Consider the following 54565-nt stretch of genomic DNA (forward strand, 5'->3'; position numbering starts at 1 on the left):
CCAAGCGCGCAACAATATCGTTCCGTGGACAGCGCATCGCAACTCCCCGGTCTCCGGCGCAGCTATGAGGGCCGGCCGCTGATCGAGGCCGACCTCGCGGACGACCCCCTGGTGCAGTTCACCCTGTGGTTCGCCGACGCCGTCGCCGCGGGTCTCCCCGAGCCGAACGCGATGATCCTCGCCACCTCCTCGGCGGGGGGCCGTCCCTCCGCGCGGACGGTCCTCCTCAAGGGCTTCGACGAGCGGGGCTTCACCTTCTTCACCAACTACGAATCCCGCAAGGGCCGGGACCTGGCCGAGAACCCCCGCGCCTGCCTCCTGTTCCCCTGGCACCCGATCCGGCGCCAGGTCCGCGTCGAAGGCCGGGCCGTACGGCTGTCGCGCGAGGAGACCGCCGCCTATTTCAACAGCCGTCCGTACGGCTCCCGCATCGGCGCGTGGGCGTCGCGGCAGTCGGCCGTCGTCCCGTCGCGTGAGGAACTCGACGCCCGCTATCGGGAACTCGCGGAACGCTGGCCCACCGATCCGCCGGTGCCGGAGTTCTGGGGCGGCTACCGTGTGCTGCCCGCGGAGATCGAGTTCTGGCAGGGGCAGACCGACCGCATGCACGATCGCATCCGCTACCGGCTCAACGGAGGGACCGGTCCGAGCGCCGTCTGGCTTCGCGAACGACTGGCCCCCTGAGGGAGTGTCCGCCACAGAGCATGATTTTCCCGACATGCTCGATCTCCGCCGTCGTCGGTTTCTGCTGGATTCTTCGCTTACCGCGTGGTTCGAACGTGAAATGCTTGTCCCCATTCGTGACATAGACGAAATCGCGGTCGATCCCCGCTTCCTCCGGGCCCCTGTCGAGCATCCGGCCCGCCGGTCCGACGAATGGCGCTCCGCGGCGATCCTCCTGATCACCGGGCCGCTCGCCCGCGAACATGTACGTGGCGCCCTGCCGTCCCGCCCCGAAGGCCGTCTGCGTGGCGTTCCGGAACAAATCGCAGCCCTTGTAGGACCGAGCCGCCTCTGCCGACTCCGGCAGGCTGAGCCGGGCCGGAAGGAATCGGTCTGCTCCGATGTTTGTCACCCTAGGATCGCTTCCCAGACACAGTCGGCTGCGAACGCTTCGGGAGGTCGTAGCATCGATACAGAACTGGAGGAACCGTGACGGCACATGGCCTGATCGACACGACGGAGATGTATCTCCGTACGATCTTCGAGCTGGAAGAAGAGGGAATCGTTCCGTTGCGCGCGCGCATCGCGGAACGGTTGACCCAGAGCGGGCCCACGGTGAGCCAGACGGTCGCGAGGATGGAACGTGACGGCCTGGTCAAGGTCGAGGGCGACCGCCACCTGAGCTTGACCGACCTCGGCCGCAAGCTCGCCATCAGGGTCATGCGCAAACACCGCCTGGCCGAGTGCCTGCTGATCCAGGTGATCGGGCTCCCCTGGGAAGAGGTCCACGTCGAGGCCTGCCGCTGGGAACACGTGATGTCGGAGTCCGTCGAGACCCGGCTTCTCCAGTTGCTCGACCACCCGACCGTCTGCCCGCACGGCAATCCCATTCCCGGTCTCAGCGAACTGGGCGAATCACAGTCCGGTTTGACCAAGGATGAGGTCGTGTCTCCCATGGCCGATCTCGCAGGTCCGGCGATGGTTCCGGTTGTCGTTCGCCGAATTAGCGAACAAGTGCAAAGCGACCCCGCCCTGATGCTTAAACTCAAGCAAGTTGGGATACAACCCGGACGCGAGGTGACGCTCGCGGCTAGCGACGACGGTGTGCGGGTGACAGGGGACTGCGATGCGGACAGCACTTCCGCGGAACTTCCGCGTGATGTCGCGTCGCATGTTTTTGTCACCAGACGATGACGGAAAGAGTCGAGACTGGTTGAATCCCCATCGGGAGCCCCTCCTCTCCCGCGACACCCCACCCCCCCAGGAGCGCCCGTGGCCGGCATGACGAACGTCCCACTCCCAAGGGTGGTGCTGGGATGAAACGTTGGGGGGATCTGACGCAGGACACCGCGGACCATCTGACCGCGGCCTCCGTCCTGGACCAGGCGGAGATGGCGGTGGTCGTCACCGACCGTTTCAGCAACGTCCTCTACTGGAATCCCTTCGCCGAGCAGTTGTTCGGCACCCCCGGCTCCACCTCCGGCCGGGAGTCCCTCCTGTCCCTCGGCATCATGAAGAAGGACCACCCGCTCGCCGTCGAGCTCGCCAAGCACGTGTTGCGGGGCGGTGTCTGGGAGGGGACCTTCGACGTCGTCCGCGGCGACGGCACCATGATCTACGTCCGCGCGCAGGCCGTGCCGCTGCGGCACCAGTCGGGGTCCGTCACCGGGATCGTGATCACCGCGCGCGAGGCGATGCGGAGCAACGAGCGGGAAAAGGATCGTTTCGGCCTGCTGGAGCGCATCGGCGAACGGCTCGCGGGCTCGCTCTACGTCGAGGAGACGCTGAACCGGGTCGCCGAGATGCTGGTTCCCCAGTTCGCCGATCACTGCTTCATCGAGCTGGTCGAGAACGACCGGCTCATCCGAAAGGTCTCCACCCACGTCAACGGCTGGACGCCCCCCGCCGGCACGTGGAAGCCGGTCGGCGAGGAGATCAAGTATCCGCCCGGCCACTACGCGGAGACCGCGCAGAGCCGCCAGGAGACCATCCTGGTCGAGGACTTCTCCCAGGTCAGCTTCCCGTCTCCCAGCGAGGGGGCGGCCCGGATCTGCGGCGAGGTCGGGATGACCTCCGCCATCGTGGCGCCCCTGTGCGCACGCGGCGAGATGCTCGGCCTCATGTACCTCGGCCTGTCCAACCTGACCGACCGGCGCTCGCCCCACTACGACGCCTTCGACCGCGACTTCGTGGGCGCGATCGCGACCCGGGTCGCGGTGGCCGTCGACAACGCCCTGCTGTTCGAGGAGGAGCGGCACACGGCCGAGTCGTTCCAGAAGCATCTGCTGCCCCGCGAGCTCCCGCGGCTGGACGGGCTGGAGATCGCCGTCCGGTACTTCCCCGCGGCGCCGCTGGCCTCGCACGGCCAGGGCATCCAGACGCAGGTCGGCGGCGACTGGTATGACGTGATCCCGCTGTCGGCGGGCCGCGTCGGCATCGTGATAGGCGACGTCGAGGGCAGGGGAGCCAAGGCCGCGGCGGTCATGGGTCAGCTCAGGGCCGCGTTGCGCGCGTTCGCGCAGGATGACAAGCCGCCGGCGGACATCCTCGCCCGCCTCGACGAGTGGACCAGGGTCGTCGCCCATCCCGAGCGTGACGACTTCGGCGCCGACATCACCAACCCTCCGCTCGTCACCTGTCAGTACCTCGTGTACGACGCGTGGTCGCGTCAGCTGTCATTCGCCAACGCCGGCCACGCGCCGCCACTGCTGATCGTCGACGGCAACGTCGCCGAGCTGGACATCACCGAGGTCGGCCAGCCGCTCGGCGTCCGCGCCAAGGGCGTGCACGCCGACCTGGTCTACAAGGAGGAGACGCGGACGCTCCCGCCGGGCGCGACCCTGTTGCTCTACACCGACGGACTTGTCGACCGGCGGCCGGCCCGCGGCTCCGAGGCCCCCTCGCTCAGCGACGACGAGGCGCTGCGGATCCTCTCCGAGAAGGTCGCCAAGCTCTCCGGGGAGCCCGTCGAGCGGATCGCCGACGCGGCGACCGTGGCCGTCCCGGGCGAGATCGACGACGACATGGCGATCCTGGTCGTCCGGTCGGTCGCGATGGAGCTCGAGGTCGAGGAGCGCACGTTCCCCGCGCAGCCGATCATGGTGAGCGAGGCGCGCCGGATGGCGTCCGAGGCATTCTCCGACTGGCAGGTGCCGGACGAGCGGGCCGACCTCGCCTGCCTGCTCGTGTCCGAGGTCGTCACCAACGTGGTGCTCCATGCCGCCAGCGCGAGCATTCCCCGCAGGGAACTCGTGCTCGACGGGCCGCCGCTGCCGTTCGACGAGTCCTGGGAGGTTCCGGGCTTCGAGGAGGAGATCGCCGGCGACAAGGAGTTCACTCTCCGCCTGCGCCGCGGCAAGGATTCGATCTGGGTCGAGGTCTTCGACCAGGATCTCCGCCTGCCCCGGATTCGCAGCGCGGGGGAGAACGACGAGGGCGGGCGCGGTCTCTACCTGGTCGACCAACTGGCCAAGCGCTGGGGCTCCCGTCCCACCCGGGAGGGCAAGGCCGTCTGGTTCGAGATCCCCATCGGGGGTCGCTGAACCGGTCCGCGTCGCCGGCCCGATGCGGGTTCGGGGACGGTCCGCGTCGCCCTTCGGGGTCGGCTCGCGGCGACGGTCCGCGGATCCCGTCAGTGCGGCCGGGCGGGTGCCGGACCACGGATGTATCCGTCGCCGCAGGTCATCGTGGCTGATCAGCGCGCCCTTCAATGTGCCCGCCTACTGGTTCCGGGCGGCTTCGGGTGCTTGACTCGCAGGTATGGAGCTTGCCTACGACCGGCGCGGCAGCGGATCTCCGCTGGTGTTGTTGCACGGCATCGGGCATCACCGGCAGGGGTGGCGGCCCGTTCTCGAGTTGCTGGCCGAGCGGCACGACGTCATCGCCGTCGACTTCCCCGGGTTCGGGGAGTCGCCGCCGCTGCCCGCCGGACTGCCGTACACCACGGAGACGCTGGGCACGGCGGTCGAGGAGTTCTGGACGTGGCTCGGTGTGAAGGATCCGCATGTCGCAGGCAACTCGCTCGGCGGATACATCGCGTTGGACATGGCCTCGCGCGGAGTGGTCTGCACGGCCGCCGCACTCTCGCCCGCCGGGTTCTGGTCGCGGACGGAGCACCTGTACGCGCGGACGGTCCTGCGGTTGTTGCGAGCCACGGCGGAGGCCACCCGCGGAGAGGGCGCCGCCGCGCTCGCCTCCTCGAAGGCGGGCAAGGCGGTCGCGCTGGGGCTTCTGATGGCCAAACCGTCCCGGGTTCCCGCCGACGCGATGCTCGCGGCGGTCGAGGCCCTGCGCGGGTGCGTGGGTTTCGACGCCACCCTCGACGCGTGCGCCTGGATGGGGCCGCCTCCTCCGCCCAAGGTGCCGATCACCATCGCCTGGGGCGAGCACGACCGCCTGCTGCCGCGCCGCCAGGCGGTGCGGGCGGCGCGGTGGTCGCAGGAACGCGTCATGTTGCTCTCGGGGTGCGGTCACCTGCCGATGAGCGACGATCCCGCCCTCGTCGCGCGGGTCATCCTCGATAGCAGTCGCGACTAGGGTCCGCGATCGAGCAGGAACCAACGCATACTGATCAGCATGGACTCCGGACTCATCCTTCTGATCTTCCTGGCGTTCCTGTTCGCGTGGTTACTGAACAAGGTCCGCAAGTTCTTCCGGCTGAGCCCGGTGGCCTACGCGGGCGTGATGATCGTCTTCGTGCTCGTCATGCTGGCCGTCTGGGGTCAGCAGTTCCGCTGAGCGGGAGCCGTACCGGCCGGTCTAGAAGCCGAACGACCTGCCGATGATCTCCTTCATGATCTCTGTGGTCCCTCCGTAGATCGTCTGGACGCGGCTGTCCAGCCATGCCTTGGCTACCGGGTACTCCAGCATGTAGCCGTAGCCGCCGTGCAGTTGGAGGCAGCGGTCGATCAGCTTCGTCTGCAGCTCGGTGGTCCACCACTTCGCCTTGGCGGCGTCGACGGCGGTGAGCTCTCCGGCGTTCAGCGCGACGATGCACTTGTCCACGTAGTGGCGGGCGATCTCCACCTCCGTGGCCAGTTCGGCCAGCAGGAACCTCGTGTTCTGGAATTGGCCGATGCTCTTGCCGAAGGCCTTGCGGCTCTTGCAGTACTCGATGGTCGTCTCGAGTACGGACTCGGCGGCGGCCACCGCGCCGACCGCGATCGACAGGCGCTCCTGCGGGAGGTTGTGCATCAGCTGGACGAAGCCCTGGCCGTCCTCGTCGCCGAGCCGGTTGGCGACGGGCACGTGGACGTTCTCGAAGAACAACTCGGCGGTGTCCTGGGCGTGCATGCCGATCTTCTCGAGGTTCCGGCCTCGGCTGAAACCCGCCATCCCGCGCTCGACGACGAGCAGCGTCGTGCCCCGCGCGCCGGCCGACGGGTCGGTCTTGGCCACGACCACCACCAGGTCGGAGTTGATGCCGTTCGTGATGAACGTCTTCTGGCCGTTCACCACGTAGTGGTCGCCCTCGCGCAGGGCCGTGGTCCTGATGCCCTGCAGGTCGCTTCCGGCCCCCGGCTCGGTCATGGCGATGGCCGTGATCAGTTCTCCGGAGGCGAACCCGGGCAGCCAGCGCTGCTTCTGCTCCTCGTTCGTCAGATCCACGAAATAGGGGGCCATGACGTCGTTGTGCAGGGAGAAGCCCAGGCCGGTCGCGCCGATGCGAGTGATCTCCTCCAGGACGACCGCGTTGTAGCGGAAGTCGGTGATGCCGGCCCCGCCGAACTCCTCGGGCACGGAGAATCCGAACATCCCCAGCTCGCCGGCCTTCTTCCAGACCTCGCGGGGGACGATGCCGTCCTTCTCCCACTGGGCGTGGTGCGGGACCACTTCGCGCGTCAGGAACTCACGAACGGTCTCGCGGAAGAGCAGGTGCTCCTCGTCGAAGAGGTCTCGCCGCATCGGTACGCCTTCCGGCTCGGGGTGTCATTCCGTCACCAGAATACGATTCTGTTACCGGCGGGTCGATTGCTGTCGTCACTCCCTGCCGATGGTGATCACGTCCTCGGTGCGGCTCGGCGAGCCCGCTCCGTCCTGGTGGTCAGACGTGCGTGCGCCGTCCGGGACGCCGTCGTCAGGAGCCGTGCCGTCCCCGGGGCCGGAGTCCGCCGTGCGGCCCGGCCGTACCCGTGCCCGGGCCAGGCGCTGGACGAGGAGCGTCGCGCCGATGGCCAGCACGGCTGTGAGGACCAGCAGGTACGGCGAGGACTCGCCGGCGGCGGCCTCCGCCTTGGGGGACGCGGGTGCCGCCGGAGCGGCTGCGGGCTGCGGGAGTTCGCCGGCCACTGGTGCGACGGTGGCGGGAGGAGCGGGCGGTCGGGACGAGGTGACCGTGCCGTCCCACGGGAAGCCCGGAGGCTTGATCGATCCCCAGTAGTCGACGACCTCGGTGCCGACGCCTATCACGAACTGCGGCGGGGCCAGGGCCAGCCCGCCTGGGATGTCCATGGTTCCGATGTCGTACGGCATGAAGATCCCCTGGATGCCCTGGAGCCGCCATTGGCCGTCCGGGATCTTGATGGTCACCACGTAGTGGGCCGGCTCGGGGAGGGGCGTGCCGGTGAAGTTCAGCGTGGTTCCGCCCGACGTGCTGATCAGGCGCAGACCGGTCGGGCCGAGCTCATTTCCGGCGACGTCGAACGGATGGGTCCCGTGCTGGAGGACCCAGTATCCGATCGTGTACGCCTTGCCGGCCACGAGCTTGTCGGGCAGTGGATCGAGTTCGGTCGTCGCCCAGCCGCCCGCACGGGTCTGCGCGTGGGCGGGAAGGGTCAAGGCGAAGATCATCGCCATCGTGCCGAGTGCCACCAGTAGTCGTCTCATCTGAGCACCTCCGGTCCTGATACACCGGGGCCGTCGCGAAGGTTCCCCGCGAACGCGGGTGGACGGAGTTGACCGGATCGTGAGGAAATGGGAGCCGGATTTGCCGTGTGGGGCGGCGATCCGGGGTCGCAGTACATAGGATCTCTACCGGGTCATGACCGTACGGTGGAATCCCGGTGCGGCTGTCGATACGGGGCACTGGATGGGAGACGGGTCGGTGCGGAGATCGCAGGCACGACGTCGAACGGTCATCGGAGCGTCCGCGGCCGGAGTGGCCGGTGCGGTGGTCCTCATCGGAGGTCTGTCCGCGATCGGCGCCAGTGCCGACACCAGGACCGTGGCCTATGTCTGCCTTCCGTCGGCTCCGGCGACCGCGACGGCCTCGCCCGATCTCACCGCCGCGCTGAGCGGGCCGTCCGGCGTCACGCCCTCACAGGCGGTCACGCTGACCTGGACGAACCAGCAGCCGTCCGGCACCGAGGAGATCATCACGGCGCCCACGGAGATCGCCACCACGGACCGCATCGTCATCGTCGGCGACCTGGTGGTCTCCGGGCCGGGTTCGAGCGCGAAGAAGACGATCCAGGCGACCGCGACGGGAACTCCGGGCACGGCCGTCCCCAGTGGGTCCGCCGTCCCCCTGCCGACGCTGACGGCGGTGATCACGCCGACCGCGACCGGCACGGTCGGGGTCAAGGCCGACGCGTTCACGCTGAAGGTGGGCCCGGCCGACGGCACCCCGGCGACCTGGTACGACTGCTCGATATCGACGACGGCGGCGGCGAACACCAGCCCCGCGGCCCTGTCGATCAAGGTGACCCCGGTGGCGACGCGGACCGTCTATGAGACGGTGACCGCCCAGGTGAGCGAGACGCCGGAAGGCGGGGCCGCCACGGGCGGCGGCGCCGACGCGGGGCCTGACGGGCGTGTCCTCGTCCTATCTGGATCAGTGCTCGTCCTGGCCGCCGCGGGTGGCGGGCTCCTGCTCCGCACCCGCCGCCGTGCCGTACGGCACTAGCGGCAGACGGCGTCAGGGACGGAGCCGTGAGCGGGCGAAAAGGACGACGGGAGGGCCCGGCCGGGCAGGCGGGGCCGCCGGTCGATCCGCGGATGACGGCGGATCATCCATACCCTGTGTACGGCCCGCCGCCGCAGTTCTTCCAGCCCGTCATCCTGCCCCAGCAGGAGCCCTGGCCCGAGGCGGAAGGGCCGTCGGGCGGCGGTCCGGCGGTGCTGCGCGGGACGCTTCTCGTCGCCGCCGTGGCAGGTGTGGTGACCATCGTCTTCGGGCTCGTCCTCATCCTGAGGTCGCCTGAGGAGTACGAGTCCCCGGCGCGCTCCGCGCTGAAGGTGCAGGCGCTGGCTCCGACGGTCGGGCCCGGTGGCGCGGCCCCGCTGAGCCAGGCGGACCCCACTGCGCCGCCGCCACGCCCGGCCGATCCCGCGGCCGCGCCGATGCTGCCGTCGACGCCGAAGCGGCTGATCATTCCCCGATTGGGCGTCAACGCTCCGGTCGAATCGGTCGGCACGGACAAGAGCGGCGCCATCGAGACGCCGTCGATCAACGATTCCAACCTGGTCGGGTGGTACCGGGGCGGTCCCACCGCGGGAGAGGCCGGCCCCGCCGTGATGCTCGGGCACAAGGACACCGTCACGCGGTCGGCCGTGTTCACCCGTCTCCACGAGATCCGCAACGGCGACAAGATCGAGGTGGTCCGTCTCGACGGGACGACGGCGATCTTCACGGTGGGCGGCGTCGAGCAGGCGAACAAGCAGACCTTTCCCACCGACCGCGTGTACGGGCCGAGGGACGACGCGGAGCTGCGACTCATCACGTGCGGCGGCACATATAACCAGACGACTGGTCACTATGTGGATAACATCATCGTTTATGCGTTGATGACCGGCACGCGCCCTGCTGTGGGGAAGTCCTGAGCGCTGGCCGGTTCCGGTAAGGGCCCGTGGGACGTGATTCCCGGGGGCTATCGTCTCTTCGAATCTTCACGAGGAGGACCCTGTGGGCTGGTTGACGAATCTTCTGCTGCCGGGCCGGTTGCGTACGGGACCTACGGCGCTGCTGCCCGAAAAGCCGGATCCCAAGACCCTGCTGGCGATCGCCCAGCTGGCGGATCCGGACGCACGTCTCGACGGCGACGACATCCTGGCGGGCGGGTCGCGAATCCTTGCCGCGATCGAGCTGGACGGTGAGACCTCAAGCAAGCTCGGGGTGACGGGCGAGGAGCAGGTGTGGGCCTGCAGGCTGTCCGCCGAGACCCAGTTGCCGATGGACTACTTCGACAAGAGCCTGGCCGAGGGCGTCGCCTATCGCCTCGGCGGATGGTCCATGTGCCGCGGGGAGCCGACCGACCTCGCCGACAGCGACCTGCGCACCGTGCGCGTCTACCTGCCTGCGGCGCCGTCTCCCGAAGAGGTCGTCTCGCTCCTTGGCGAGGTGCTTCGCCCGGCGGCGGACGCCGGCGGCCGGCCGGACGGTGAGCCCGCCGACGGCGTCGTCCACATCACGGTGGACGGCGGGGTGGTGACCGATGTCTACGCGGGCGCCGACATGATGATCACCCTCGAGGAGGGCAACAGGATCCCGCCGGCCGCCAAGGCGCACTGGCCGTACCTGACGGAGATCGTGATCATGCGGGTGTCCGCGATCGACGAGGCGGCTCTGGCCGCATTCGGCGGCCGGACCGCGGCAGCCGAGGAGGCCACGGGAGCCGCAGAGGCCGAGGAAGCCGAGGAGGCCGCCACGGCCGGGACCGGAGCGGAGAACGCGGCCGAGCCCGAGGCGGAGACCTCGTCGGAGAATGCGACGACCACGGGTGGGCCCGAGGCCGACGCCGAGATCGCCGACGCTGAGAGCGCCGACGCTGAGAGCGCCGACGCTGAGAGCGTGGACGGCGAGACGGGAGACGCCGAGACCGTGGCCGGTGACGACACGGACGGTGCCGGCGTGGTGGGCGCGGACGCCGATGACACAGCGGCTGATGACACGGTCGGCGAAGTCGCGGACGAAGGCGCCGATGAGGACGCCGATGACGGTGTCGATGAGGGCGCCGACGACACGGCACTGGTGGAGCGGGCCGCGGTGGCCCTCGTGCTCGCGAACCGCCTTCAGGGAATCGCCACCGACCAGGGCGGCTTCCAGCTCGTCGAGGCGGAGGACGTCCTTCCTGGGCGCTATGCCGGGCAGCGGTGACTCCTGCGAGCACGGCGCCCAAACCATCCTTATCCGACCGAAACGTGGTGTAGCCGGACACCCGTCGATGGAGGTTCTGAGGTAATCTCTCACTAACCGAACAATGCTCGGTTTCTTCTGGAGGGCACTGTGGCAGAGGCGTACATCGTCGGGGCGGTTCGTACCCCGGTCGGCAAGAAGAAGGGCGGGCTGTCCACCGTCCACCCCACGGATCTGGCCGCGCACACTCTCTCGGCACTCGTCGAGCGCACCGGCGTCGACCCCTCCGCGGTGGAAGACGTGATCATGGGCTGCGTCATGCAGGTGGGCCCGCAGTCGATGGACATCGCCCGCAACGCCTGGCTGAGCGCGGGGCTCCCGGAGACCGTCGCGGGCGTCACCATCGACAGGCAGTGCGGCTCGTCGCAGCAGGCGATCCACTTCGCGGCGCAGGGCGTGCTGTCCGGCACGCAGGATCTCGTCGTGGCCGCCGGCGTCGAGTCGATGTCGATCGTCCCGATGGGGGCGAGCATCACGATGGCGCTGGAGAAGGGCATGCCGTTCCCCTTCGGCGACAAGTGGGTCGAGCGGTACGGCAAGCAGGAGATCAGCCAGTTCCGCGGCGCTGAGTTGATGGCCGACAAGTGGGAGCTGAGCCGGGAGCAGCTGGATCAGTACGCCTACGAAAGCCACCAGCGGGCCGCCAAGGCCGTCGCGAACGGCTACTTCAAGGACCAGATCGCCCCTCTCAACGGGGTCGAGGACGACGAGGGGCCCCGGCCGGACACGACGCTGGAGAAGATGGCCGAACTCAAGACCCTCCGCCCCGACGGGAAGATCACCGCGGCGACGTCGTCGCAGATCTCGGATGGTTCAGGCGCCCTGCTGATCGCCTCCGAGCAGGCGGTGCGCGACCACGGCCTGACCCCGCGCGCCCGGATCGTCACGTTGGCGCTCACGGGCGACGACCCCGTGTACATGCTCACGGCTCCCATTCCGGCGACCCACAAGGCGCTGAAGAAGGCCGGGCTGAGCATCGGCGACATCGACGTCATCGAGATCAACGAGGCGTTCGCCCCGGTGCCTCTCGCCTGGCTCAAGGAGATCGGTGCCGACCCGGAGCGGACGAACCCGAACGGCGGCGCGATCGCCCTCGGACACCCGCTCGGCGGAACCGGCGCGATCCTGATGACCAAGCTCCTGCACGAACTCGAGCGCACCGGCGGCCGTTACGGCCTGCAGACGATGTGCGAGGGTGGCGGGCAGGCAAACGTCACCATCATCGAACGTCTCTGATCTTCGTACGGCTGTAGCGTGGCCGTATCCCAGTACGTGAAGGGCACCCAGGTCGGCGGGTGCCCTTCACTCTTTCCCGGGCGGTCCATGTCGCGGGCACCCGTGGTGATCCACGAGTGCCCGCGTCTTCACGCGTGGCGCGTCACTTGGACCGCGGCAGCCGGCGTGGCTGCCGCATCGGGCGGACGGGCTGCCGGGGCGGCAGTGCACGGCCGGGCATCGCCGGGCGGCCGCGCCGCGGCTGAGAGATGTCGGGCAGGTTCTTGTCCTGCTTGCCGGATGGTCGGGTTCGCATGTGGGATCTCCTCGGACGACGAGAACGCGGCACCGAGGTGCCGTTCACTCAGCTGCCGCGTCAGGAAGGACAGGCCAGAGAGCTGAGTCGCGCGTGATCAGCCGACTCGGGCTGATCAGCGGTCGCGGTACAGAATCCACATGGGTCCGACCGTAACAAGGCGGCCGGTTCCCACCAACAGGTTTTCCATCCGGGGTGACGTACGGGAAGGCCGCCCCGCGACCACGAGGCGGCCACCCCGGTCATCCGGTGCCGGACGTCAGCGGACGTGCCGGTGGACGTCCTCGGCCTCGGTGGGCCCCGGTGTGGCCGGGGCGATCCAGGGGCCGTCAAGCGAGGGGTCGAGGATTCCGTCCTCCACGAACGTGTAGCGCCCGTCCAGGACGAGCCTGGCCAGCCGTACGTCGCGGGAGTCGGAGTTGTCCCACAGCCGGGCGAACAGGCCCTCGGCCCGCAGCCGCGCCTGGTCGCAGAAGGTGTCCGCGATCTCGTACGGCCGGCGGCCGAGGTGGGCGGCGTCCTCCTGGGCGCGGACGCAGACCGCCGTCATGGCGAACAGTTCGGCGCCGATGTCGACGATCCGGGACAGGAAGCCCTGCTTGTGCTCGAGCTTCCCCTGCCAGCGGGACATGCCGTAGAAGGTGGCCCGCGCCAGCTTGCGGCTGGTCCGCTCGACGTACCGCAGGTGGTGGGCGAGCGCGCCGAACTCGGAGTAGGCCGTCGGCAGCTGTCCCGGTCCGGCGAGCAGGCTCGGCAGCCATTTGGCGTAGAAGCCGCCCGCCTTGGTGGCCGCCCGCCCCTTGGCCCGGAGATCGGCCTTCGGATCGATCAGGCCGCCCGCGACCGACAGGTGCGCGTCCACGGCCTCCCGGGCGATCAGCAGGTGCATGATCTCGGTGGAGCCCTCGAAGATGCGGTTGATCCGCAGGTCACGCAGCATCTGTTCGGCGGGGACACCTCGCTCGCCGCGGGCGTGGAGCGACTCGGCGGTCTCGTACCCCCGCCCACCCCGGATCTGCACCAGCTCGTCGGCGACCTGCCAGGCCATCTCCGAGCCGTACAGCTTGGCCAGGGCGGCCTCGATGCGGATGTCGTTGCGCTCGTCGTCGGCCAGCCGCCCGGCCAGCTCGACGACCGCTTCGAGGGCGTAGGCCGTACAGGTGATGAAGGAGATCTTGTGTGCGACCGCCTCGTGCTCGCCGATGGGCCGACCCCACTGCACGCGTTCCGACGCCCACTCCCTGGCGATCTTCGTGGCCCACTTCGCGGTGCCGGCGCATGTGGCCGGGAGTGAGAGGCGGCCGGTGTTCAGCGTGGTCAGGGCGATCTTCAGGCCCTGGCCCTCCCGGCCGATGAGATTGTCGGCCGGCACGCGGACCTGGTGGAACCTCGTGACGCCGTTCTCGATGCCGCGCAGGCCCATGAAGGAGTTGCGGCGCTCCACGGTGATGCCCGGAGAGTCGGCCTCGACCACGAACGCGGAGATCTTCGAACCGGTCCTGGCCATCACGACGAGCAGGTCGGCCACGACGCCGTTGGTCGTCCACAACTTGACGCCGTCGATGACGTAGGTGTCGCCCTCGCGCACCGCGGTCGTGGCCAGCCGCGCCGGGTCGGAGCCCACGTCGGGTTCCGTCAGCAGGAACGCGGAGATCTCGCCGCGGGCGCATCGAGGCAGGAACCGCTGCTTCTGCTCGGGCGTCCCGAACAGGCGCACCGGCTGGGGCACGCCGATGGACTGGTGCGCCGACAGCAGCGCGCTGAGCGCGGGGGAGTACGACGCGGTGAGCTGCAGCGCCCGCGTGTAGTAGGTGTGGCTCAGCCCGAGCCCGCCGTACTCCTCGTCGATCGTCATCCCGAATGTGCCGAGCGCGACCAGGCCCTTGATCACCTCGTCCGGCACGACGGCGGTCCGCTCGATGAGCGCCGGATCGACCTTGTCCTGAAGGAAGCTCCGCAGCGCGCGGAGGAAGTCCTCGCCCTTCTCGGTCTCCTGCTCGCTCAGCCGGGGTGCCGGATGGACGAGATCGAGTCTGAAGTCGCCGAGGAAAAGCTGCTTCCCGAAGCTCGGCCTGGCCCATTCCTTCTCACGGGCCTGCTCGGCGACTTCCCGTGCCTTGGCGTAATCGGTCATCGCGGCCTCCAAAGGCGGTCGATGACTATGACGTTACGCCTGGTTACTACTAGTGAGTAGCCAGCTCTGGTATAGGCCGGATTACCGCGGGACGCGGGCGACGCAGAAGACGGTCTGGCCGAACGGAGGCCGGATCAGGCGCTCGATGAAACGCGTGGCGGGCACGACGGTCCGGTCGTAGATCTTGACGAGCCGCGGGTCCGGGTAACCCACGCCGCCACGGCGCACGGCGGCCCACCAGGCGATGCCGCCCAGGAAGTTGATCGGCTTGAGCACCTCGGCTTCGAGGCCCGCTCCGGCGACCGTGGCTCCCAGGGTCTTGGGCGTGTAGCGCTGGACGTGGCCGACCTTGCGGTCGAAGTCCCCGTACAGCTGCATGTATCCGGGCACCCAGATGATGATCCGGCCGCCGGGCGCGGTGACCTTGGCGAGCGACCTGAGCGCCTCGACGTCCTCTTCGATGTGCTCGAGGACGTTCATCATGACGACGGTGTCCACGGGGTCGGTCAGCGGGATCTCGGTCGGCAGGCCGAACTGCAGCACGGAGATGTCGTCACGGCCCTCGAACCGCTTTCCGAGCTGGTCGACGCAGTAGGGATCGAAGTCGCTCACGACGAGCCGGTCGAGCCTCGGGAGGAACTGCTCGGCGAAGTGGCCGAGACCCGAGCCGATCTCCAGCATCGACCGTCCGACATGGGGGGCGACCATGTCGAACTCGTACTGCCGGTAATTCTTGGCCTCATCCCCACCCAGGTGGTTCTCCAGGGCCTCGTCTCCGGCGGCGGGTTGGACTACGCGGTCGTACCCAGACATTCGATCCTCGTTTACGCGGTCTGACGGGGTTCTGGAAAGTGTAGTGCCCTCCCATTAGCCACAGTTCGATTCGTCGTACTAGGCTGCAGCGTCATTTCGCGAACGTTTGATCCGATGGATGACGACGAGGCCATAACCCGAGCGCTGGCCGGCGACCTGGATGCCTATGAGGTGCTGGTCGCCCGCTACAGCGCGGCCGCGCACCGTACGGCGAGCCTGCTCGGCGCGGGTGACGAGGCCGAGGACGTCGTCCAGGAGGCGTTCGTCAAGGCGTTCCGCCACCTGCGGGGTTTCCGGCGTGAGGCGGCCTTCCGGCCGTGGCTGCTGCGCATCGTCGCGAACGAGACCCACAATCTCACCCGGTCCCGCGGCCGCCGTGCCGACCTGGCGGCCCGCCTCGGCCAGGAGCGGGAACAGGAGGGGCCGCAGACCCCGGAGGGGATCGTGGTCACCGCCGACGGCGGCGGCCGCCTCCTCCAGGCGGTGCGGAACCTGCCTGATCGGGAACGTGAGGCAGTGGTCTGCCGGTATTTCTTACAGCTGTCCGAGGTGGAGACCGCCGAGGTCCTCGGAGTACGGCTCGGCACGGTGAAGTCGCGGACGTTCCGCGGACTTCGGCGCCTGCGAGAGGAGGTGGGCCGTGAGCTCCTCCCCTGACCGTCCGGGCGACCGCTCCGACGATCGTTTCGACGAGCTGGAGGCCGACCTTCGCGCGCTCGGCGAGACGCTGCACGCCCCCGCGCCGCCGCCCGACGCCGTCGCCCGCGCCGTACGCGCCCGACTGGAGGCCCCGTCCGAGCAGGGCGCCCGCTCACGCCGGCAGGGTCTCTTCCCCCGGGTACGGCTCTCGCCGCGAAAGGCCGTCGCGGCCGTGGTGGTGTTCCTCGCCGTGCTGATCGGGGCCACGCCCCAGGGCCGGGCAGCTGTCGTGTCCGTCCTCAGGTTCGCGGGCGTCGAGATCAGGGTCGGCGAACCCGGACCGCTGCCGACCGGCGTCGCGAGCCCCCTGCCGTCCGAGAGGCGGGTCACGCTCGACGAGGCCCGGCAGGCGGTCGCGTTCCCCGTCGCGGTGCCCGCCGCCCTGGGCGATCCGGCGGACGTCCGGGTGTCCGACGGCGGGAGGGTCGTGACGCTGCTGTGGCCCGGCCTGCGGCTCGACGAGTACGACGGGACGCTGGACGTGGTGTTCCGCAAGGATCTCGGCGAGCCCTGGCCCGAGGATGTGCCGACCGTCCGCGGCTGGTGGATCCAGCAGCCGCACGGCGTCTCCTACATGCCCAAGAACGGCGGCCCGCCGACGCAGGACAGGGTCGCGGGTCCCACGCTCATCTGGCAGCGCGACGGCGTCGGGCTCCGCCTGGAGGGCGCCGACAAGGAAGAGGCCCTCAGGATCGCGAACTCGACCCGGTGACCTCCCCGGCGATCGGCCCGGTCGGGCGGGTCACTCCGCCGGTGCGGCGAGCCAGGCGTCGATCTCGCCGGAGAGCTCCTTCTTCGTCGGCTCGGGCGCGGCCGACGAACGGATCGACTGCCGGGCCAGCTCCGCCAGCTCAGCGTCGCTGAAGCCGTAGGTCTCGCGGGCGAGCTCGTACTGCGGCACCAGCCGCGCCCCGAACAGCAGCGGGTCGTCGGCGCCCAGGGCGATCGGGACTCCCGCGTCGAACAGCCGCCGCACGGGCACGTCCTCCGGCCGCTCGGCGACGCCGAGGCCGACGTTCGACAACGGGCAGACCTCGCAGGCGACCTGCCGGTCGGCCAGCCGTTCCATCAGGCGCGGCGACTCCGCCGCCCGCACGCCGTGGCCGACGCGGTCCGCCTCGAGATCGTCGACGCATTCGGCGACGCTGGCCGCTCCCAGGAGCTCGCCACCGTGCGGTACGGCCAGCAGTCCCGCCCGCTTGGCGATGCGGAACGCACCGTCGAAGTCCCTGGCGCGGCCGCGGCGCTCGTCGTTGGACAGCCCGAAGCCCACCACGCCCTTCCCCGTGTACTGCGAGGCCAGGCGTGCGAGGGTGCGGGCGTCGAGGGGATGGCGCGTGCGATTGGCCGCCACGATCACCGCGATGCCGAGGTCCGAGGTCGCGGCCGCCCTGTCGGCGGCGTCGAGGAAGAGCTCCAGGGTCGAGGTCAGCCCGCCGAACCGATGGGCGTATCCGGACGGGTCGACCTGGATCTCGAGCCAGCGTGAGCCCTCTCTGGCCTCGTCCTGCGCCGCCTCCCGCAACAGTCGGTAGACGTCCTCGGGTCTTCTGAGGACCGATCTGGCGATGTCGTAGAGCCGCTGGAAGCGGAACCAGCCCCGCTCGTCGGTCGCCCGCAGTTGGGGAGGCCAGTCCTGCTCGAGGGCGTCGGGCAGATGGACGCCGTGCTCGCGCGCGAGCTCGATGAGCGTGGAATGCCGCATCGAGCCGGTGAAGTGCAGGTGCAGGTGAGCCTTGGGGAGCTTGTCGAGTGGGCGCGGCATCTCCACATCCTGCCGTATCCGCTTGTCCACCTCGTGCCTGCCTCACGCGTTGTAGACGAGCGTGAGGGGAGCTCATGACCGATGAAGACGAAGCGGCCTTCGACGAGTTCCCGGCCGGGGCGAAGCACCACCCCGCCCCGCACCGCGATTCCGGTCTGCGGGGCCTGCGTGCCCGGCAGCGGGCATGGGGCCGAGGTCTTGCGGACGGTCGCGTAGACAGCGGTCGCGTAGACAGCGGAAAGGCCCGGGCGCCACGCCCGGGCCTTTCTCGTAGTGATCAGACGGTGTGATCAGACGGTGCGGATCAGTGGGCCTCGCCGAGGAGCTTGGCGACCCGGCTGACACCCTCGGCCAGGTCGTCGTCGCCCAGCGCGTAGGACAGGCGGAAGTAGCCGGGCGTGCCGAACGCCTCGCCGGGGACGAGGGCGACCTCGGCCTCCTCGAGGATGAGCTCGGCGAGCTCGGCCGACGTCTGCGGGCGCCTGCCGCGCAGCTCCTTGCCCAGCAGCGCCTTGACCGAGGGGTAGGCGTAGAACGCGCCCAGCGGCTCGGGGCACAGGACGCCGGGGATCTCGTTGAGCATCCGGACCATCGTCTGGCGGCGGCGGTCGAACGCCTCACGCATCTGTGCGACGGCCGACAGGTCGCCGGTGACGGCGGCGAGGGCGGCGGCCTGCGAGACGTTCGCGACGTTGGACGTCGCGTGCGACTGCAGGTTGGTCGCGGCCTTGACGACATCGGCCGGGCCGATCATCCAGCCCACCCGCCAGCCGGTCATCGCGTAGGTCTTGGCCACGCCGTTCAGCACGACGACCCGCTCACGAAGCTCCGGCACGGCCGTGGCGATGCTGGAGAAGACGGCGTCGCCGTACACGAGGTGCTCGTAGATCTCGTCGGTGACGACCCACAGGCCCTGGTCCAGCGCCCAGCGGCCGATCTCCTCCACCTGCGCCGGGGTGTAGACCGCACCGGTCGGGTTGGAGGGCGAGACGAACAGAAGGACCTTGGTGCGGTCCGTCAACTTCTCCTCGAGCTGCTCGACGGAGGCGAGGTAACCCGTGGTCTCGTCGGTCACCACGTCGACCTGGACGCCGCCGGCCAGCTTGATCGCCTCGGGGTACGTCGTCCAGTAGGGGGCGATGACGATGACCTCGTCGCCCGGGTCGAGCAGCGTGGCGAACGCCTCGTAGACGGCCTGCTTGCCGCCGTTGGTGACCAGGACCTGCGAGGCGGCGACCTCGAACCCGCTGTCGCGCAGCGTCTTGTCCGCGATGGCCTGCTTGAGCTCGGGCAGCCCGCCGGCCGGCGTGTACTTGTGGAACCGGGGGTTCCTGGACGCCTCGACGGCCGCCTCGACGATGTAGTCGGGGGTCGGGAAGTCGGGCTCGCCTGCGCCGAAGCCGATGACCGGGCGGCCGGCGGCCTTCATGGCCTTGGCCCGGGCGTCCACGGCGAGCGTCGCGGACTCGGAGATCGCGGAGATACGCGCGGAGATGCGAGGTCGGGTCATGGCCACCATCGTTCCAGACCCGCCCGGCGGTTTCCCCTCCGTATCCGGGATCCGGACACTTCCACGCGATACCTTTGAGCCGCGTGGACCATAGTGGTTCGACGAAGGGGGCTTTCCCCCGTAGACTGCACCGTCTAGTGGACCATGACCGAGGAACGTACGGCTGAACTCAAGCGTTTCTCGGGTATTGTGGTGCACGGCTTAGGGCACTAGCGCAATTGGTAGCGCACCGGTCTCCAAAACCGGCGGTTGGGGGTTCGAGTCCCTCGTGCCCTGCGGAGTGCGGTCCGCGCACCAATGGCGTTAAAGCGCGCCGCAAGATGCGATGGACACGACGGATCAGGTGAGGACTGTGGCGATCGACACCCGCGGCGAGACCGCTGGAAAGCCAGGCAAGCCGAGCGGTGAGAAGAAGGCCAAGCGCACCTCTCCCGCTGTTTTCTATCGTCAGGTCGTCGCCGAGCTCCGCAAGGTCATCTGGCCCCGGCGCAACGATCTGATCAGCTACACGACCGTGGTTCTCGTCTTTGTCGTGATCATGGTCGGGATCGTGTTCGGGATCGACTCCTTGCTGGGGAAGGTGGTGCTGGCCGTCTTCGGCGGATCCTGATCCAGTCCGAGGCGTGGCAGCACGTCATTTCACCGATCGAAGAAGGAAGAGTCCCGTGTCCGAGTCTCCGCTGCCGGTCGATGGCTCCCGTGATGAATGGGAGTCCGAGCCGGACGAGGCCGTAGAAGCCGTGGAAGAGGTCGACGACGCCGTCGCCGACCCGGACGGTGTTGACGGTGAAGCCGACTCGACCGAGGCCGTGGCAGAGGTCGACGAAGACGGCGACATCCTGCCCGACGTCGACCCGATCGAGGAGTTCAAGCGCCAGCTCCGCGGCCAGTACGGCGAGTGGTACGTCATTCACTCCTACGCCGGTTACGAGAACCGCGTGAAGCAGAACATCGAGAGCCGCACCGGGTCCCTCAACATGGAGGACTTCATCTTCCAGGTCGAGGTGCCGACCCACACGATCACCGAGTTCAAGGGCGGCAAGAAGACTCCGATCAAGGAGCGCGTCCTTCCCGGTTACGTGCTGGTCCGCATGGACCTGACCGACGAGTCGTGGGCCGCGGTCCGCAACACGCCCGGTGTCACCGGCTTCGTGGGCCTGTCGAACAAGCCGAGCCCGCTGAACCTGGACGAGGTCGCCAAGCTGCTCGCGCCCGAGCCGAGCGAGGAAGTCAAGAAGGCGACCTCCAAGGCCGCGGCCGCGACGGTCGACTTCGAGGTCGGCGAGTCCGTCACGGTCATGGACGGTCCGTTCGCGACGCTGCCGGCGACGGTGAGCGAGATCAGCGCCGAGTCGCAGAAGCTGAAGGTGCTCGTTTCGATCTTCGGTCGCGAGACCCCGGTCGAGCTGTCGTTCAACCAGGTCTCGAAGATCTGAGCACGTCGCATAGACTCGTTAGTCGTCCTCACGCGGGCAAAGGGAAAGCCGGTCGCAGAACCGGCTTTCGTCGCGGCGTGAGGGTTTTGTAGGACAAAGGACCCGGAGAAGGACAGATGCCTCCAAAGAAGAAAGTCGCGGCCCTGGTGAAGGTCCAGCTTCCCGCTGGCCAGGCCACCCCCGCGCCGCCGGTCGGTACCGCGCTCGGTCCGCACGGCGTCAACATCATGGACTTCGTCAAGCAGTACAACGCTGCGACGGAGGCCCAGCGGGGCAACATCATCCCCGTCGAGATCACCATCTTCGAAGACCGCAGCTTCACCTTCGTCACGAAGACGCCCCCGGCGCCTGAGCTGATCAAGAAGGCCGCCGGTCTGCAGAAGGGCAGTGCGGTCCCGCACAAGGACAAGGTGGGCAAGCTCACCAAGGACCAGCTGCGTCAGATCGCCGAGACGAAGATGCAGGACCTCAACGCGAACGACATCGAGGCGGCCGAGAAGATCATCGCCGGCACCGCCCGGTCGATGGGCATCACCATCGCCGACTAGTTCGGAGCCCGCCCTGCCGAAGGCGGGGCGATCGAAAACTGTGGAAGGGCCCGTGCGCGGCCCGCACCACGAACTCCAACGAGGAGCGGAAAGTGAAGCGCAGCAAGAGCTACAAGAACGCGGCCGAGCAGATCGACCGCGACGCTCTGTACAACCCGCTGGACGGCGTCCGGCTGGCCAAGCAGACCGCCACCACCAAGTTCGACGCCACCGTCGAGGTCGCCCTGCGCCTGGGTGTCGACCCGCGCAAGGCGGACCAGATGGTCCGTGGCACCGTCAACCTCCCGCACGGCACCGGCAAGACCGCCCGGGTCCTGGTCTTCGCGACCGGTGACCGTGCCGAGGAGGCCCGCGCCGCGGGCGCCGACATCGTGGGCTCCGACGAGCTGATCGACGAGGTGGCCAAGGGCCGGCTCGACTTCGACGCCGTCGTCGCGACCCCCGACCTGATGGGCAAGGTCGGCCGTCTGGGCCGCGTGCTCGGTCCGCGTGGTCTCATGCCGAACCCGAAGACCGGCACCGTGACGCCCGACGTCACCAAGGCCGTCACCGACATCAAGGGCGGCAAGATCGAGTTCCGGGTCGACCGGCACTCGAACCTGCACTTCATCATCGGCAAGTCGTCGTTCGACGAGCGTCAGCTCGTGGAGAACTACGCGGCCGCCCTCGACGAGGTGCTGCGTCTCAAGCCGTCGGCCGCCAAGGGCCGCTACCTCAAGAAGGTCACCTTCACCACGTCGATGGGCCCCGGCATCCCGGTCGACCCGAACGTCACGCGTGGGATGACCGAGGTCGAGGCCTGAGGCACGACATGATCCGAGCCTGATCTCAGGTCCGGAGTCGGATTTCGTGAGAAACCCCTGCCCATCCGGGCAGGGGTTTCTTCCTTTCGGGCAGCACTCGCCGGGAGCGTCGACATGGTCGTCTTTCCCGATGCGCAGCTCTGTACGGCCCGGCCGTCCATCGCCGTCAGGGGCCATGTGACCTGCTCTCTCCTGGTACGGCATCGCGTGTCGTTCCCGGCTGCGCGGGCTCTTCCCGACATTCCCGAGCGGTATGAGAACGGTTTTTATGTTTTTTCGTATTTCACGGGCTAGATCCATCATTCGGAATGTGTAGGGATCGCGTATATCTCGTGGCGTTTTTCCCCTTACCCACGCGTCTCGGGTCCCCGCCGCATAGGGTCGGGTAGCACCTGTTGGGGGAAAACGAAGGGAATGTAGGTATGCGCCGGTTTCTGGTGGTCGCCGGAGTGGCGGTCGCGATCACGGCAGCGGGATGTGGCACGACCACGGCCACCCCGTCACTCGAAAAGCACCAGCTCACGGCGGCCGAGGTCCTGCAGCAGACGGCGCAGAAGACCGACAAGGTCACCTCTTACGCCGCGGACGTCGTCATGAACATCTCCGGCCCCAATGGCGAGTCCGGAAGCATCGAGGGCACCGTGCGCACTCAGAGCGCTCCGAAGTTCGCGATCGACGCCTCGTTCGACAAGATCAATTTCGGTGGCCAGAACGCCCCGGGCGGCATGAGGATGATCCTCGACGGTGACGTCGCGTACATGAAGATGGAGATGCTCCAGACGCTCATGGGCGGGAGCAAGCCCTGGATCAAGATCGACCTCAAGAAGGCCGGCGCCCAGGCGGGCCTCAACCTGGACGAGCTTCTCGGTCAGGCCAGCCAGATGGACCTGAAGACCAACACCAAGATGTTGACCGCCTCCAAGGACATCAAGGTGGTCGGCGACGAGAAGGTCGGCGGCGTCGACACCACGCATTACGCCGGCACCTACCCGATGGCCGAGGCGCTGAAGCAGCTGCCCGCCGAGGCGCAGAAGCAGCTCAAGACCCAGATGTCGGGGATGAAGGACACGAAGTTCGACGTCTGGATCGACGGCGACGGCCTGCCCCGCAAGATGGCGATGAAGATCGGTCAGGCCCAGGCGGGCGCGATGGACATGACCATGCTTTTCAAGTCGTTCAACGAGAAGCTCGCGATCAAGGCGCCGCCGGCCGGTCAGGTCGGGGAGCTGCCGACGAACGTGCCTCTGGGTGCCTGATTTGGCGTCCTAGGGATTGACACGTATTCTGTCTCCTGCCAAAGACCGCCGGTCGTCGCCGGGCTGTTTCGTAGCAAGGCGACCGAAGGATCCACATGAGTGGACGGCCCGCGTAGGTGTGGAGAGAGCTTGGGACGTCATCGTCCTTCCAAGCCCCGTGCGCCTGCGCCGGGGCTTGTTCGTTTGATGGGGGCCCTTCGCCGGCGGCACATCCTGGAAGGAGGCCCATGGCGAAGACGGACAAGACCGGTGCGGTTGCCGAACTCACGAACGAGTTCGAAGGCTCCAGCGCCGCCGTTCTCACCGAATACCGCGGTCTCACCGTCGCCCAGCTCAAGGAGCTGCGCGTTTCTCTCGGTGGGCATGCGAAGTTCGCCGTGGCGAAGAACACGCTGACCAAGATCGCGGCCAATGGCGCCGGGATCACCGTCCTGGACGACCTGCTCCGGGGCCCGACCGCCATCGCGTTCGTCAAGGGCGACGTGGTGGAGGCGGCCAAGGGTCTGCGTGATTTCGCCAAGGCCAACCCCCTCCTGGTGATCAAGGGTGGTGTCGTCGACGGCAAGTCGATGAGCCCCGCCGAGATCACCAAGCTTGCCGACCTCGAGTCCCGTGAGGTGCTTCTCGCGAAGCTGGCCGGTGCGCTGAAGGCCAAGCAGTCTCAGGCTGCCGCCACCTTCGCCGCGCTGCCCACCAACATGGCTCGACTCGCCGAGGCTCTGCGCGTCAAGCGCGAAGAGGCCGGCGAGTAGGTCCCGCACAGGCGGGCGGAGGAAGCGCGCTACCGCGGTCCCTTTTCAACGTTTTGCTAGATCCACTGGAGGAACACCATCATGGCGAAGCTCAGCACTGACGAGCTGCTCGACACCTTCAAGGAGATGACCCTCCTTGAGCTCTCCGACTTCGTGAAGCTCTTCGAGGAGACCTTCGACGTCAAGGCCGCCGCCCCGGTCGCGGTCGCCGCCGCCGTGGGTGGCCCCGCCGCCCCCGCCGAAGAGGCTGAGGAACAGGACGAGTTCGAGGTCGTCCTCGAGGCCGCCGGCGACAAGAAGATCCAGGTCATCAAGGAGATCCGCGCTCTGACGAGCCTGGGCCTCAAGGAGGCCAAGGACCTCGTCGACGGCGCTCCCAAGTCCGTCTTCGACGGCAAGGTCAACAAGGAGCAGGCCGAGAAGGCGAAGGCGGCCCTCGAGGGCGCCGGCGCCACCGTCACGGTCAAGTAGCACTTCGTCGGAAGGGCGGGTCCACCCCGGTGCCGGGTGGTGCCCGCCCTTTCGCATGTCCGGCGCCGGGCCGTACCGGAGATCGAGACTCCTATGGGCAGGCACGGTTCCCTGATCTATGTTGCGGAAGGGGATCCGGCGTCCGGCGACATGATCGGGGGTGGGCCAGGTGCGGCGCGCACTGGTCGTCTGCCTCCTGCTGCTCGTCACCGCGGCTCTGGGGGGAGCCGCCGTATGGGCCGGACAGGCCCGTGACGCCGCCCAGGCCGCGGAGGACGACCGTCGGTCGGCGGCGCGCGCGGCGGCCGTCCACGCGGTCAATCTGCTGTCCGTCGACCACAGGACCGTCGACGACGACATGAAGCGGGTCGTCGCGACGTCGACCGGCGAGGAGCGCGAGGAGTACGCCAGGAACGAGGCGGCCCTCAAGAAGGCCACCGTCGATAACAAGGTGGTCCAGACCGGCGTGCTCCGGGCGACCGGGCTGGCGTCCATGACCCGGGACCGCCGCGCGGCCGAGGTGCTGATCGTCGCCGACGCGGTGATCCACTGGGAGGACGGCAGGAAGGCCGCGCCCGAGGAGCGCTTCTACCGCTGGCGCATGGAGGTCACCAAGACCGGCGGGGTCTGGCTGGTCTCGAAGGCGGAACTCGTCCAATGAGGCGTCTGCTGATCGCTCTGGTGACTCTCTCGGCGTCGATCCTCGCCGTCGTGGTGGTTCGGACCGGTCTCGACCTACGGCGCATCCAGAACGGCGAGAGGTCCGCCGCGGCGGGCTTGGCCGCCGCCCGGACGCTGGCCCCAGACATGTTGTCGTACGACTACCGTACGATCGATCAAGATCTTCGAAGGGCGCAGAGCCGGGCTACGGGGACGCTGGTGGGGCGCTACCGCGAACTGGCCGCCACACTCCCCGCGGAGGCGCGGCGCCGGCGGCTTGTGCAGCAGGCCGTCGTGGCGGCGGCGGGCGTCGAGACGGCCACGCCGGAGGAGGTGCGGGTGCTGGTGTTCGTCAACATGACCCGGAGCAGTTCCGAGCCGGGTGGTGACGGGCCGGAGCAGCAGGTCAGCCAGGGGAGGGCCCGGCTCCTCCTGGTGACGGACGGCGACGGCTGGAGGGTCGCCGACCTGTCCACGCTGCTCGGTGACACGCCCGCTCGCTGACCCGCTTTATTCAATTGTTAGCAAAGGTTGCGTTTAGGGCACTTCGATCACGGGCAGATGTTCGGCACGGCGGCGTAGACCGATGGTCAGCGTTGGCCCGTCCGTGTGACGGAACGTTACCTGGACCGGCTCCCGGGTAGGGACTGGTTCCGATGATGTTCGTCCGTCGTCCGGATGGGAAACACCCAGCGTGGTGCCCGTCAGTTAGGCGAAATGTGGGCTCTCGGGCTTGACGTTTCGGCTCAGACGGGTGATGCTGCCACCAACGTGGAGCGCAGAGCGAGAGCGGAGTGGACAGGTGTATGCCTATCGGCTACACTGCCCCTTTGCGCTGCCCTTTGACGACCGTCTCTCTGAGTAATGCTTAGTCTCTGGTCGTCTGGCGTGCGTGTAGTCAGTCCGCGAGCCCTCGGAAGGACATCTGTTGGCAGCCTCGCGCAACGCCTCCGCCGTACCCGCCGGTCCCCGTAACGTGTCATTCGCACGTATCCAGGAGCCGCTCGAAGTCCCCGACCTTCTCGCCTTGCAGACCGAGTCTTTCGACTGGCTGCTCGGCAACGAGAAATGGAAGGGGCGGGTCGAGGCGGCTCGCCAGGCCGGGCGCAAGGACGTTCCGGCCCAGTCAGGTCTCGAAGAGATCTTTGAAGAGATCAGTCCCATCGAGGACTTCTCCGGCACCATGTCCCTGTCGTTCCGGGACCATCGGTTCGAGCCGCCCAAGTACTCAGTCGATGAGTGCAAAGACAAGGACATGACCTTCTCCGCCCCGATGTTCGTGACGGCGGAGTTCATCAATAACACCACCGGTGAGATCAAGAGCCAGACGGTGTTCATGGGCGACTTCCCGCTCATGACCTCGAAGGGCACTTTCATCATCAACGGCACTGAGCGTGTCGTGGTGTCTCAGCTCGTCCGGTCCCCGGGTGTCTACTTCGACCGTTCGGTCGACAAGACCTCCGACAAGGACCTTTTCGGCGCCAAGGTGATCCCGTCTCGTGGCGCCTGGCTCGAGTTCGAGATCGACAAGCGTGACAGCGTCGGTGTCCGTATCGACCGCAAGCGCAAGCAGCCCGTCACGGTGCTGCTCAAGGCGCTCGGTTGGACGACCGACCAGATCTTGGAGCGTTTCGGGCAGTACGAGTCGATGCGCGCGACCCTGGAGAAGGACCACACGTCCGGCCAGGACGACGCGTTGCTCGACATCTACCGCAAGCTGCGTCCGGGTGAGCCGCCGACGAAGGAGTCCGCCCAGACGCTGTTGGAGAACCTCTACTTCAACCCGAAGCGTTACGACCTCGCGAAGGTCGGCCGCTACAAGATCAACAAGAAGCTGGGCGCCCAGTCGGACATCACCCAGGGCACGCTGACCGACGAGGACATCGTCGCCACCATCGAGTACATCGTCCGGCTGCACGCCGGCGAGGAGTCGATGGGCCCCGAGGGCTCCGTCATCGTCGAGACCGACGACATCGACCACTTCGGCAACCGCCGTCTCCGCACGGTCGGCGAGCTCATCCAGAACCAGGTCCGCCTGGGCCTGGCCCGTATGGAGCGCGTCGTCCGCGAGCGCATGACCACGCAGGACGTCGAGGCCATCACGCCGCAGACCCTGATCAACATTCGCCCGGTCGTGGCGTCGATCAAGGAGTTCTTCGGCACCTCCCAGCTGTCGCAGTTCATGGACCAGACCAACCCGCTCGCGGGCCTGACGCACAAGCGGCGTCTGTCGGCCCTCGGCCCCGGTGGTCTGTCCCGTGAGCGCGCCGGCTTCGAAGTCCGTGACGTGCACCCGTCGCACTACGGCCGGATGTGCCCGATCGAGACGCCGGAAGGCCCGAACATCGGCCTCATCGGCTCGCTGTCGTCCTTCGGCCGGGTCAACTCCTTCGGTTTCGTCGAGACGCCGTACCGCAAGGTCGTGGACGGGCTGGTCACCGAGCACATCGACTACCTGACCGCGGACGAGGAGGACAGGTACGTGGTGGCCCAGGCCAACACGGGCCTGAACGCCGACGGCAGCTTCGAGGAGTCCCGCGTGCTGGCCCGCCGCAAGGGCGGGGAGTTCGAGGCCGTCCAGCCCTCCGACGTGGACTACATGGACGTGTCTCCGCGCCAGATGGTGTCGGTCGCGACCGCCATGATCCCGTTCCTCGAGCACGACGACGCCAACCGCGCGCTCATGGGATCGAACATGCAGCGCCAGTCGGTGCCGCTGCTCAAGAGCGAGGCGCCGCTGGTCGGCACCGGCATGGAGTACCGTGCCGCGACCGATGCCGGCGACGTCATCAGCGCCGAGAAGGCCGGCGTGGTCGAGGAGGTCTCCGCCGACTACGTCACCGTCATGAACGACGACGGCACGCGCACCACCTACCGTGTCGCCAAGTTCAAGAGGTCCAACCAGGGCACCTCGTTCAACCAGAAGCCCATCGTCGCCGAGGGCGACCGGGTCGAGGTCAACCAGGTCATCGCCGACGGCCCGTGCACCGACAACGGTGAGATGGCGCTCGGCAAGAACCTGCTCGTGGCGTTCATGCCGTGGGAGGGCCACAACTACGAAGACGCGATCATCCTTTCCCAGCGTCTGGTGCAGGACGACGTCCTGTCCTCGATCCACATCGAGGAGCACGAGGTCGACGCCCGCGACACCAAGCTGGGTCCTGAGGAGATCACCCGCGACATCCCGAACGTCTCGGAGGAGGTCCTCGCCGACCTCGACGAGCGCGGGATCATCCGCATCGGCGCCGAGGTCACCACTGGTGACATCCTGGTCGGCAAGGTCACGCCCAAGGGTGAGACCGAGCTGACCCCCGAGGAGCGCCTGCTTCGCGCGATCTTCGGTGAGAAGGCGCGCGAGGTCCGCGACACCTCGCTGAAGGTGCCGCACGGTGAGTCCGGCAAGGTCATCGGTGTCCGCGTGTTCAGCCGCGAGGAGGGCGACGAGCTTCCCCCGGGTGTGAACGAACTGGTCCGCGTCTACGTGGCCCAGAAGCGCAAGATCACCGATGGTGACAAGCTCGCCGGCCGTCACGGCAACAAGGGCGTCATCTCCAAGATCCTCCCCGTGGAGGACATGCCGTTCCTCGAGGACGGCACCCCGGTCGACATCGTCCTGAACCCTCTGGGTGTTCCCGGTCGAATGAACGTCGGTCAGGTCCTGGAGACCCACCTGGGCTGGATCGCGGCCCGCGGGTGGGACGTCAGCGGTGTCGAGGAGGCCTGGGCGGAGCGCCTGCGCGACAAGGGCCTGACCAGCATCGAGCCGCGCACCAAGGTGGCGACCCCGGTGTTCGACGGCGCCCACGAGGAGGAGATCGTCGGCCTGCTGAGCAACACCCTGGCCAACAGGGACGGCTCGCGCATGGTCGGCGAGAACGGTAAGGCGCGGCTGTTCGACGGCCGCTCCGGCGAGCCGTTCCCGCACCCGATCTCGGTCGGCTACATCTACATCCTCAAGCTGCTCCACCTGGTCGACGACAAGATCCACGCTCGTTCGACCGGTCCGTACTCCATGATCACCCAGCAGCCGCTCGGTGGTAAGGCCCAGTTCGGTGGCCAGCGCTTCGGCGAGATGGAGGTGTGGGCCCTCGAGGCGTACGGCGCGGCCTACGCGCTGCAGGAGCTGCTGACGATCAAGTCCGACGACGTGCTCGGCCGTGTGAAGGTCTACGAGGCCATCGTCAAGGGCGAGAACATCCCCGAGCCGGGCATTCCTGAGTCCTTCAAGGTCCTCATCAAGGAAATGCAGTCGCTCTGCCTCAATGTCGAGGTGCTGTCGAGCGACGGCATGTCCATCGAGATGAGGGACACGGACGAGGATGTCTTCCGCGCTGCGGAGGAGCTCGGCATCGACCTGTCCCGGCGTGAGCCGAGCAGCGTCGAAGAGGTCTGATCTAGAAGCTGAGGGGATCAAAAGTGCTCGACGTCAACTTCTTCGACGAACTGCGAATCGGCCTGGCGACCGCTGACGACATCCGGCAGTGGTCGCACGGCGAGGTCAAGAAGCCGGAGACGATCAACTACCGGACTCTCAAGCCGGAAAAGGACGGGCTCTTCTGCGAGAAGATCTTCGGCCCGACCCGGGACTGGGAGTGCTACTGCGGCAAGTACAAGCGCGTCCGCTTCAAGGGCATCATCTGTGAGCGTTGTGGCGTCGAGGTCACGCGCGCCAAGGTGCGCCGTGAGCGGATGGGCCACATCGAGCTGGCCGCGCCCGTCACGCACATCTGGTACTTCAAGGGCGTTCCTTCGCGCCTGGGGTACCTGCTCGACCTGGCCCCGAAGGACCTCGAGAAGGTCATCTACTTCGCGGCCTACATGATCACGCATGTCGACAACGAGATGCGTGACCGTGACGTGCCGTCGCTGGAGGCGAAGATCTCCGTCGAGCGGCAGCACATCGAGCAGCGCCGTGACGCCGACATCGAGGCCCGCCAGAAGAAGCTCGAGGCCGACCTGGCCGAGCTGGAGGCCGCCGGCGCCAAGGGCGACCAGCGTCGCAAGGTGCGTGAGGGCGCCGACCGCGAGATGCGGCAGCTGCGCGACCGCGCCCAGCGTGAGCTGGACCGGCTCGACGAGGTTTGGAGCCGCTTCAAGAACCTCAAGGTCCAGGACCTCGAGGGCGACGAGCTGCTCTACCGCGAGATGCGCGACCGTTTCGGCCGCTACTTCCGCGGCGGAATGGGCGCCCAGGCCATCCAGGAGCGGCTGAACAGCTTCGACCTGGACGCCGAGGCCGAGAACCTGCGCGAGACCATCCGCAGCGGCAAGGGCCAGAAGAAGGCCCGCGCCCTCAAGCGGCTCAAGGTCGTGGCGGCGTTCCTCAACACGAGGAACTCGCCGAGCGGCATGGTGCTCGACTGCATCCCGGTGATCCCGCCGGACCTTCGCCCGATGGTCCAGCTGGACGGTGGCCGGTTCGCGACCTCCGACCTGAACGACCTGTACCGCCGGGTCATCAACCGGAACAACCGGCTCAAGCGCCTCCTCGACCTCGGTGCTCCCGAGATCATCGTGAACAACGAGAAGCGCATGCTGCAGGAGGCCGTCGACGCGCTGTTCGACAACGGCCGCCGCGGTCGTCCGGTCACCGGTCCCGGCAACCGTCCCCTGAAGTCCCTCAGCGACATGCTGAAGGGCAAGCAGGGCCGGTTCCGCCAGAACCTGCTGGGCAAGCGTGTCGACTACTCCGGCCGTTCGGTCATCGTCGTCGGCCCGCAGCTCAAGCTGCACCAGTGCGGTCTGCCCAAGCAGATGGCGCTGGAGCTGTTCAAGCCGTTCGTGATGAAGCGCCTGGTCGACCTGAACCACGCGCAGAACATCAAGTCGGCCAAGCGGATGGTCGAGCGTGCCCGTCCCGTCGTGTGGGACGTGCTCGAAGAGGTCATCACCGAGCACCCGGTGCTGCTCAACCGTGCGCCCACGCTGCACCGTCTGGGCATCCAGGCGTTCGAGCCGCAGCTGGTCGAGGGCAAGGCGATCCAGATTCACCCGCTCGTCTGCACCGCGTTCAACGCGGACTTCGACGGTGACCAGATGGCCGTGCACCTGCCGCTGTCCGCTGAGGCGCAGGCCGAGGCCCGCATCCTGATGTTGTCGACCAACAACATCCTCAAGCCGGCCGACGGCAAGCCCGTGACGATGCCCACCCAGGACATGGTCATCGGTCTGTACTGGCTGACGACGGACAAGGCCGACGCCGTGGGCACCGGCCGCGTGTTCGGCACCGTGTCGGAGGCCCTCATGGCCCACGACCGGCACGAGCTGGACATGCAGGCCAAGATCCAGGTCCGGCTCAAGGACGTCCCGCCGCCCCGTGGCTGGGAGGCCCCGGAAGGCTGGGAGGCCGGCGAGCCGATCCGGCTGGAGACCACGCTCGGACGGTGCCTGTTCAACCAGACGCTGCCGGACAACTACCCCTTCGTGAACTACCAGGTCGGCAAGAAGCAGCTCTCGGGAATCGTCAACGAGCTGGCCGAGCGGTACCCGAAGGTCGAGGTCGCCAACGCGCTCGACTCGCTCAAGGACGCGGGCTTCCACTGGGCGACCCGCGCCGGTGTGACGATCTCGATCGAGGACGTCGTGGCCCCGCCGAACAAGGCGTCGATCATGGAGTCGTACGAGAAGCGGGCCGACAAGGTCCAGCGCGAGTACGACCGTGGTCTGATCACCGACGAGGAGCGCCGTCAGGAGCTCATCGAGATCTGGACCCACGCCACGGCGGACGTCGAGACCGACATGGTCAACGCGTTCCCCGCGACGAACCCGGTCTGGATGATGGTGAACTCCGGCGCCCGCGGTAACAAGATGCAGGTGCGGCAGATCGCCGGCATCCGTGGCCTGGTGTCCAACACCAAGGGTGAGACGATCCCGCGGCCGATCAAGTCCTCGTTCCGCGAGGGCCTGTCGGTGCTGGAGTACTTCATCTCCACCCACGGCCAGCGGAAGGGTCTGGCGGACACCGCGCTGCGGACCGCCGACTCCGGTTACCTGACCCGTCGTCTGGTCGACGTGGCCCAGGACGTCATCGTCCGCGAGATCGACTGCGGCACCGACCGCGCGGTCCCGCTGCACGTCGGTGAGCGTGACTCGCAGGGCAACCTGGTCAAGGCCGAGAACGCCGAGAGCAACGTCCACGGCCGGATCCTGGCCGAGGACGTCGAGGTGGACGGCAAGCTCGTCGCCTCGGCGGGCGCCGACATCAACGACCTGATCGTCACGGCGCTGGTCGAGGCCGGGGTCGAGACGGTCCGGACCCGTAGCACCCTGGTGTGCGAGGCCAAGATCGGTGTCTGCGCCACCTGCTACGGCCGCTCGCTGGCCACCGGCAAGCTGGTCGACGTCGGTGAGGCCGTCGGCATCATCGCGGCCCAGTCCATCGGTGAGCCCGGCACCCAGCTGACCATGCGTACCTTCCACACCGGTGGTGTGGCGGGTGCGGACATCACGCACGGTCTGCCGCGTGTCCAGGAGCTGTTCGAGGCGCGCATCCCCAAGGGTGTCGCTCCGATCAGCGAGGTCATGGGCCGGGTGCGGATCGACGAGACCGACAAGACCCGCAAGATCGTCATCACTCCGGACGACGGCTCGGAAGAGATCGCCTACCCGGTGTCGATGAGGTCCAGGCTGCTGGTCACCGATGGTCAGCGGGTCGAGGTCGGCCAGTTGCTGATCGCCGGTGCGCGCAACCCGAACGAGGTCCTGCGCATCCTCGGCCCCCGTGCGGTGCAGCTGCACCTGGTGGACGAGGTCCAGCAGGTCTACCGCTCGCAGGGTGTGTCGATCCACGACAAGCACATCGAGGTCATCGTCCGGCAGATGCTCAAGCGGGTGAACGTGCTCGAGTCGGGCGACACCGAGTTGCTGCCCGGTGAGCTCGTCGAGCGGCCGCGCTTCGAGGTGCTCAACCGTGAGACCAAGGCGGAGGGTGGCCAGCCGGCCTCCGGCCGTCCGGTCCTCATGGGCATCACGAAGGCGTCCCTCGCCACCGAGTCGTGGCTGTCGGCGGCGTCCTTCCAGGAGACGACACGAGTCCTCACCGACGCGGCGATCCACGCCAAGTCGGACTCGCTGCTCGGCCTCAAGGAGAACGTCATCATCGGTAAGCTCATCCCGGCCGGTACGGGTATGCCCCAGTACCGCAACATCCGGGTGGAGCCCACCGAGGAGGCCAAGGCCGCGATGTACACGGTCGGCGGCTACGACGGCTCCGCAGCGGACTACACGTTCGGCTCCGGCAGCGGCGAGGCCGTCCCGCTGGAGGAGTACGACTTCGGCCAGTACGGCCGGTAAGTCCTAGAAGAAACGCCCGGAGGGGATCACCCCCTCCGGGCGTTTTCTATATTCACGGTTCTCGCTCCGCGCGTACGGGGGCGCCCGCCGCGCCGGAGGCGAGGCAATCGGGCGCGAAATGGCCGGAAGACCTGTCCCGTGCCGGTAGACTTCGCTATGAGCCCAGTGGCGGCCTGTGAGGAAGGCAGGACGCGGGGGCCATGGCACGGATCACAATCGACCTGGCGGCAACTGTTTTGACTCGTTGCGTCGTGCTGGGTAATCTTTGTCTTCGTGCCCATGGACTCCATGGGCTCGCATGCGTGCGCTCGGAGGTCGTTCCCGATGGGGAAGGCTAGAGCGGCGTGTGACTCCTCCAGATCGGCCGGGCTTTCCGGGTGTGAGTGCGCTCAGTGCGCGACACGCCCGACCGCGTGGGCCGAAGGAGACTAAAAACCAGCAGGTCATGACACCGGCAGTGCCTGCGAAATGCACGGCCTGGAACGGGAAGCCACGGCGTCCCGGCCCAGGAACCTACGTATCACCGGCCAAGGCACGAAACGGAGACGCGGTGCCCACCATTCAGCAGTTGGTCCGAAAGGGCCGGCAGGACAAGGTCAGTAAGACCAAGACTCCTGCTCTCAAGGGAAGCCCGCAGCGACGCGGCGTGTGCACGCGCGTGTACACCACGACCCCCAAGAAGCCCAACTCGGCGCTGCGCAAGGTGGCCCGTGTTCGGCTCACCAACGGCATCGAGGTCACGGCGTACATCCCTGGAGTGGGTCACAACCTCCAGGAGCACTCGATCGTGCTCGTGCGTGGCGGCCGTGTGAAGGACCTGCCGGGTGTTCGCTACAAGATCATCCGTGGCTCGCTGGACACCCAGGGTGTCCGTAACCGCAAGCAGGCCCGCAGCCGTTACGGCGCGAAGAAGGAGAAGAGCTGACATGCCGCGCAAGGGTTCCCCTGGCCGCCGCCAGCTTGTCGCTGACCCGGTGCACAACTCCCCGTTGGTCACGGCGCTGATCAACAAGGTTCTTCTGGACGGCAAGCGCTCGATCGCTCAGTCGATCGTGTACGGCGCCCTCGAGGGTTGCAAGGACAAGACGGGCAACGACCCGGTCGTCACCCTCAAGCGTGCGCTCGACAACGTCAAGCCCACTCTCGAGGTTCGCAGCCGCCGCGTCGGCGGTGCGACCTACCAGGTGCCGGTCGAGGTGCGCGCGGCGCGCAGCACCACGCTGGCCCTGCGGTGGCTCGTGCAGTACTCCCGGGCCCGCCGCGAGAAGACCATGACCGAGCGGCTCATGAACGAGCTTCTCGACGCGAGCAACGGCCTCGGCGCCAGCGTGAAGCGGCGCGAGGACACCCACAAGATGGCCGAGTCCAACAAGGCCTTCGCTCACTACCGCTGGTAGTCGGCGGAATTTCGACGAGACGACGAGGACGCGAGAGAAGTGGCCGCAAGTACCGCTCTTGACCTGGCCAAGGTCCGCAACATTGGGATCATCGCCCATATCGATGCGGGCAAGACCACCACGACCGAGCGCATCCTGTTCTACACCGGCATCAACTACAAGATCGGTGAAGTCCACGATGGCGCTGCCACCATGGACTGGATGGAGCAGGAGCAGGAGCGCGGCATCACGATCACGTCTGCCGCGACGACCTGCGAGTGGGACGGTCACACGATCAACATCATCGACACCCCGGGTCACGTCGACTTCACCATCGAGGTCGAGCGCAACCTTCGTGTCCTTGACGGTGCGGTCACTGTGTTCGACGGCGTCGCGGGTGTCGAGCCCCAGTCCGAGACCGTGTGGCGTCAGGCCGACCGCTATGACGTTCCGCGCATCTGCTTCGTCAACAAGATGGACCGGGTCGGCGCGGAGTTCCACCGCTGCGTCGACATGATGATCAACCGTCTGGGCGCGACCCCGGCGGTCATCCAGCTCCCCTGGGGCGTTGAGTCCGACTTCAAGGGCGTCATCGACCTGGTGCGGATGAAGGGTCTGATCTGGCCCATCGAGGCGGCCAAGGGCGAGATGTACGACATCGTCGACATCCCGGCCGACCACGCCGACGCGGCTCGCGAGTGGCGCGACAGGCTGGTCGAGACCGTCTCCGAGAACGACGACGAGCTCATGGAGCTCTTCCTCGAGGGTGTCGAGCCCACCGAGGAGCAGCTCGTCGCGGCCCTTCGCCGCGCGACGCTGAAGAGCGCGATCAACCCCGTCCTGTGCGGCACGGCGTTCAAGAACAAGGGCGTGCAGCCCCTGCTCGACGCCGTCGTGGCCTACCTCCCCGCGCCCATCGACATCCCGGCCTTCAAGGGCCACGCCGTCGGGCACGAGGACCAGGTCGTCGAGCGGCACGCGGACCCGAACGAGCCGTTCTCCGCGCTGGCGTTCAAGATCATGAGCGACCCGCACCTGGGCAAGCTCACCTACCTCCGCATCTACTCGGGTTCGCTCGAGACCGGCACCAGTGTCATCAACTCGGTGAAGGGCAAGAAGGAGCGGATCGGCAAGATCTACCAGATGCACGCCAACAAGCGTGCTGAGCTTCCTTCGTCCTCCGCCGGCGCCATCGTCGCGGTCATGGGTCTGAAGGACACCACCACCGGTGACACGCTCTGCGACCCGAGCAATCCGGTCGTCCTGGAGTCGATGACGTTCCCGGCGCCGGTCATCAGCGTCGCGATCGAGCCGAAGACCAAGGGCGACCAGGAGAAGCTGGGCACCGCGATCCAGCGGTTGGCCGAGGAGGACCCGTCCTTCCAGGTCCGCCGGGACGAGGAGACCGGGCAGACGGTCATCTGGGGTATGGGTGAGCTCCACCTGGAGATCATCGTCGACCGGATGCGCCGCGAGTTCAAGGTCGAGGCGAACATCGGTCGTCCTCAGGTCGCGTACCGCGAGACCATTCGCCGCAAGGTGGAGAAGGTCGAGTACACGCACAAGAAGCAGACCGGTGGTTCCGGCCAGTTCGCGCGCGTGATCATCGACCTTGAGCCGCTGGGCGAGGGCAACGACGGGTACGAGTTCGAGAACAAGGTCTCCGGCGGCCGTATCCCGCGGGAGTACATCCCGTCGGTGGACGCGGGTGCCCAGGAGGCCGCCGAGTTCGGTGTGCTCGCCGGGTACTCGATGGTCGGCGTGAAGGTCATTCTGCGAGACGGCGCCTTCCACGAGGTCGACTCGTCGGAAATGGCCTTCAAGATCGCTGGCTCGATGGCCTTCAAGGAGGCCGCGCGCAAGGCCGACGCCGTGCTCCTCGAGCCGATGATGGCCGTCGAGGTCGTCACGCCCGAGGACTACATGGGTGACGTCATCGGTGACCTGAACGGTCGTCGCGGACAGATCCAGTCGATGGATGAGCGGGCCGGCGCCCGCGTCATCACCGCGCTCGTTCCCCTCTCTGAGATGTTCGGCTACGTGGGCGACCTGCGTAGCAAGACGCAGGGACGGGCGAGCTACAGCATGCAGTTCGACTCCTACGCGGAGGTGCCCCCGGGCATCGCCAAGGAGATCGTCGCGAAGGCTCGGGGCGAATAGTTCCGCGCCGCTCCGGAGGGGGCGTCGATGCAGATCGACGCCCCGTTTCCGGAGAGGCTCGGGACGTGAGTCCCTTCGCGTACGGCACGGTGCTCTTGGGCGCCGGGCCGTACGGGGCCTGAGTTGGAAACGCAAGGCAAGTCAGAATCTCTAAGGAGACAGAGCAGTGGCCAAGGCCAAGTTCGAGCGGAACAAGCCGCACGTGAACATCGGCACCATTGGGCACATCGACCACGGCAAGACCACTCTGACCGCGGCGATCACCAAGGTGCTCCACGACCGTTACCCGCAGCTCAACGAGGCGACCCCGTTCGACAAGATCGACAAGGCGCCCGAGGAGAAGGCTCGCGGAATCACGATCTCCATCGCGCACGTCGAGTACCAGACCGAGAAGCGCCACTACGCCCACGTGGACTGCCCCGGTCACGCCGACTACGTGAAGAACATGATCACGGGTGCCGCGCAGATGGACGGCGCGATCCTCGTGGTCGCCGCCACCGACGGCCCGATGCCGCAGACCAAGGAGCACGTGCTCCTGGCCCGCCAGGTCGGCGTCCCCTACATCGTCGTCGCCCTGAACAAGGCCGACATGGTCGACGATGAGGAGATCCTGGAGCTCGTCGAGCTCGAGGTCCGTGAGCTGCTGTCCGCCCAGGAGTTCCCGGGCGACGACCTGCCGGTCGTGCGCGTCTCGGCGCTGAAGGCGCTTGAGGGCGACGAGAAGTGGGCCGACAGCATCATCGAGCTCATGACCGCCGTGGACGACAACGTCCCCGAGCCGGTTCGTGAGACCGAGAAGCCGTTCCTCATGCCGATCGAGGACGTGTTCTCGATCACGGGTCGTGGCACCGTCGTCACCGGCCGTATCGAGCGCGGCATCGTCAAGGTCAACGAGACCGTCGACATCATCGGCATCAAGGAGAAGAGCACCACGACCACCGTCACCGGTGTCGAGATGTTCCGCAAGCTCCTCGATGAGGGTCAGGCCGGCGACAACGTCGGTCTGCTCCTGCGCGGCATCAAGCGCGAGGACGTCGAGCGCGGCCAGTGTGTCATCAAGCCGGGCACGACCACCCCGCACACCGAGTTCGAGGCGCAGGTCTACATCCTGTCGAAGGACGAGGGCGGCCGCCACACGCCGTTCTTCAACAACTACCGCCCGCAGTTCTACTTCCGTACGACGGACGTTACGGGCGTTGTGACCCTGCCGGAGGGCACCGAGATGGTCATGCCCGGTGACAACACCGAGATGACCGTCCAGCTCATCCAGCCGATCGCGATGGAGGAAGGCCTCAAGTTCGCGATCCGTGAGGGTGGCCGCACCGTCGGCGCCGGTCGAGTTACGAAGATCATCAAGTAGCACCACCGCGGAGTGGCGGTCAGGCCCGCAGGGACCTGACCGCCGCACCACGGAGGGGCCCGCAAAGCCCCAGCCCACGGACGACGAGACCGTGATCTCGCAGTGGTTTCGGCAGGCTGATGACCGAAACGACTGCCAGATCACGGAGAACCGGACGAGATCCGGACGCCGATCGCGGGAAAACAGCAGCGGCAACAGGCCGCATGAAGCTTTATACGACGACAGCGAAGGACACCGAGGCCACTATGGCGGGACAGAAGATCCGCATCCGGCTCAAGGCGTATGACCACGAGGTCATCGACAGCTCGGCCAAGAAGATCGTCGAGACGGTGACGCGGACCGGCGCCAAGGTCGCTGGCCCGGTGCCGCTGCCGACCGAGAAGAACGTGTACTGCGTCATCCGGTCGCCGCACAAGTACAAGGACAGCCGCGAGCACTTTGAGATGCGTACGCACAAGCGGCTGATTGACATCATCGACCCGACGCCGAAGACCGTCGACTCGCTCATGCGTCTCGACCTTCCTGCCGGCGTCGACATCTCGATCAAGCTCTGAGGGAACGCACTGACATGGCTAAGCAGATCAAGGGCGTCCTGGGCAAGAAGCTCGGCATGACCCAGGTCTTCGACGAGGGGAACCGGCTGGTTCCGGTGACCGTCGTCGAGGCCGGTCCGTGTGTGGTGACCAGGGTCCGCACGCCTGAGCAGGACGGCTACTCCGCCGTGCAGCTCGGCTACGGGCAGGTCGACCCGCGGAAGGTCAACAAGCCGCTGGGCGACTACTTGCGCAAGCACGACATCACCCCACGCCGCTACTTCACCGAGGTTCGCACCGACGACGCCTCCGAGTACACCCTCGGCCAGGAAGTCCTCGCGGACACCTTCGAGGCCGGGCAGTACATCGACGTCACCGGCAAGAGCAAGGGCAAGGGCTTCGCGGGTGTCATGAAGCGCCACAACTTCCGTGGTCTCGGCGCCTCGCACGGTACCCAGCGCAAGCACCGCTCCCCGGGCTCCATCGGCGGATGCGCCACCCCGGGCCGCGTGTTCAAGGGCCTGCGCATGGCCGGCCGGATGGGCAACGTCCGCGTGACCATCCAGAGCCTGAAGGTCCACGCCGTCGATGCCGAGAAGGGCCTCATCCTGATCAAGGGTGCGATCCCCGGCGCGAACGGCAGCCTGGTCCTCATCCGCACCGCTGCCAAGAAGGGGGCTGCCAAGTGAGCTCCACCATTGACGTCCTCGACGCCAGCGGCAAGAAGGCGGGCTCCGTAGACCTGCCTGAGGCCGTCTTCGGCGCCAAGGTCAACATCCCGCTGATCCACCAGGTCGTGATCGCGCAGCTCGCCGCTCGCCGGCAGGGCACGCACAAGACCAAGACCCGTGGTGAGGTCAGCGGCGGCGGCAAGAAGCCTTACCGCCAGAAGGGCACCGGCCGGGCCCGCCAGGGTTCGACCCGCGCCCCGCAGTTCACCGGTGGTGGCGTCGTCCACGGACCGCAGCCGCGCTCGTACGAGCAGCGGACGCCCAAGAAGATGAAGGCCGCCGCTCTGCGTGGCGCCCTGTCGGACCGGGCCCTCGGCGGACGCGTTCACGTGGTGAGCACCCTGGTCACGGGCGACACGCCCAAGACCAAGGCGGCGCTGCAGGCGCTCCGGAAGATCACTGAGGCTCGCAGCGTGCTCGTCGTCGTCGACGAGAACGACGAGGCCAGCTGGCTGAGCCTGCGCAACGCTCCCGAGGTCCACCTGTTGGACGCCGGGCAGCTGAACACCTACGACGTTCTGTGCCATGACGACGTGGTCTTCACTCAGGAGGCCTACGAGCAGGTCGTGGCGCGGCTCACGAGCAGCGGGAAGGAAGAGGGCTGATGCAGAAGATCGCCGACCCTCGGGACATCATCCTCAAGCCGATCGTCTCTGAGAAGAGCTACGGCCTGATCGATGAGCACAACAAGTACACCTTCCTGGTGCGCAAGGATGTGAACAAGACGCAGGTGAAGATCGCCATTGAGCAGATCTTCGGTGTCAAGGTCACCAGCGTCAACACGATCAACCGTCAGGGGAAGCGCAAGCGGACCCGGACAGGCTTCGGCCAGCGCCCTGACACCAAGCGCGCGATCGTGAGCCTGGCGGAGGGCGAGCGGATCGACATCTTCGGTCAGATCGGCTAACTCCGCCACACGAAGGGACGGGCCGCCTCGCCGGGAGGCGGGACGGCCGGTCCTGGAAAGTCAGCACCGGGGGGACCGCCGCGAGGCGGACCCCTACCGGTATGAACCGACGAAGGATGAACGAAAAAGATGGGCATCCGCAAATACAAGCCGACGACACCGGGTCGTCGCGGCGCGAGCGTCTCGGACTTTGCCGAGATCACGCGCAGCACCCCGGAGAAGTCGCTGCTTGCACCCCTGCACAGCAAGGGCGGCCGTAACGTTCATGGCCGGGTCACCGCCCGGCACCAGGGAGGCGGGCACAAGCGCGCCTACCGGATCATCGACTTCCGCCGCCACGACAAGGACGGGATCCCGGCCAAGGTCGCTCACATCGAGTACGACCCGAACCGGACCTCCCGCATCGCGCTGCTGCACTACGCCGACGGCGAGAAGCGCTACATCCTCGCGCCCGCCGGCCTCAAGCAGGGGGACCGCATCGAGAACGGCCCCGGGGCCGACATCAAGCCGGGCAACTGCCTGCCGCTGCGCAACATCCCGACCGGTACCTTCATCCACGCGGTGGAGCTCCGTCCGGGTGGTGGCGCCAAGCTCGGTCGTAGCGCCGGTGCGCAGATCCAGCTGCTCGCCAAGGAGGGCACTTACGCCACGCTGCGTATGCCGTCCGGAGAAATGCGCCAGGTCGACCTGCGCTGCCGGGCCTCTGTGGGCCAGGTGGGCAACGCCGAGCAGGCCAACATCAATCTCGGTAAGGCCGGCCGCAACCGTTGGAAGGGCAAGCGCCCCACGGTCCGCGGTGTCGCCATGAACCCGGTCGACCACCCGCACGGTGGTGGTGAGGGCAAGACCTCCGGTGGTCGTCACCCGGTGAACCCCAAGGGCAAGCCCGAGGGCCGCACCCGGCAGGCGAACAAGCCGAGCGACCGGCTGATCATCCGTCGTCGGAGTAAGCGGAAGAAGCGGTAGGAGCAGCCAAAATGCCACGTAGCCTTAAGAAGGGCCCCTTCGTGGACGATCACCTTCAGAAGAAGGTGGACGTACAGAACGAGAAGGGCACCAAGAACGTCATCAAGACGTGGTCGCGGCGCTCCATGATCGTGCCGGACATGATCGGTCACACGATCGCCGTGCACGACGGCCGCAAGCACGTCCCGGTGTTCATCACCGACTCGATGATCGGTCACAAGCTCGGAGAGTTCGCGCCTACGCGGACGTTCCGCAGCCACGTCAAGGAAGACCGCCGCAGCCGGCGGTAAGCGCCTTCAAAGTAAGCATCAGAGGAGACAGCGATGGAAGCCAGGGCACAGGCGCGGTTCGCGCGCCACACGCCCCGGAAGGCCCGCCGTGTGGTGGACCTCATTCGCGGGCTGCCCGCTTCGGAGGCGCAGGCCGTGCTGCAGTTCGCTCCCCAGTCGGCGAGCGAGACCGTCTACAAGGTGCTCTCGAGCGCGATTGCGAACGCTGAGCACAACTTCAAGCTCGACCGTGACACGCTCGTCGTGAGCCGCGCGTGGGTCGACGAGGGTCCGACGCTCAAGCGGTTCCGTCCGCGTGCTCAGGGCCGCGCCTACCGGATCAACAAGCGGACGAGCCACATCACGGTGATCGTGGAGTCCCGCGAGCCGAAGCCGAAGGGAAGGACCCGCTAGTGGGCCAGAAGGTTAACCCGCACGGGTTCCGCCTCGGCATCACGACCGACTTCAAGAGCCGGTGGTACGCCGACAAACTCTACAAGTCGTACGTCGCCGAGGACGTGGCGATCCGTCGCATGCTGCAGAAGGGCATGGAGCGGGCCGGCATCTCCAAGGTCGAGATCGAGCGTACGACCGACCGCGTCCAGGTCGACATCCACACCGCCCGGCCGGGCATCGTCATCGGCCGTCGCGGCGCGGAGGCCGACCGCATCCGCGGCGACCTGGAGAAGCTGACCAAGAAGCAGGTCCAGCTGAACATCCTCGAGGTGAAGAACCCCGAGATCGACGCGCAGCTCGTCGCGCAGGGCGTGGCCGAGCAGCTGTCCAGCCGCGTCTCGTTCCGCCGGGCCATGCGTAAGGCCATGCAGTCCGCCATGAAGAGCGGCGCCAAGGGCATCCGTGTCCAGTGCGCCGGCCGCCTCGGCGGTGCGGAGATGTCGCGCTCGGAGTTCTACCGCGAGGGCCGCGTGCCCCTGCACACGCTCCGCGCCGACATCGACTACGGCTTCTACGAGGCCCGCACCACGTTCGGCCGCATCGGCGTGAAGGTGTGGATCTACAAGGGCGAGGCCCCGACGAGCCGCGCCGAGCGTGAGGCCGCCGCGGTCGCGGCGGCAGGCGCTCGCGCCGGCCAGCGTCGTGAGCGTGACGACCGTCGCGGCGGCCCGGGCGGCGGCGACCGTCCGCGTCGTGGCGGCGGCGGCGACCGTCCCCGTCGTGGCGGGGCGGCCGGTCGTTCGGACCGCGCACCCAGAACCGAGGCCGCCGCGCAGGCTGCCCCCGAGACCGGCCCGGCGGAGCAGCCGGGTGCCGAAGGGAGCTGACCATGCTGATCCCTCGCAGGGTCAAGCACCGTAAGCAGCACCGGCCCGACCGTCACGGTGCCGCCAAGGGCGGTACCAGGGTCGTCTTCGGCGAGTTCGGCATTCAGGCGCTTGAGCACTCCTACGTGACCAACCGCCAGATCGAGGCCGCACGTATCGCCATGACCCGGCACATCCGCCGTGGTGGCAAGGTGTGGATCAACATCTACCCGGACCGTCCCCTCACCAAGAAGCCCGCCGAGACCCGCATGGGTTCCGGTAAGGGTTCTCCGGAGTGGTGGATCGCCAATGTCAAGCCCGGCCGAGTCATGTTCGAGCTGTCCGGTGTCGCCGAGCCCGTGGCCCGTGAGGCCCTGCGCCGTGCGATGCACAAGCTCCCCATGAAGTGCCGGTTTGTGAAGCGTGAAGTGGGTGAGGCGTGATGGCTAAGGGCCTGACCGCCGGTGAGCTGCGGCCCGAGGACCAGGAAGTCCTGGTCCAGAAGCTGAAGGAAGCCAAGGAGGAGCTGTTCAACCTCCGCTTCCAGTCGGCGACCGGACAGTTGGAGAGCCACGGGCGGCTGCGTGCCGTCCGGCGCGAGATCGCCCGTATCTACACCGTGATGCGTGAGCGTGAGCTCGGAATCGTCACGGTCGAGAAGGAGACGAGCGATGGCTGAGACAGCTGAGACAACCGAGAAGCAGGCGCGGAACTACCGCAAGACCCGTGAGGGCCTGGTGGTCAGCGACAAGATGGACAAGACCGTCGTCGTCGCCGTCGAGGACCGTGTCAAGCACCCGCTGTACGGCAAGGTCATCCGCCGTACGACGAAGTACAAGGCCCACGACGAGCAGAACTCGTGCGGCGTCGGCGACCGCGTCCTCCTGATGGAGACCCGGCCGCTATCGGCCAGCAAGCGCTGGCGCGTCGTCGAGATCCTCGAGAAGGCCAAGTAACAACAACGCGCCTCGTGGGGGATGGGTGACCATCCCCCATGACGGTGTCCAAGGGTCCGGGCCACCTGGCCCGGTCCGCCAGCGGCGGCGGTCGCAAGGCTGTCGCCGAGGGAAAAAGACCACATCAGTTCCGCCAGGCTCACCGGAAGGTGAGAACCGGCGCGACACTCAGGAGTTGACGTGATCCAGCAGGAGTCGCGGCTCAAGGTCGCCGACAACACGGGTGCCAAGGAGATTCTCTGCATCCGCGTTCTCGGTGGCTCGGGTCGGCGCTACGCGGGAATCGGCGATGTCATCGTTGCGACGGTGAAGGACGCCATTCCCGGCGGCGGCGTGAAAAAAGGCGACGTTGTCAAGGCTGTCGTGGTGCGCACCGTGAAGGAGCGCCGCCGCCCCGACGGCTCCTACATCCGCTTCGACGAGAACGCCGCAGTCATCATCAAGGACAGCGGTGACCCTCGGGGCACGCGCATCTTCGGCCCGGTCGGCCGAGAGCTGCGTGACAAGAAGTTCATGCGCATCATCTCGCTCGCCCCGGAGGTGTTGTAAATGTCGAAGCTGCATGTGAAGAAGGGTGACCTCGTCAAGGTCATCGCCGGCAAGAACAAGGGTGCCGAGGGCCGGATCATCGCCGCCTTCCCGCGCGAGGAGCGCGTGGTGGTCGAGGGCGTGAACATGGTCAAGAAGCACTCGAAGGAGACCCACCAGGGTCCGCGCGGCGCCAAGGAAGGCGGCGTGCAGACCATGGAGGCCCCCATCCACGTGAGCAACGTCAAGAAGCTCAAGGATGACGAGAAGCCCAAGGAAAAGCCCGAGAAGAAGGCCGCCGCGAAGAGCGAGAAGGCCGACGAGACGGGTGAGGACAACTGATGACCGCCACCAGTGAAGAGCGCACGCTTCCGCGCCTCAAGCAGCGTTACCGCGAGGAGATCATCGCGAAGCTGCGCGAGGAGTTCGGCATCGAGAACATCATGCTGGTTCCCTCGATCACCAAGATCAAGGTGAACATGGGTGTCGGCGAGGCCGCCCGCGACTCGAAGCTCATCGAGGGCGCCGTCCGCGACCTCACCGCGATCACCGGTCAGAAGCCGGCCGTCGCCCGTGCCCGCAAGTCCATCGCGCAGTTCAAGCTCCGTGAGGGCATGCCGATCGGCGCCCACGTGACGCTGCGCGGGGACCGCATGTGGGAGTTCCTCGACCGGTTGCTGTCGCTGGCGCTTCCGCGTATCCGTGACTTCCGCGGTCTGTCGCCGAAGCAGTTCGACGGGAACGGCAACTACACCTTCGGACTCACCGAGCAGGTCATGTTCCACGAGGTCGACCAGGACAAGGTCGACCGGCAGCGGGGCATGGACATCACGGTCGTGACCACCGCGAAGAACGACGAGCAGGGGCGGGCGCTGCTGAAGCACCTCGGATTCCCCTTCAAGGAGGCCTGATCATGGCGAAGACGTCGCTCAAGGTCAAGGCAGCGCGCAAGCAGAAGTTCGAGGTCCGGGCGTACACTCGGTGCTCGCGCTGCGGCCGTCCGCGCGCTGTCTACCGCAAGTTCGGGCTCTGCCGCGTGTGCTTCCGCGAGATGGCGCACCGCGGCGAGCTGCCCGGCATCACCAAGTCGAGCTGGTAGACCCCGCCCGGGGTCACCCGCCGCATCAGAAGTCATATCAACCGGGCGCCGGCACCGCCGGCGCCCATGACCGCACCGTAGGTCCACTCGATGGAAACCGCGGTGAGGAAGGCCACCGGCCATGACGATGACCGACCCGATCGCAGACATGCTGACGCGTCTGCGTAACGCGAACTCGGCCTATCACGACACCGTCACCATGCCTTACTCGAAGATCAAGGCGCACATCGCCGAGATCCTCCAGCAGGAGGGTTACATCCAGACCTGGAGCGTCGAAGACGCCAAGGTCGGTAAGAACCTCGTGGTGGAGCTGAAGTTCGGCCCCACCCGTGAGCGTTCGCTCGCGGGCCTGCGGCGGGTTTCCAAGCCCGGCCTGCGGGTTTATGCAAAGAAGGACAACCTGCCCCGCGTCCTGGGTGGACTGGGCGTCGCGATCATCTCGACGTCCGGCGGCCTGATGACGGACAAGCAGGCCGGCAAGCGTGGAGTGGGCGGGGAAGTCCTCGCCTACGTCTGGTAAGAGGGGAGGAACCACAGCATGTCGAGAATCGGACGGCTGCCCATCCCCGTACCGGCAGGTGTCGACGTCACCATCAGTGGTCGGGACGTCCAGGTCAAGGGGCCCAAGGGCATACTCAGCCACACGGTGGCCGAGCCCATCGAGGTCGAGCGGGCTGAGGACGGCACCATCGCCGTCAGCCGCCCCAACGACGAGAACAAGGTCCGTGCGCTGCACGGTCTGTCGCGCACTCTGATCGCCAACATGGTGTCGGGCGTGACGCAGGGCTACACGAAGTCCCTGGAGATCGTCGGTGTCGGTTACCGCGTCCAGGCGAAGGGCCCGACGCAGCTGGAGTTCGCTCTGGGCTTCAGCCACCCGGTGATCGTCGACGCGCCCGAGGGCGTGACCTTCCGCGTCGAGCGGCCCACGTTGTTCCACGTGGACGGCATCGACAAGCAGAAGGTCGGCGAGGTCGCCGCGAACATCAGGAAGTTGCGCAAGCCCGACCCGTACAAGGGCAAGGGTGTGCGTTACCAAGGCGAAGTTGTCCGCCGCAAGGTCGGAAAGGCTGGTAAGTAGGCATGGCTGGCAAGACTGCGTTCGGCAAGCACACGGCCGCCCGCGCTGTCTCGCGGGCCCGCCGACACCACCGAGTCCGCAAGAACGTCTTCGGTACGGAGCAGCGCCCGCGTCTGGTCGTCAACCGATCCACGCGGCACCTGTTCGTGCAGATCGTCGATGACACCAAGGGGCACACGCTGGTGAGCGTGTCCACGATGGACGCCGCCCTGCGCGGCGCCGAGGGTGACAAGACGGAGAAGGCGAAGAAGGTCGGCGAGCTTCTCGCTCAGCGGGCCAAGACCGCCGGGATCACCGCTGTCGTGTTCGACCGTGGTGGCAACCGCTACGCGGGCCGGTTGGCCGCTCTCGCGGACAGCGCCCGGGAAGGCGGGCTGGAGTTCTGATGTCGGCCCGTCCCATGAGCAATGAGAAGAGGAACCACTGATGGCTGCAGCTCCGCGTCGCGGCGCAAGCGGCGGTGGCGAGCGGCGGGACCGTCGTGACGATCGCCGCGGCGGCGCCGCAGACAAGGGCGTCTCGTACATCGAGCGCGTCGTAAAGATCAACCGAGTCGCCAAGGTCGTCAAGGGTGGTCGGCGCTTCAGCTTCACCGCGCTGGTCATCGTCGGCGACGGCAACGGCCTCGTCGGGGTCGGCTACGGCAAGGCCAAGGAGGTGCCCGCGGCGATCGCCAAGGGCGTCGAGGAGGCCAAGAAGCACTTCTTCAAGGTGCCGCGCATCCAGGGCACCATCCCGCACACCGTGCAGGGCGAGGACGCCGCAGGCGTCGTCCTGCTGCGTCCGGCCTCGCCCGGTACCGGTGTCATCGCGGGTGGCCCGGTGCGCGCGGTCCTGGAGTGCGCCGGAATCCACGACGTGCTGTCCAAGTCGCTCGGTTCGGACAACCCGATCAACATCGTGCACGCCACCGTGGCGGCTCTGAAGGGCCTCAGCAGGCCCGAGGAGATCGCCGCCCGCCGTGGCCTGCCGATCGAGGACGTCGCCCCCAAGGCGATGCTCAGGGCGCGTGCGGAGGGCCTCGCTGAGGCCGCCGCCGCAAAGGCGGTGAGCTAGCCGATGGCTCGGCTGAAGATCACTCAGCTCCGGTCGAAGATCGGTGGCAAGCAGAACCAGCGTGACTCGCTTCGCTCGCTGGGCCTGAAGCGAATCGGCGATGTCGTCGTCAAGGAGGACCGCCCGGAAATCCGGGGCATGGTCGCCGTGGTGACGCACCTCGTCGAGGTCGAAGAGGTGGACTAGTCATGACTGAGAACGCTCCGCTCAAGATCCACGACCTCCGTCCGGCCCCCGGTGCCAACAAGGCCAAGATCCGTAAGGGTCGTGGCGAGGCGTCCAAGGGCAAGACCGCCGGCCGTGGTACCAAGGGCACCAAGTCCCGTACGAACGTCCCGCTCGGCTTCGAGGGTGGCCAGATTCCGCTTCAGCGGCGGCTGCCCAAGCTGAAGGGCTTCTCCAACGCCCTGTTCAAGACGACCTACCAGGTCGTCAACCTGGACAGGCTCGGTGAACTCTTCCCGGACGGCGGCCACGTCACCGTCGACGACATGGTCGTCAAGGGTGCGGTTCGCAAGAACCAGCTCGTCAAGGTGCTGGGAACCGGTGACATCTCCGTGGCGTTGAACGTGCAGGCGCACGCCTTCTCCGCCAGCGCCAAGGAGAAGATCGCCGCTGCCGGAGGCTCGGTTTCCGAGCTTTAGGCTGATGCTGTACGAGGCGCGGAGGTTCGTTATGAGCCTCCGCGCCCGTAGTGCGTTAGAGTTCGCTGGGCAGTGGGCTCGTTTTGCGTCCCGCCCGGCTCACTGGCAACAAGACATGTCGATGGACGTCCCCCGGCCATCGCCGACCGTTACCGCGTCTCTGGCGCGCAGGAGGGACCGTGCTAACCGCGATTACCCGGGCATTCCGGACGCCTGACCTGCGCAAGAAGTTGCTCTTCACTTTGGGCATCATCGCGCTTTTCCGGCTTGGCTCGGTGCTTCCTACTCCCGGCGTCAACGCCACCAATGTCCGGTTGTGCCTGGACCAGGCGCAGGCGGGCGACTCCAACAACATCTATGGCATGGTGCAGCTGTTCAGCGGCGGTGCGCTGCTGAAGCTGTCGGTGTTCGCGCTCGGCATCATGCCGTACATCACCGCGAGCATCATCCTGCAGCTGCTGACCGTGGTCATCCCGCGGCTCGAGGCCCTGAAGAAGGAGGGCCAGGCGGGCAACGCGAAGATCACGCAGTACACGCGTTACCTCACCATCGGCCTGGGCGTCCTGCAGTCGACCGCGTTCGTCGCGCTCGCCCGCAGTGGTCAGCTGTTCCCCAGTTGCCGCGAGGCGATCCTGCTCAACCAGGACGTCTTCACCATCGTCACGATGGTGGTCACGATGACGGCGGGCACCGCCGTGATCATGTGGCTGGGCGAGCTCGTGACCGACCGCGGCGTGGGCAACGGCATGTCCATCCTGATCTTCACTCAGGTCATCGCCGTCTTCCCGGCCGAACTGCTGAACATCTACCGGCTCAGCCCGTTCAAGTTCGTCGTGGTGATGGTCGTCGGTGTCGTGATGATCGCCGTGGTGGTCTTCATCGAGCAGGCGCAGCGCCGGATCCCGGTGCAGTACGCCAAGCGCATGGTCGGCCGCCGGATGTACGGCGGGACCTCGACCTACATCCCGCTGAAGGTCAACCAGGCCAGCATCATCCCGGTGATTTTCGCGTCCTCTCTGCTCTACCTGCCGCAGTTGCTCGTCACGATCTTCGGCAACAGCCAGCAGCCCAACGCGATCATCGAATGGCTCGCGCAGAACCTGGTGAGGGGCGACCACCCGGTCTACATGGCCACGTTCTTCCTCCTCATCATCTTCTTCACCTACTTCTACGTGTCCATCATCTTCAACCCCGTTGATGTCGCCGACAACATGAAGAAGTACGGTGGGTTCATCCCGGGCATCCGTCCGGGCCGGCCGACCGCTGAGTACCTCAGTTTCGTGCTCAACAGGCTCACGGCCGCGGGCGCTCCGTATCTGGGTGTCATCTCGCTCATCCCGATCATCGCGCTCGCGGTGGCCGGTGCCAGCCAGAACTTCCCGTTCGGAGGGACCAGTATTCTGATCATGGTGGGTGTTGGTCTGGACACGGTCAAGCAGATCGAGAGCCAGCTTCAGCAGCGTAACTACGAGGGCTTCCTGAGATAGTGCGCGTCGTCCTGGTAGGGCCCCCCGGAGCGGGCAAGGGGACGCAGGCCCAGTTCATCGCATCGCGTCTGTCGATCCCGAAAATCTCGACAGGCGACATCTTCCGTGCCAACGTCTCCGGCGGCACGGAACTCGGCAAGCTCGCCAAGGGATACATGGATCGAGGTGACCTCGTCCCCGACGAGGTCACCGTCGCCATGGTCCGCGACCGGCTGGCCGAGGACGACGCGCAGGAGGGCTTCCTGCTCGACGGCTTTCCCCGGAACGTGCCGCAGGCGGAGATCCTGAAGAAGATGCTGGCCGAGTTCGGCACCGGTCTCGATCTCGTCCTGGAACTGGTCGTCGACGACGAGGAGGTCGTCCGCCGGCTGGCAGGACGGCGTACCTGCCGTTCGTGCGGCAAGGTGTGGCACGTCGACTTCGACCCGCCCGCCGTCCCCGGCGTCTGTGACGCGTGCAAGGGGGAGTTGTTCCAGCGTGACGACGACCGCGAGGAGACGATCAGGCACCGCCTGGAGGTCTACCAGGAGCAGACCTCGCCGCTGATCTCGTTCTACGCCGACGAGGGGATCCTCGTCGGGGTGGACGCGACCGGGCCGGTCGAAGAGGTCACCCAGCGCGCGATGTCCGCGCTCCGGCGGTTCGCCGACTGATCCGTTACCGTGGCAATGGACGCCATCCCTATCCTTGGGGTGGCGTTCAGTCATTTATGGGACAATCCCGAAAGGGGGTGCACAAGTGTTCAAGAAGAATAAGCACGGGATTCAGATCAAGTCGCCCGAACAGCTCGACAAGATGCGCGCGGCGGGCCTGGTCGTCGGCAGGACACTCGAGTTGCTGCGATCGTCGGTCCAGCCGGGAGTCACCCCCCTCGAACTCGACGCCATCGCCGAGGAGGCCATCCGGGGCGAGGGCGCCATCCCGTCGTTCAAGGGCTACCAGGGGTTCCCGGCGACGATCTGCGCCTCCGTCAACGACGAGGTCGTTCACGGCATCCCCAGCGACCGCCGCAAACTGCGGGAGGGCGACATCATCTCCCTCGACTGCGGGGCGATCCTGGAGGGCTGGCACGGAGACTCCGCGATCACCGTTCCGGTGGGGGAGGTCGACCCGAAGCTCACCGAGCTGATGCGGGTCACCGAGGAGGCCATGTGGCGCGGGATCTCGGCGCTCACGGTCGGCGGCCACCTGTCGGACATCGGGTTCCGCGTCGAGCGGTACGTGCGCTCTCAGGGCCGCTACGGCATCCCCCCGGAGTACGGCGGGCACGGCATCGGCACCGAGATGCACATGGACCCCTGGGTGGCCAACCACGGCCGGCCCGGCCGCGGGCCGCGTTTCGAGGTGGGCATGTGCTTCGCCGTGGAGCCCATGGTGAACATCGGCACCGAGCGCACGAAGGTGCTCGACGACGAGTGGACGGTCGTCTCGGTGGACGGCAAGCCGTCCGCGCACTTCGAGCACAGCGTCGCGGTGACGGAGAACGGGCCGCTGGTGCTCACGGCGCTCGACGGGGGCGAGTCCCGCGTCAAGGACCTTCTCGCCGACCAGGCCGACACCACCTGATCCGTACGGCATGCCGGGGCCATCGGTGGCCCATAATGTGGGTATTGCGCGGCTAAACAGGAGATGGTGATGGCGGCAACCCCGGAGATGCGGGCCTCTGACGGCGACCGGGAGCGGGTGGCCGCGGCCCTGCGCGAGCATGTCGCGGAGGGCAGGCTCACCGTCGACGAGTTCAACGAGCGGCTCGAGGGCGTCTACCAGAGTCGCACCTACGGCGAGCTGGCGAAGCTCACCTCCGATCTGCCCGAGATCGACCTGCACGCGATGCCTGCCGTGGTCACCCCGCCCGCCGATCAGCCGGCGAAGCGCGGGAACGGGGCCCTCAGGGCCGCCTGGGCGGGCTGGTTCGGCACGAGCGCCGTCCTCTGGACGATCTGGCTCGTGTCGTCCATCGGCTCCGGCGAGCTGATGTATCCGTGGCCACTGTGGGTGACGGGCATCTGGGGCATCGGCCTTCTGACGAACACCATCTTCGGCACCGGCCCGGGCTACGGACGGGAGCGGCGCAGGGACCGCCGCAGAGACCGCCGCCGCTGAGGCCCGGGGATTTCGGCCCGTTGTGGCGGCTCCGGGGTTAGACGCAGTCTTTGCCGATCGGCCACCGTCGGCCGGTTTCCCGACGGGTACGTGATCTTTATCGCGCGACGTGACACGGCTGGGCTGTGCCGCGTCGCGCGATGATCGAGTCGCGCCCGCCCGGACCGGCATATCGGCGGTGCCGGAACGGGTGGGCGCGATCATTTCGACGACAGCGGGCGCGATCGGAATCTGGGGTACTCTTTGAGCTGGTTGTGTCGGGACACCCCGCTTCCGTTTCGCTTTTAGGGGTGGGCTGTCGTACACTACTTTGTCGGTTCACTATGACCTTTTGCGCATGGGCGGTCTTGGCCGACCGCGCTCTCCCGAATGGTGTGAAGGTCGCGGCTGCTTAGTGTTCCGGAAAACCTCAGACGACCGATCACTGAAACGCGAGGGCCATGGCCAAGAAAGACGGCGCCATCGAGATTGAGGGCACTGTGGTTGAGTCGCTCCCGAACGCGATGTTCCGGGTGCAACTCGACAACGGCCATAAGGTCCTTGCTCACATCAGTGGGCGGATGCGGATGCACTACATCCGAATCCTTCCCGACGACAGGGTTGTCGTCGAACTCAGCCCCTACGACCTCAGTCGTGGGCGGATCGTCTATCGGTACAAGTAGGCCATCCTCCGTCCAGGAGGCGGGCCGTACGCGGAACGAATAAGGACTATGAAGGTCAAGCCGAGCGTCAAGAAGATCTGTGACAAGTGCAAGGTGATCCGCCGGCACGGTCGCGTCATGGTGATCTGCGACAACCTGCGCCACAAGCAGCGTCAGGGCTAGTCGCAGCCGGCCCCGCACAGAGTCCGCTCTCATAGCGGACTCGATCATGCGAGGGCCTCCGGTACGGACGTCGTGAGACGGATGAAGCCGGAACAGTAATCGCGTACCACACCCGCGTAGGCGGCTTCCCTGTGGAAGCCGTACCGCGCGGGAGACCCCCGGTCGGAGGCCGGGGCCCTCACCCCGGGCATGGGGAGGGGCAGTGGTGCGCAGGACCTCCGCCACAAAAAAGGAGAATGCCCGACCATGGCTCGCCTGGTTGGCGTCGACCTCCCCCGCGAAAAGCGGCTGGAGATCGCTCTCACCTACATTTTCGGAATCGGCCGCACCCGCGCCCACGAGATCCTTGAGGCCACGGGCGTAAGCCCTGACCTGCGCGTCCACCAGCTCAGCGACGCTGAGTTGGTCCCGATGCGTGACTTCATCGAGGCGAACTACAAGATCGAGGGTGACCTCCGCCGCGAGGTTCAGGCCGACATCCGGCGCAAGATCGAGATCGGTTGCTACCAGGGCATCCGGCACCGCAAGGGGCTGCCTGTCCACGGTCAGCGGACGCAGACGAACGCGCGCACCCGCAAGGGCAAGAAGAAGACCGTGGCCGGCAAGAAGAAGCCGGGCAAGAAGTAGTCCTAGCAGCCACATTTCAGGAGACAGCGCTTAAATGCCGCCGAAGAGCCGCCAGGGCGCGCCCAAGAAGGTGCGCCGTAAGGAAAAGAAGAACGTCGCTCATGGGCACGCCCACATCAAGAGCACGTTCAACAACACGATCGTTTCGATCACCGACCCGAACGGGAATGTGATCTCCTGGGCCAGCGCCGGCCATGTCGGGTTCAAGGGCTCTCGTAAGTCCACCCCGTTCGCCGCTCAGATGGCCGCCGAGAACGCCGCCCGCCGCGCCATGGAGCACGGCATGCGGAAGGTCGACGTGTTCGTCAAGGGCCCCGGTTCCGGTCGTGAGACCGCGATCCGTTCGCTCCAGGCGACCGGCCTCGAGGTCGGGTCCATTCAGGACGTGACCCCGGTCCCGCACAACGGCTGCCGTCCGCCTAAGCGCCGTCGCGTCTGAGTCCAGGAGATACAGAGAAAATGGCTCGTTACACGGGTGCGGACTGCAAGCTGTGCCGGCGAGAGAAGACCAAGCTCTTCCTCAAGGGCAAGAAGTGCGAGTCCGCGAAGTGCCCCATCGAGATCCGTCCTTACCCGCCGGGTGAGCACGGCCGCGGCCGTCCCAAGGAGTCGGAGTACCAGCTCCAGCTTCGTGAGAAGCAGAAGACCCGCCGCATCTACGGCATCCTCGAGAAGCAGTTCCGGAACTACTACGAGGAAGCCAACCGCAAGTCGGGCAAGACCGGCGAGAACCTCCTCCAGATCCTGGAGAGCCGTCTCGACAACGTGGTCTACCGCGCCGGCTTCGCCGAGTCGCGTGACGCGGCCCGTCAGCAGGTGCGTCACGGACACATCCTGGTGAACGGGAAGAAGGTCGACATCCCGTCGTACCGCGTCCGTGAGCACGACATCGTCGAGGTCCGCGAGAAGTCGCGCAACCTGCTTCCGTACGAGGTGGCCCGCGCCACCGCCGGGGACAAGACGGTCCCGGCGTGGCTCGGCGTCGTGCCGGACAGCATGCGCGTCCTCGTGCACCAGCTCCCGGTCCGCCAGCAGATCGACACGCTGGTCCAGGAACAGCTCATCGTCGAGCTCTACTCCAAGTAGGAGCGGTCTCGATCAGACGATGACGCCGCACGGCTCGCTCTTGGCGAGTCGTGCGGCATCATGGTTGTTAGCGAGTGGCGTCAAATAGCGGGCGCCGCCGTACCC

64 protein-coding genes and 1 tRNA gene are annotated in these 54565 nt (G+C 67.1%); 57 read left to right on the plus strand and 8 right to left on the minus strand.

Features of this window, described 5'->3' with window-relative positions; genetic code table 11:
• Positions 1–24: 24 nt before the first annotated feature.
• Positions 25–684 carry a pyridoxamine 5'-phosphate oxidase gene (gene pdxH, locus Pmi06nite_RS14020; RefSeq protein ID WP_239113891.1) on the plus strand — a complete coding sequence of 220 codons (660 nt, stop codon included), beginning with the start codon at positions 25–27 and terminating at the stop codon, positions 682–684.
• On the opposite strand, the gene Pmi06nite_RS42980 is transcribed toward pdxH, so the two are convergent.
• The gene (locus Pmi06nite_RS42980; RefSeq protein WP_203953409.1) at positions 629–928 is read right to left on the minus strand and encodes a uracil-DNA glycosylase family protein; all 300 of its coding nucleotides are present in this window, start codon (positions 926–928) and stop codon (positions 629–631) included. The genes pdxH and Pmi06nite_RS42980 overlap by 56 nt on opposite strands.
• Positions 929–1152: 224 nt before the next feature.
• Between Pmi06nite_RS42980 and Pmi06nite_RS14030 the strand changes: the two genes are divergently transcribed.
• The 4 genes from Pmi06nite_RS14030 to Pmi06nite_RS14045 all read left to right on the plus strand — a co-directional run bounded on the left by Pmi06nite_RS14030 (position 1153) and on the right by Pmi06nite_RS14045 (position 5400).
• The gene (locus Pmi06nite_RS14030; protein WP_203953410.1) at positions 1153–1857 is read left to right on the plus strand and encodes an iron-dependent transcriptional repressor DtxR; all 705 of its coding nucleotides are present in this window, start codon (positions 1153–1155) and stop codon (positions 1855–1857) included.
• A gap of 122 nt (positions 1858–1979) precedes the next feature.
• Positions 1980–4205, plus strand: coding sequence for an ATP-binding SpoIIE family protein phosphatase (locus Pmi06nite_RS14035; RefSeq protein WP_203953411.1), 2226 nt, complete (start codon positions 1980–1982; stop codon positions 4203–4205).
• A gap of 217 nt (positions 4206–4422) precedes the next feature.
• A complete protein-coding gene (locus Pmi06nite_RS14040; RefSeq protein ID WP_203953412.1) occupies positions 4423–5199 on the plus strand; it encodes an alpha/beta fold hydrolase in 777 nt (258 codons plus the stop codon).
• Between the two features lie 39 nt (positions 5200–5238).
• On the plus strand, positions 5239–5400 hold the full coding sequence (locus tag Pmi06nite_RS14045) for a hypothetical protein (RefSeq protein ID WP_203953413.1): 162 nt from the start codon (positions 5239–5241) through the stop codon (positions 5398–5400).
• 21 nt (positions 5401–5421) lie between these two features.
• Here Pmi06nite_RS14045 and Pmi06nite_RS14050 read toward each other — a convergent pair whose 3' ends face one another.
• Positions 5422–6567 carry an acyl-CoA dehydrogenase family protein gene (locus tag Pmi06nite_RS14050; RefSeq protein WP_203953414.1) on the minus strand — a complete coding sequence of 382 codons (1146 nt, stop codon included), beginning with the start codon at positions 6565–6567 and terminating at the stop codon, positions 5422–5424.
• A gap of 75 nt (positions 6568–6642) precedes the next feature.
• Positions 6643–7488 carry a hypothetical protein gene (locus tag Pmi06nite_RS14055; protein WP_203953415.1) on the minus strand — a complete coding sequence of 282 codons (846 nt, stop codon included), beginning with the start codon at positions 7486–7488 and terminating at the stop codon, positions 6643–6645.
• A gap of 217 nt (positions 7489–7705) precedes the next feature.
• Here Pmi06nite_RS14055 and Pmi06nite_RS14060 point away from each other — a divergent pair, with 217 nt between their 5' ends.
• From Pmi06nite_RS14060 to Pmi06nite_RS14075, 4 genes are all read left to right on the plus strand, one after another.
• Positions 7706–8506: a hypothetical protein gene (locus tag Pmi06nite_RS14060; protein WP_203953416.1), complete on the plus strand. Its 801-nt coding sequence runs from the start codon at positions 7706–7708 to the stop codon at positions 8504–8506.
• Between the two features lie 116 nt (positions 8507–8622).
• A complete protein-coding gene (locus tag Pmi06nite_RS14065) occupies positions 8623–9423 on the plus strand; it encodes a class F sortase (RefSeq protein WP_239113892.1) in 801 nt (266 codons plus the stop codon).
• A gap of 82 nt (positions 9424–9505) precedes the next feature.
• Positions 9506–10696, plus strand: coding sequence for a hypothetical protein (locus tag Pmi06nite_RS14070; protein ID WP_203953417.1), 1191 nt, complete (start codon positions 9506–9508; stop codon positions 10694–10696).
• Between the two features lie 129 nt (positions 10697–10825).
• The gene (locus Pmi06nite_RS14075) at positions 10826–11971 is read left to right on the plus strand and encodes an acetyl-CoA C-acetyltransferase (RefSeq protein WP_203953418.1); all 1146 of its coding nucleotides are present in this window, start codon (positions 10826–10828) and stop codon (positions 11969–11971) included.
• Between the two features lie 142 nt (positions 11972–12113).
• On the opposite strand, the gene Pmi06nite_RS14080 is transcribed toward Pmi06nite_RS14075, so the two are convergent.
• The 3 genes from Pmi06nite_RS14080 to Pmi06nite_RS14090 all read right to left on the minus strand — a co-directional run bounded on the left by Pmi06nite_RS14080 (position 12114) and on the right by Pmi06nite_RS14090 (position 15213).
• Complete coding sequence (locus Pmi06nite_RS14080; RefSeq protein ID WP_203953419.1) at positions 12114–12266, minus strand: hypothetical protein; 153 nt, start codon at positions 12264–12266, stop codon at positions 12114–12116.
• A gap of 259 nt (positions 12267–12525) precedes the next feature.
• Positions 12526–14400 (minus strand): acyl-CoA dehydrogenase family protein, encoded by a 1875-nt coding sequence (locus Pmi06nite_RS14085; RefSeq protein ID WP_203953420.1) that lies wholly within the window; start codon positions 14398–14400, stop codon positions 12526–12528.
• An 81-nt stretch (positions 14401–14481) separates the two neighbouring features.
• On the minus strand, positions 14482–15213 hold the full coding sequence (locus tag Pmi06nite_RS14090) for a class I SAM-dependent methyltransferase (RefSeq protein WP_203953421.1): 732 nt from the start codon (positions 15211–15213) through the stop codon (positions 14482–14484).
• A gap of 114 nt (positions 15214–15327) precedes the next feature.
• Here Pmi06nite_RS14090 and Pmi06nite_RS14095 point away from each other — a divergent pair, with 114 nt between their 5' ends.
• Positions 15328–15870 (plus strand): RNA polymerase sigma factor, encoded by a 543-nt coding sequence (locus Pmi06nite_RS14095; RefSeq protein WP_203953422.1) that lies wholly within the window; start codon positions 15328–15330, stop codon positions 15868–15870.
• Complete coding sequence (locus Pmi06nite_RS14100) at positions 15854–16624, plus strand: hypothetical protein (protein WP_203953423.1); 771 nt, start codon at positions 15854–15856, stop codon at positions 16622–16624. Before Pmi06nite_RS14095 ends, Pmi06nite_RS14100 begins: the two co-directional genes overlap by 17 nt.
• 30 nt (positions 16625–16654) lie before the next feature.
• Here the strand turns inward: Pmi06nite_RS14100 and Pmi06nite_RS14105 are convergent, their stop codons facing one another.
• Entirely contained in the window at positions 16655–17677 is a 1023-nt protein-coding gene (locus tag Pmi06nite_RS14105) for an adenosine deaminase (protein WP_203953424.1), read from the minus strand.
• Between the two features lie 304 nt (positions 17678–17981).
• Positions 17982–19187 carry a pyridoxal phosphate-dependent aminotransferase gene (locus Pmi06nite_RS14110; protein ID WP_203953425.1) on the minus strand — a complete coding sequence of 402 codons (1206 nt, stop codon included), beginning with the start codon at positions 19185–19187 and terminating at the stop codon, positions 17982–17984.
• A 203-nt stretch (positions 19188–19390) separates the two neighbouring features.
• On the opposite strand from Pmi06nite_RS14110, the gene Pmi06nite_RS14115 reads away from it, so the two are divergent.
• The 46 genes from Pmi06nite_RS14115 (at position 19391) to rpsD (ending at position 54460) form a co-directional block, all read left to right on the plus strand.
• Positions 19391–19463: transfer RNA gene (locus tag Pmi06nite_RS14115), tRNA-Trp, on the plus strand.
• Positions 19464–19539: 76 nt separating this feature from the next.
• A complete protein-coding gene (secE, locus tag Pmi06nite_RS14120) occupies positions 19540–19797 on the plus strand; it encodes a preprotein translocase subunit SecE (RefSeq protein WP_239094956.1) in 258 nt (85 codons plus the stop codon).
• 55 nt (positions 19798–19852) lie between these two features.
• Entirely contained in the window at positions 19853–20623 is a 771-nt protein-coding gene (nusG, locus tag Pmi06nite_RS14125) for a transcription termination/antitermination protein NusG (RefSeq protein WP_203953426.1), read from the plus strand.
• A 116-nt stretch (positions 20624–20739) separates the two neighbouring features.
• On the plus strand, positions 20740–21171 hold the full coding sequence (gene rplK / locus Pmi06nite_RS14130; RefSeq protein WP_203953427.1) for a 50S ribosomal protein L11: 432 nt from the start codon (positions 20740–20742) through the stop codon (positions 21169–21171).
• A 92-nt stretch (positions 21172–21263) separates the two neighbouring features.
• On the plus strand, positions 21264–21974 hold the full coding sequence (rplA, locus tag Pmi06nite_RS14135) for a 50S ribosomal protein L1 (protein ID WP_203953428.1): 711 nt from the start codon (positions 21264–21266) through the stop codon (positions 21972–21974).
• A gap of 422 nt (positions 21975–22396) precedes the next feature.
• Positions 22397–23230, plus strand: a complete 834-nt coding sequence (locus tag Pmi06nite_RS14140; RefSeq protein ID WP_203953429.1) for an SCO4651 family lipoprotein — start codon at positions 22397–22399, stop codon at positions 23228–23230.
• A 227-nt stretch (positions 23231–23457) separates the two neighbouring features.
• Positions 23458–23982 (plus strand): 50S ribosomal protein L10, encoded by a 525-nt coding sequence (rplJ, locus tag Pmi06nite_RS14145; RefSeq protein WP_203953430.1) that lies wholly within the window; start codon positions 23458–23460, stop codon positions 23980–23982.
• 81 nt (positions 23983–24063) lie between these two features.
• Entirely contained in the window at positions 24064–24453 is a 390-nt protein-coding gene (gene rplL / locus Pmi06nite_RS14150) for a 50S ribosomal protein L7/L12 (RefSeq protein WP_203953431.1), read from the plus strand.
• Positions 24454–24622: 169 nt separating this feature from the next.
• A complete protein-coding gene (locus Pmi06nite_RS14155; RefSeq protein WP_239113893.1) occupies positions 24623–25114 on the plus strand; it encodes an Rv1363c family protein in 492 nt (163 codons plus the stop codon).
• Complete coding sequence (locus Pmi06nite_RS14160; RefSeq protein WP_203953433.1) at positions 25111–25617, plus strand: hypothetical protein; 507 nt, start codon at positions 25111–25113, stop codon at positions 25615–25617. Before Pmi06nite_RS14155 ends, Pmi06nite_RS14160 begins: the two co-directional genes overlap by 4 nt.
• Before the next feature lie 424 nt (positions 25618–26041).
• A complete protein-coding gene (gene rpoB / locus Pmi06nite_RS14165) occupies positions 26042–29506 on the plus strand; it encodes a DNA-directed RNA polymerase subunit beta (RefSeq protein WP_203953434.1) in 3465 nt (1154 codons plus the stop codon).
• 23 nt (positions 29507–29529) lie between these two features.
• A complete protein-coding gene (locus tag Pmi06nite_RS14170) occupies positions 29530–33405 on the plus strand; it encodes a DNA-directed RNA polymerase subunit beta' (RefSeq protein WP_203953435.1) in 3876 nt (1291 codons plus the stop codon).
• A gap of 550 nt (positions 33406–33955) precedes the next feature.
• Positions 33956–34330 carry a 30S ribosomal protein S12 gene (rpsL, locus tag Pmi06nite_RS14175; RefSeq protein ID WP_061253213.1) on the plus strand — a complete coding sequence of 125 codons (375 nt, stop codon included), beginning with the start codon at positions 33956–33958 and terminating at the stop codon, positions 34328–34330.
• Position 34331: 1 nt separating this feature from the next.
• Complete coding sequence (gene rpsG, locus Pmi06nite_RS14180) at positions 34332–34802, plus strand: 30S ribosomal protein S7 (RefSeq protein WP_061253214.1); 471 nt, start codon at positions 34332–34334, stop codon at positions 34800–34802.
• 39 nt (positions 34803–34841) lie between these two features.
• Complete coding sequence (gene fusA, locus Pmi06nite_RS14185; protein WP_203953436.1) at positions 34842–36941, plus strand: elongation factor G; 2100 nt, start codon at positions 34842–34844, stop codon at positions 36939–36941.
• Between the two features lie 166 nt (positions 36942–37107).
• Complete coding sequence (gene tuf, locus Pmi06nite_RS14190) at positions 37108–38301, plus strand: elongation factor Tu (RefSeq protein WP_203953437.1); 1194 nt, start codon at positions 37108–37110, stop codon at positions 38299–38301.
• Between the two features lie 245 nt (positions 38302–38546).
• Complete coding sequence (rpsJ, locus tag Pmi06nite_RS14195; protein ID WP_012887830.1) at positions 38547–38855, plus strand: 30S ribosomal protein S10; 309 nt, start codon at positions 38547–38549, stop codon at positions 38853–38855.
• 14 nt (positions 38856–38869) lie between these two features.
• Positions 38870–39523 (plus strand): 50S ribosomal protein L3, encoded by a 654-nt coding sequence (rplC, locus tag Pmi06nite_RS14200; protein ID WP_203953438.1) that lies wholly within the window; start codon positions 38870–38872, stop codon positions 39521–39523.
• Complete coding sequence (gene rplD, locus Pmi06nite_RS14205; RefSeq protein WP_203953439.1) at positions 39520–40170, plus strand: 50S ribosomal protein L4; 651 nt, start codon at positions 39520–39522, stop codon at positions 40168–40170. Before rplC ends, rplD begins: the two co-directional genes overlap by 4 nt.
• Positions 40170–40472, plus strand: a complete 303-nt coding sequence (rplW, locus tag Pmi06nite_RS14210; protein ID WP_203953440.1) for a 50S ribosomal protein L23 — start codon at positions 40170–40172, stop codon at positions 40470–40472. The genes rplD and rplW overlap by 1 nt, the downstream gene beginning before the upstream one ends.
• Before the next feature lie 129 nt (positions 40473–40601).
• Positions 40602–41438, plus strand: coding sequence for a 50S ribosomal protein L2 (rplB, locus tag Pmi06nite_RS14215; RefSeq protein WP_203953441.1), 837 nt, complete (start codon positions 40602–40604; stop codon positions 41436–41438).
• A gap of 11 nt (positions 41439–41449) precedes the next feature.
• The gene (rpsS, locus tag Pmi06nite_RS14220; RefSeq protein WP_203953442.1) at positions 41450–41728 is read left to right on the plus strand and encodes a 30S ribosomal protein S19; all 279 of its coding nucleotides are present in this window, start codon (positions 41450–41452) and stop codon (positions 41726–41728) included.
• Between the two features lie 33 nt (positions 41729–41761).
• Positions 41762–42121 carry a 50S ribosomal protein L22 gene (gene rplV / locus Pmi06nite_RS14225; protein WP_203943336.1) on the plus strand — a complete coding sequence of 120 codons (360 nt, stop codon included), beginning with the start codon at positions 41762–41764 and terminating at the stop codon, positions 42119–42121.
• Complete coding sequence (rpsC, locus tag Pmi06nite_RS14230; RefSeq protein ID WP_203953443.1) at positions 42121–42990, plus strand: 30S ribosomal protein S3; 870 nt, start codon at positions 42121–42123, stop codon at positions 42988–42990. Before rplV ends, rpsC begins: the two co-directional genes overlap by 1 nt.
• Positions 42991–42992: 2 nt before the next feature.
• The gene (rplP, locus tag Pmi06nite_RS14235; protein WP_203953444.1) at positions 42993–43412 is read left to right on the plus strand and encodes a 50S ribosomal protein L16; all 420 of its coding nucleotides are present in this window, start codon (positions 42993–42995) and stop codon (positions 43410–43412) included.
• On the plus strand, positions 43412–43648 hold the full coding sequence (rpmC, locus tag Pmi06nite_RS14240) for a 50S ribosomal protein L29 (RefSeq protein WP_203885784.1): 237 nt from the start codon (positions 43412–43414) through the stop codon (positions 43646–43648). Before rplP ends, rpmC begins: the two co-directional genes overlap by 1 nt.
• Positions 43641–43925: a 30S ribosomal protein S17 gene (gene rpsQ, locus Pmi06nite_RS14245; protein ID WP_203953445.1), complete on the plus strand. Its 285-nt coding sequence runs from the start codon at positions 43641–43643 to the stop codon at positions 43923–43925. The genes rpmC and rpsQ overlap by 8 nt, the downstream gene beginning before the upstream one ends.
• A 180-nt stretch (positions 43926–44105) precedes the next feature.
• Positions 44106–44474: a 50S ribosomal protein L14 gene (gene rplN, locus Pmi06nite_RS14250; RefSeq protein ID WP_036328509.1), complete on the plus strand. Its 369-nt coding sequence runs from the start codon at positions 44106–44108 to the stop codon at positions 44472–44474.
• Complete coding sequence (gene rplX, locus Pmi06nite_RS14255; RefSeq protein WP_444544149.1) at positions 44475–44795, plus strand: 50S ribosomal protein L24; 321 nt, start codon at positions 44475–44477, stop codon at positions 44793–44795.
• Entirely contained in the window at positions 44795–45364 is a 570-nt protein-coding gene (gene rplE, locus Pmi06nite_RS14260) for a 50S ribosomal protein L5 (protein ID WP_203953446.1), read from the plus strand. Before rplX ends, rplE begins: the two co-directional genes overlap by 1 nt.
• 2 nt (positions 45365–45366) lie before the next feature.
• Entirely contained in the window at positions 45367–45552 is a 186-nt protein-coding gene (locus Pmi06nite_RS14265) for a type Z 30S ribosomal protein S14 (RefSeq protein ID WP_030451489.1), read from the plus strand.
• A 121-nt stretch (positions 45553–45673) separates the two neighbouring features.
• The gene (gene rpsH / locus Pmi06nite_RS14270; RefSeq protein ID WP_203953447.1) at positions 45674–46072 is read left to right on the plus strand and encodes a 30S ribosomal protein S8; all 399 of its coding nucleotides are present in this window, start codon (positions 45674–45676) and stop codon (positions 46070–46072) included.
• An 18-nt stretch (positions 46073–46090) separates the two neighbouring features.
• Complete coding sequence (gene rplF / locus Pmi06nite_RS14275; RefSeq protein ID WP_203953448.1) at positions 46091–46633, plus strand: 50S ribosomal protein L6; 543 nt, start codon at positions 46091–46093, stop codon at positions 46631–46633.
• Between the two features lie 2 nt (positions 46634–46635).
• Positions 46636–47019 carry a 50S ribosomal protein L18 gene (gene rplR, locus Pmi06nite_RS14280; RefSeq protein ID WP_203953449.1) on the plus strand — a complete coding sequence of 128 codons (384 nt, stop codon included), beginning with the start codon at positions 46636–46638 and terminating at the stop codon, positions 47017–47019.
• 40 nt (positions 47020–47059) lie between these two features.
• Complete coding sequence (rpsE, locus tag Pmi06nite_RS14285; protein ID WP_203953450.1) at positions 47060–47689, plus strand: 30S ribosomal protein S5; 630 nt, start codon at positions 47060–47062, stop codon at positions 47687–47689.
• Between the two features lie 3 nt (positions 47690–47692).
• A complete protein-coding gene (gene rpmD, locus Pmi06nite_RS14290) occupies positions 47693–47875 on the plus strand; it encodes a 50S ribosomal protein L30 (RefSeq protein ID WP_203953451.1) in 183 nt (60 codons plus the stop codon).
• Positions 47876–47877: 2 nt separating this feature from the next.
• The gene (gene rplO / locus Pmi06nite_RS14295; protein ID WP_203953452.1) at positions 47878–48333 is read left to right on the plus strand and encodes a 50S ribosomal protein L15; all 456 of its coding nucleotides are present in this window, start codon (positions 47878–47880) and stop codon (positions 48331–48333) included.
• A 179-nt stretch (positions 48334–48512) separates the two neighbouring features.
• Positions 48513–49820: a preprotein translocase subunit SecY gene (gene secY / locus Pmi06nite_RS14300; RefSeq protein ID WP_203953453.1), complete on the plus strand. Its 1308-nt coding sequence runs from the start codon at positions 48513–48515 to the stop codon at positions 49818–49820.
• Positions 49820–50473 (plus strand): adenylate kinase, encoded by a 654-nt coding sequence (locus tag Pmi06nite_RS14305; protein WP_203953454.1) that lies wholly within the window; start codon positions 49820–49822, stop codon positions 50471–50473. The genes secY and Pmi06nite_RS14305 overlap by 1 nt, the downstream gene beginning before the upstream one ends.
• Before the next feature lie 85 nt (positions 50474–50558).
• On the plus strand, positions 50559–51386 hold the full coding sequence (map, locus tag Pmi06nite_RS14310; RefSeq protein WP_203953455.1) for a type I methionyl aminopeptidase: 828 nt from the start codon (positions 50559–50561) through the stop codon (positions 51384–51386).
• Positions 51387–51455: 69 nt separating this feature from the next.
• Complete coding sequence (locus tag Pmi06nite_RS14315) at positions 51456–51923, plus strand: DUF1707 domain-containing protein (RefSeq protein WP_203953456.1); 468 nt, start codon at positions 51456–51458, stop codon at positions 51921–51923.
• A 440-nt stretch (positions 51924–52363) separates the two neighbouring features.
• Positions 52364–52585, plus strand: coding sequence for a translation initiation factor IF-1 (infA, locus tag Pmi06nite_RS14320; RefSeq protein WP_012887858.1), 222 nt, complete (start codon positions 52364–52366; stop codon positions 52583–52585).
• A gap of 48 nt (positions 52586–52633) precedes the next feature.
• A complete protein-coding gene (gene rpmJ, locus Pmi06nite_RS14325; protein WP_003956441.1) occupies positions 52634–52747 on the plus strand; it encodes a 50S ribosomal protein L36 in 114 nt (37 codons plus the stop codon).
• A gap of 246 nt (positions 52748–52993) precedes the next feature.
• Complete coding sequence (rpsM, locus tag Pmi06nite_RS14330) at positions 52994–53374, plus strand: 30S ribosomal protein S13 (protein ID WP_203953457.1); 381 nt, start codon at positions 52994–52996, stop codon at positions 53372–53374.
• Positions 53375–53408: 34 nt separating this feature from the next.
• Complete coding sequence (gene rpsK, locus Pmi06nite_RS14335; protein WP_020542285.1) at positions 53409–53813, plus strand: 30S ribosomal protein S11; 405 nt, start codon at positions 53409–53411, stop codon at positions 53811–53813.
• A 20-nt stretch (positions 53814–53833) separates the two neighbouring features.
• Positions 53834–54460 (plus strand): 30S ribosomal protein S4, encoded by a 627-nt coding sequence (rpsD, locus tag Pmi06nite_RS14340; RefSeq protein WP_203953458.1) that lies wholly within the window; start codon positions 53834–53836, stop codon positions 54458–54460.
• Positions 54461–54565 lie beyond the last annotated feature (105 nt).

Origin of the sequence: Planotetraspora mira, from assembly GCF_016863275.1 — a bacterium.
Classification (GTDB): Bacteria; Actinomycetota; Actinomycetes; order Streptosporangiales; family Streptosporangiaceae; genus Planotetraspora; species Planotetraspora mira.

Excerpts from the sequence above, each read along its gene's own strand:
- Pmi06nite_RS14265 (WP_030451489.1), top strand. The coding sequence starts at position 45,367 with ATGGCGAAGACGTCGCTCAAGGTCAAGGCAGCGCGCAAGCAGAAGTTC.
- rpsE (WP_203953450.1), top strand. The coding sequence starts at position 47,060 with ATGGCTGCAGCTCCGCGTCGCGGCGCAAGCGGCGGTGGCGAGCGGCGG.
- rplW (WP_203953440.1), top strand. The coding sequence starts at position 40,170 with ATGCAGAAGATCGCCGACCCTCGGGACATCATCCTCAAGCCGATCGTC.
- rplP (WP_203953444.1), top strand. The coding sequence starts at position 42,993 with ATGCTGATCCCTCGCAGGGTCAAGCACCGTAAGCAGCACCGGCCCGAC.
- rpmC (WP_203885784.1), top strand. The coding sequence starts at position 43,412 with ATGGCTAAGGGCCTGACCGCCGGTGAGCTGCGGCCCGAGGACCAGGAA.
- rpsM (WP_203953457.1), top strand. The coding sequence starts at position 52,994 with ATGGCTCGCCTGGTTGGCGTCGACCTCCCCCGCGAAAAGCGGCTGGAG.
- rplO (WP_203953452.1), top strand. The coding sequence starts at position 47,878 with ATGACTGAGAACGCTCCGCTCAAGATCCACGACCTCCGTCCGGCCCCC.
- rpsD (WP_203953458.1), top strand. The coding sequence starts at position 53,834 with ATGGCTCGTTACACGGGTGCGGACTGCAAGCTGTGCCGGCGAGAGAAG.
- rplV (WP_203943336.1), top strand. The coding sequence starts at position 41,762 with ATGGAAGCCAGGGCACAGGCGCGGTTCGCGCGCCACACGCCCCGGAAG.
- Pmi06nite_RS14040 (WP_203953412.1), top strand. The coding sequence starts at position 4,423 with ATGGAGCTTGCCTACGACCGGCGCGGCAGCGGATCTCCGCTGGTGTTG.
- rpsS (WP_203953442.1), top strand. The coding sequence starts at position 41,450 with ATGCCACGTAGCCTTAAGAAGGGCCCCTTCGTGGACGATCACCTTCAG.
- rplE (WP_203953446.1), top strand. The coding sequence starts at position 44,795 with ATGACCGCCACCAGTGAAGAGCGCACGCTTCCGCGCCTCAAGCAGCGT.
- rplX (WP_444544149.1), top strand. The coding sequence starts at position 44,475 with ATGTCGAAGCTGCATGTGAAGAAGGGTGACCTCGTCAAGGTCATCGCC.
- rplL (WP_203953431.1), top strand. The coding sequence starts at position 24,064 with ATGGCGAAGCTCAGCACTGACGAGCTGCTCGACACCTTCAAGGAGATG.
- Pmi06nite_RS14110 (WP_203953425.1), bottom strand. The coding sequence starts at position 19,187 with ATGACCCGACCTCGCATCTCCGCGCGTATCTCCGCGATCTCCGAGTCC.
- rpmD (WP_203953451.1), top strand. The coding sequence starts at position 47,693 with ATGGCTCGGCTGAAGATCACTCAGCTCCGGTCGAAGATCGGTGGCAAG.
- Pmi06nite_RS14045 (WP_203953413.1), top strand. The coding sequence starts at position 5,239 with ATGGACTCCGGACTCATCCTTCTGATCTTCCTGGCGTTCCTGTTCGCG.
- Pmi06nite_RS14050 (WP_203953414.1), bottom strand. The coding sequence starts at position 6,567 with ATGCGGCGAGACCTCTTCGACGAGGAGCACCTGCTCTTCCGCGAGACC.
- rplC (WP_203953438.1), top strand. The coding sequence starts at position 38,870 with ATGGCTAAGCAGATCAAGGGCGTCCTGGGCAAGAAGCTCGGCATGACC.
- Pmi06nite_RS42980 (WP_203953409.1), bottom strand. The coding sequence starts at position 928 with ATGTTCGCGGGCGAGCGGCCCGGTGATCAGGAGGATCGCCGCGGAGCG.
- Pmi06nite_RS14055 (WP_203953415.1), bottom strand. The coding sequence starts at position 7,488 with ATGAGACGACTACTGGTGGCACTCGGCACGATGGCGATGATCTTCGCC.
- rplK (WP_203953427.1), top strand. The coding sequence starts at position 20,740 with ATGCCTCCAAAGAAGAAAGTCGCGGCCCTGGTGAAGGTCCAGCTTCCC.
- Pmi06nite_RS14095 (WP_203953422.1), top strand. The coding sequence starts at position 15,328 with ATGGATGACGACGAGGCCATAACCCGAGCGCTGGCCGGCGACCTGGAT.
- rpsJ (WP_012887830.1), top strand. The coding sequence starts at position 38,547 with ATGGCGGGACAGAAGATCCGCATCCGGCTCAAGGCGTATGACCACGAG.
- rpsG (WP_061253214.1), top strand. The coding sequence starts at position 34,332 with ATGCCGCGCAAGGGTTCCCCTGGCCGCCGCCAGCTTGTCGCTGACCCG.
- Pmi06nite_RS14035 (WP_203953411.1), top strand. The coding sequence starts at position 1,980 with ATGAAACGTTGGGGGGATCTGACGCAGGACACCGCGGACCATCTGACC.
- rpsQ (WP_203953445.1), top strand. The coding sequence starts at position 43,641 with ATGGCTGAGACAGCTGAGACAACCGAGAAGCAGGCGCGGAACTACCGC.
- rplJ (WP_203953430.1), top strand. The coding sequence starts at position 23,458 with ATGGCGAAGACGGACAAGACCGGTGCGGTTGCCGAACTCACGAACGAG.
- Pmi06nite_RS14090 (WP_203953421.1), bottom strand. The coding sequence starts at position 15,213 with ATGTCTGGGTACGACCGCGTAGTCCAACCCGCCGCCGGAGACGAGGCC.
- rplB (WP_203953441.1), top strand. The coding sequence starts at position 40,602 with ATGGGCATCCGCAAATACAAGCCGACGACACCGGGTCGTCGCGGCGCG.
- Pmi06nite_RS14085 (WP_203953420.1), bottom strand. The coding sequence starts at position 14,400 with ATGACCGATTACGCCAAGGCACGGGAAGTCGCCGAGCAGGCCCGTGAG.
- infA (WP_012887858.1), top strand. The coding sequence starts at position 52,364 with ATGGCCAAGAAAGACGGCGCCATCGAGATTGAGGGCACTGTGGTTGAG.
- rpsK (WP_020542285.1), top strand. The coding sequence starts at position 53,409 with ATGCCGCCGAAGAGCCGCCAGGGCGCGCCCAAGAAGGTGCGCCGTAAG.
- rplF (WP_203953448.1), top strand. The coding sequence starts at position 46,091 with ATGTCGAGAATCGGACGGCTGCCCATCCCCGTACCGGCAGGTGTCGAC.
- rplR (WP_203953449.1), top strand. The coding sequence starts at position 46,636 with ATGGCTGGCAAGACTGCGTTCGGCAAGCACACGGCCGCCCGCGCTGTC.
- rpsH (WP_203953447.1), top strand. The coding sequence starts at position 45,674 with ATGACGATGACCGACCCGATCGCAGACATGCTGACGCGTCTGCGTAAC.
- Pmi06nite_RS14315 (WP_203953456.1), top strand. The coding sequence starts at position 51,456 with ATGGCGGCAACCCCGGAGATGCGGGCCTCTGACGGCGACCGGGAGCGG.
- Pmi06nite_RS14140 (WP_203953429.1), top strand. The coding sequence starts at position 22,397 with ATGCGCCGGTTTCTGGTGGTCGCCGGAGTGGCGGTCGCGATCACGGCA.
- Pmi06nite_RS14105 (WP_203953424.1), bottom strand. The coding sequence starts at position 17,677 with ATGCCGCGCCCACTCGACAAGCTCCCCAAGGCTCACCTGCACCTGCAC.
- Pmi06nite_RS14080 (WP_203953419.1), bottom strand. The coding sequence starts at position 12,266 with ATGCGAACCCGACCATCCGGCAAGCAGGACAAGAACCTGCCCGACATC.
- rpmJ (WP_003956441.1), top strand. The coding sequence starts at position 52,634 with ATGAAGGTCAAGCCGAGCGTCAAGAAGATCTGTGACAAGTGCAAGGTG.
- Pmi06nite_RS14160 (WP_203953433.1), top strand. The coding sequence starts at position 25,111 with ATGAGGCGTCTGCTGATCGCTCTGGTGACTCTCTCGGCGTCGATCCTC.